Consider the following 56,646-nt stretch of genomic DNA (forward strand, 5'->3'; position numbering starts at 1 on the left):
CCGCGTCGGCGAGGCAGGCAGCCGAGCGGTGTGGGAGGGATCCTTCAGCGACGAACCGCTCGAGGACCGATAGCGCGGACGCTGCGGCGCGGTGCCGATCCGACGATCCGTCGATCGGTCGACCGCCGCGCGACGGGGGAACGCCGTCGGGATCAGCGTCGACGGAACGCGATCGGATCGCCGAGGTACGGCTCCCACGCGACGCGCTCGGCGTCGGTGATCCGCCGCGGCTTCTCGGTCGCGGCATCGACGAGGACGATCGTCGTCGCGGCGCGCGTGTAGAGCGTCCGCGGTTCGGCGCCCACGGGCGAGTACACCTCGTAGCAGACCTCGAGGCTCGCACCGCCCATGCGACCGATCCAGAGCTCGATGTCGAGCGGCAGCCGCTGGTACGGGATCGGAGCGAGGTACTCGACCTCCTGCCTCGCGATCAGCGAGAGCGTGGCCGAGCCGGGCGACGCGTCGATCACCGCCGTCGACGCGCCGACGGCGTGCTCGGCGGTGCCGTCGTCGTTGACCCAGAACGCCTGGATGCGAGCCTCCTCGAGCAGGCTCAGCATCCGGGCGTTGTTCACGTGGCCGTACGCGTCGAGATCGCTCCAGCGGAGCGGCGTCGGCACGTGCAGGCGCATCTCAATCCCTCGTGAGCTTGCGGTACGTGGAGCGGTGGGGCTTCGCGGCCTCCGGGCCGAGGCGCTCGACCTTGTTGGCCTCGTACGCCTCGAAGTTGCCCTCGAACCAGTACCAGTCCGCCGGGCTCTCGTCGGTGCCCTCGTAGGCGAGGATGTGCGTCGCGATGCGGTCGAGGAACCACCGGTCGTGGGTGATGACCACGGCGCAGCCAGGGAACTCGAGCAGCGCGTTCTCGAGGCTCGAGAGCGTCTCGACGTCGAGGTCGTTGGTCGGTTCGTCGAGGAGCAGGAGGTTGCCGCCCTGCTTGAGCGTCAGCGCGAGGTTCAGTCGGTTGCGCTCACCGCCGGAGAGCACGCCCGCGCGCTTCTGCTGGTCGGGTCCCTTGAACCCGAAGGTCGACACGTACGCACGGCTCGGCACCTCGGTCTTGCCGACCTGGATGTAGTCGAGCCCGTCCGAGACGACCTCCCAGAGGGTCTTGTTCGGGTCGATGCCGGTGCGCGACTGGTCGACGTACGAGAGCTTGACGGTCTCGCCGATCTTGAGGTTGCCGCCGTCGAGCGGCTCGTAGCCGACGATGGTCTTGAACAGCGTGGTCTTGCCGACGCCGTTGGGGCCGATGATGCCGACGATGCCGTTGCGCGGGAGCGTGAAGCTCAGCCCGTCGATCAGCATGCGGTCGCCGAAGCCCTTCTCGAGCTTCTTCGCCTCGAGCACGACGTCGCCGAGGCGCGGACCCGCGGGGATCTGGATCTCCTCGAAGTCGAGCTTCCGCGTGCGCTCGGCCTCGGCCGCCATCTCCTCGTAGCGCGCGAGGCGGGCCTTCGACTTCGCCTGGCGCCCCTTCGCGTTCGAGCGGACCCACTCGAGCTCGTCCTTCAGGCGCTTCTGGAGCTTCTGGTCCTTCTTGCCCTGCACCTGGAGGCGCTCGGCCTTCTTCTCGAGGTACGTCGAGTAGTTGCCCTCGTAGGGGTAGAGGCGGCCGCGGTCGACCTCGCAGATCCACTCCGCGACGTGGTCGAGGAAGTACCGGTCGTGGGTCACGGCGAGCACGGCGCCGGGGTACTTGGCGAGGTGCTGCTCGAGCCACAGCACGCTCTCGGCGTCGAGGTGGTTGGTGGGCTCGTCGAGGAGGAGCAGGTCGGGCTTCTGCAGCAGCAGCTTGCAGAGTGCGACGCGTCGCTTCTCACCGCCGGAGAGGACCGAGACCGGCGTGTCGCTCGGCGGGCAGCGGAGGGCGTCCATGGCCTGGTCGAGCTGCGAGTCGAGGTCCCACGCGTCCGCCGCGTCGATCTCCTCCTGCAGCGTGCCCATCTCGGCGAGCAGCGTGTCGAAGTCGGCGTCGGGGTCGGCCATCGCGGCCGAGATCTCGTTGAAGCGGTCGATCTTGGCCTTGATCGGACCGACGCCCTCCTGCACGTTCTCGAGGACCGTCTTGGTCTCGTCGAGCTCGGGCTCCTGCATGAGGATGCCGACCGAGTACCCGGGCGTGAGTCGCGCCTCGCCGTTGGACGGCTGGTCGAGTCCGGCCATGATCTTCAGGATCGTCGACTTTCCGGCGCCGTTCGGGCCGACGACGCCGATCTTCGCTCCGGGGAGGAACGCCATCGTGACGTCGTCGAGGATCACCTTGTCACCGACCGCCTTGCGGGCGCGGACCATCGAGTAAATGTAGTCAGCCACTGAGTTCCTCACGTCGGGAGTGCGCGGTTCAGCCCTCCAGCCTAGCGGCCCGTCCCGGCGCGTCCGGTCCGCGCGGTCCTGCGGTCGCTCTCCGCCGATCGAGACGGTCGCTCCGACGAGGCATCCGTGCCCGCGAACGCCGCGGTGCGAGCGCTCAGGACGCGACCGACACCGCGACGGATGCCGCGAGCGATGAGCCCGCTCCCGTCCACGGGCCGCGTCGACCTCCGAACCGCACGGTCCCCACGGCGGCGGGTCTCCGACCCGGCCACCGCGAGACCGCGGGACCTGCGGATCAGGAGGCCGACGTCGGCCCGAGCACGGCGTCGCCGGTCGCCCCCGGACGGAGGTCGTCGTCGTCCCCGGTCAGCGGGACGGACCAGTCCGCGCCCTCGGCCCAATCGGGAAGGTCGGTGCGACCCTTCTCGCCCTCGACGACCGCGCCGGTCTCCTCCGCCTCGGCGCCCGCACCGGGCTCCTCGGCCTCAACGGCGGGGTCGACGAGGCGGGCGGCGGAGGTCTTCGAGTACACCGCGACACCCCACGAGAGGTCGTGGCCGATCGCGTCGGCGTCGATCTCGATCGCGGTGCCCGATCGCTCACCGGTCTCCCACGCCCGGACGCGCAGGCGCCCGTGGACGACGACACGCTCCCCCTTCCGGAGCGAGCGCGCCGTGTTGAGGGCCAGCTGGCGGAACGACGAGACCGTGTACCAGTTGGTCTCCCCGTCCGTCCACGCGCCGGAGGCGCGATCGAAGAAGCGTCGCGTGGAGGCCAGCCGGAAGCTGGTGATCGGCAGGTCGGTCGCGGTGACCGTGTGCCGCGGGTCGCTGCCGATGACGCCGGTGATGGTCACGAGGTCGGACATGGATGCTCCTCAAGGGCTCGACGCCGCCGCGGATCGGCGGCTCGCGGCATCCGGGGCCCTCGTGCCGGAACGACCCCGGATGCCGCTCACCACAGCGTGGCCGCCGGGGATGCGGCGGCCGTCGGCCGGCACCCGGTCGGTGGACGGCGCCGCCCTCCACCGAGCTGGTGAGGAGGGGTCAGGCGACGATGTAGTCCGCGTACGAGCGGCGGATCTTGTTGACCTTCGGCAGGGCCACTGCGAGGCAGTAGCCCTGGCCCGGGTTCTTCGCGAAGAAGTCCTGGTGGTACTCCTCGGCCGGGAAGAACTCGCCGAGCAGCTCGATCGTCGTCACGACCTCGCCGGGCCACCAGTCGGCCGCGCGCGTGCGTGCCGCCTCGAACAGTTCGCGCTGCGCGTCGCCCGTGAAGAACATCGCGGACCGGTACTGCGTGCCGACATCCGCTCCCTGACGGTTCAGCTGGGTCGGGTCGTGCAGCGTGAAGAAGACGTCGAGCACGACCTCGCGCGGAAGCACGTCGGGGTCGAAGTCGACCCGCACCGCCTCGGCGTGGCCGGTCGCGCCCGTGCAGACGAGCTCGTACGAGGGGTTCGGCGTCGCACCGCCCGTGTACCCCGAGACCACGTCGTGCACGCCGCAGAGCGTGCGGTAGACGGCGTCCAGGCACCAGAAGCAGCCGCCTGCGAGAACGTAGCTTTCCATCACGGCCATAGGCTACCGGGCATGACCTTCGTCGCCGCTCCCGACCGTTACGACCAGATGACCTACAACCGGATCGGGCGGAGCGGCCTCAAGCTCCCGGCGCTCTCGCTCGGGCTGTGGCACAACTTCGGCCACGACCGTCCGCTCGACACCCAACGGGCCATCGTCCGCCGTGCGTTCGACCTCGGCATCACGCACTTCGACCTCGCGAACAACTACGGCCCGCCTCCCGGCAGCGCCGAGGAGAACTTCGGCCGCCTGCTCGCGAGCGACCTGAAGCCGTACCGCGACGAGCTCATCGTCTCGTCCAAGGCGGGCTACCACATGTGGGAGGGGCCCTATGGCGAGTGGGGTTCGCGCAAGAACCTGCTGGCCTCGCTCGACCAGAGCCTCGGTCGACTCGGGCTCGAGTACGTCGACGTGTTCTACTCGCATCGGCCCGACCCCGAGACCCCGATCGAGGAGACGATGGGTGCGCTCGCCCACGCGGTGCGGCAGGGCAAGGCGCTCTACGTCGGCATCTCGAACTACTCGCCCGAGCAGACGATCGCCGCCGCCGAGGCGCTCGCCGCCGAGGGCGTGCCGCTCACGATCCACCAGCCCCGCTACTCGATGTTCGACCGCCATATCGAAGGCGGCCTGTTCCCGGCCCTCGACGAGGTGGGCGCGTCGGCGATCGTCTTCTCGCCGCTCGCGCAGGGCCTCCTCACCGACCGGTACCTCTCGGGCGACGTGCCGGCGGGTTCGCGCGCCGCGACCAGCCACTTCCTGCCCGCCGAGCGCATCAGCGAGGAGTACCTCGAACGGGCCCGCGCCCTGAACGCGATCGCGGCGGACCGCGGGCAGTCGCTCGCCCAGCTCGCGCTGTCGTGGGTGCTCCGCGTGCCGCAGGTCGCGAGCGCCCTGATCGGCGCCTCGAGCGTCGCACAGCTCGAGCAGAACGTCGCGGCGCTCGACGCCACGCCGCTCGCCGACGAGGAGATCGCGGCGATCGAACCGTACGCCGCAGACGGGACCGCCCTCGGCTGAGCGGATGCCGCCACGGGGTCGTCACCCCTGCCTCGCGACGGCTCGGCCGTCGCGAGGCACGCCGGGCCGGCTGCGCCGCACCGCCGCCGCTCGGCGCTAGCCTGCGCACATGCAGTGGTGGAATGACGTCGTCGCCTGGATCCTCTCGGACGAGAACCGTCCCGTGCTGTTCACGGCCGGGGTCGTGTTCGTCTCGGTCCTCGTCTCCGGGTTGCTCTCGGCCTGGATCGCCCGCTCGGCCGTGCGCGGTCTCATCCGGCAGCGCGACCGGGAGCTGCGCCGCGCCGCGATCGCGACGCTCATCGACGCAGCGACCGAGGCATCCGTCTGGAACTCGCTGACCCCGCAGGAGCAGGTCCTCGCCGACCGCGCCGTCGGCCAGGCCGACATCATGGTGCGACTGCTTCCGCTGCGCGGGGCCGACGTCGCCGCCGACTGGGCGGCGCACCAGCTGCACGAGCTGAAGCGCGCCTCCGCGACGTTCGGCTACCAGCTCGACCCCGCGGTCGCCGAGTTCCGCGAGCGCATGCTCGAGTGGCAGCGGCATCCGTCGCGCACCCGGCGCGACTTCCGCAACGACCTCGAGCGGTGGCGGCTGCAGCGCGACGAGCCGGTCCAGGAGCTCGCCGCCGAGCAGGACTCCTGGGTCGCCGAGCAGCACCACGAGCGGTACACGCAGGCGCCGCTCGTCGAGGACACCGCCACGCAGCCCGTCACGACCCCGGCCGAGCCGACCGCCGACGAGGTCGCCGACGCGGACACGGACCGGCGCGCCGTCGCCCAGCGCGATTGAGCGCCGCCGCGCCGTCCGCGGCCCGCGGCCGCGCGCCTCAGGGCGTCAGGCGCGCCACCACGCATCGAACATGGTGACCGGCTCCGCCCGCTTGTGCCGGGTCTGCAGGAACCGGGCCTCGATCTTCTCGGCGACCAGGTCGTCGATCTCGCGACCCTCGAGGAAGTCGTCGATGTCGCGGTAGGTCAGCCCGAGGTTGGCCTCGTCGGCCTGGCCGGGATCGTGGTCGAGGAGGTCGGCCGTCGGGGTCTTGAGGTACAGGAGCTCCGGAGCGCCGAGGTGCTCGAGGACCGCGCGGCCCTGGCGCTTGGTCAGCCCCGACAGCGGCAGCAGGTCGGCACCGCCGTCGCCGAACTTCGTGAAGAACCCGGTGACCGCCTCGGCCGCGTGGTCCGTGCCGACCACGAGCAGCCCGCCCTCGCCGGCCAGGGCGTACTGCGCGACCATCCGCATGCGCGCCTTGACGTTGCCCTTGCCGAAGTCGCTGACCGGCCCCCCGACGGCGGCCTCGAACTCGGCGGCGAGTCCGTCGACGCCGCGCTTGATGTTGAACTCGACCGTCTCCGCCGGGCGGATGAACCCGAGCGCGACCTCGGCGTCGGCCGCGTCGCGCTGCACGCCGTACGGCAGCCGGACCGCGATGAACCGCGCCGTGCGCCCCTCGGCGGCGAGCTCCTCGACGGCCAGCTGGCAGAGGCGCCCAGCGAGCGAGGAGTCCTGGCCGCCGCTGATGCCGAGGACGAGGCCGTTCGCCCCGGACGCGGCGAGGTAGGCCTTGAGGAAGTCCACGCGACGACGGACCTGCTCGGCCGGGTCGATCGCGGGCTCGACGTGCAGTTCTTCGATGATCCGTGCCTGGAGGTCGCGCATGCCACGACGATACGACACGCGTGTGACGAGCGGATGACGCATCCGCCCCTCCTCCGCCGCGACCATGCCGTCGGATAGCATTCCCCCGACGAAGGGGGGCCGCGTGCACGTCGACGTACCCACGCTGGTGCTCATCCCGGCGATCGCGGCGATCGCGCCGCTCGCCACGAGGGCGTTCGGGACCTGGATCGCGATCCCCGTCGTCATCTTCGAACTGGTGCTCGGCATTGCGCTCGGTCCGTCGGTGCTCGGCTGGGTCCAGCCCGACCCGTTCATCGAGCTGCTCTCCGACTTCGGCCTCGCGATGCTGTTCTTCCTCGCCGGCCAGGAGATCGACTTCGAGGCGATCCGGGGGCGGCCGCTCGTCCGTGCGAGCCTCGGCTGGCTGATCTCGGTGCCGCTCGGCCTGGCCGCGGGGTGGTTGGTCGATCCCGACGCCGGCGCCGTGTTCATCGGCATCGCCCTGACCTCGACCGCGCTCGGTGCCCTGCTGCCGATCCTCCGGGACGCGGGCCTGCTCCGGACGCCGTTCGGCGTCTCGGTGTTCGCGATCGGCGCGGCCGGCGAGTTCCTGCCGCTGATCGCGATCTCGCTCTTCCTGTCCGGTCGGTCCCCGCTGCACGCCGCGGTCGTGCTGCTCGCATTCGCCGCGATCACGGGCCTCGCGATCTGGCGCGCCTCGCGCGGCGACGGGCGCCCACTCCACGCCGCGATCGGCGCGACCCTGCACACCAGCGGGCAGTTCGCGATCCGCCTCGTGATCATGGTGCTGCTCGCGCTCGTCGGGCTCTCCATCGTCCTCGACATCGACATGCTGCTCGGCGCCTTCGCCGCGGGCGTGATCGCGCGCCTCCTGCTGAAAGGAGCGCCCGAGCAGGACCGTCGCACCATCGAGGTGAAGCTCGACGGCATCGGCTTCGGCGTCTTCGTGCCGGTCTTCTTCATCTACACCGGCGTCACGTTCGACCTCGAGGCGCTCGTGAAGGACGCGCGCACGTTCATCCTGCTGCCGGTGTTCACCGTCCTGCTGCTCGTCGTCCGCGGCCTGCCGTCGGCCCTGCTCGCGCCGCGCGGCGCGCCCCTGCGCGAGCGGATCGCGACCGGACTGTTCGGGGCCACCGCACTGCCGATCATCGTCGCCGTGACGACGATCGGCGTGGAGGCCGGCGACATGGACTCCGGCACGGCCTCGGCGCTCGTCGGCGCGGGACTGCTCTCGCTCCTGCTCTACCCGCTCATCGCCATCGCGATCACCCGGAGCGGGACTCGGCGCCCTCGGCAGGAATCGAACCTGCGACCAAGAGATTAGAAGGCTCCTGCTCTATCCGCTGAGCTACGAGGGCCGATCGCCACCACGATACCCCAGCGTGCCGGACGCACCCCGGACGCACCCCGGGCGTACGGGCGCGGTCGTGTCGGCCCGCGCGGCTAGACTCGCCGCATGGCATCCTCGAGCGACCGACTGGTCTGGATCGACTGCGAGATGACCGGGCTCGACCTCGAGGTCGACGAACTGGTCGAGATCGCGGTCGTGATCACCGACTACGACCTCCGACCGGTCGACGAGGGCCTCGACATCGTCATCAAGCCCGATGCGAGCGCGCTCGAGTCGATGGGCGACTTCGTCCGCGCCATGCACACGCAGTCCGGGCTCATCGAGGAGATCCCGAACGGCGTCTCCGTGGCCGACGCCGAGTACCAGGTGCTCGAGTACGTCCTGAAGCACGTCCCCGAGGAGCAGCGGGCGCCGCTGGCCGGCAACTCGATCGGCACCGACCGCGCCTTCATCAGCCGTTTCATGCCCCGACTCGATGCGCACCTGCACTACCGCAACGTCGACGTCTCCTCGATCAAGGAGCTCGCGAAGCGCTGGTTCCCGCGGGCGTACTTCAACGCGCCCGCGAAGGACGGCGGGCATCGGGCGCTCGCCGACATCCTCGAGTCGATCCGCGAGCTGCAGTACTACCGGCGCGCGGTGTTCGTCGCCGACCCCGGGCCGACCAGCCAGGAACTGCAGGGCATCGCCGCCGAGGTGGCCGCCGAGCGCGCCGCCGTGTCAACGAGCACTCCGAACGTGGTGTAATCTCGTAGGGTTGCCGCTCGTGCGAACGGGGCGGCGCATGGTGGGTATAGCTCAGTCGGTAGAGCGCCTGGTTGTGGTCCAGGAGGTCGCGGGTTCAAGCCCCGTTACTCACCCCAATTCGCCTCCAGATCGGAGCCTGTCGTGGAACTCGACGCCGAGGGCTTCGAACGGCTCGTGGTCGACGAACTCGACGAGTTGCCCGACGACATGGTCGAGGGCCTCGAGAACGTCGTGTTCGTCGTGGAGGACCGCCCTGACGACGGCTCGCTCGACCTCCTCGGGCTGTACGAGGGAGTCTCGCTGACCGAGCGCGACCGGTACGGCTTCGGCGAGATGCCCGACCGGATCGTGCTCTACCGCGAGCCGCTCCTCGCGATCGCCGAGACCGAGGACGAGCTGCGCGACGAGATCCACGTCACGCTCGTTCACGAGATCGCGCATTTCTACGGCATCGACGACGACCGGCTGCACGAGCTCGGCTGGGCGTGAGCGAAGCCGCGCTAGCCTGATTCGCATGAGTCCCTCCCCCGGACGCGTCGCCGGCATCGCCGTCGGCGCGCTCGCGATCCTCGGCATCGGCGTCTACGGCCCGGCGATGCTGCTCGGTCCGCTCCCCGACGTCCAGGTCCGCGTCGACACGGCGCAGGCGGCCGCGCCGGCGACGACCTCGGTCGCCCTCCCCGCCGAGGACGCCTCGGCCGTCGCCTTCATCGAGGACGACGGCGAGGCCGCGCTCGTCGCGGCCTCCGCCGACGACGAGGCCGCCCCCATCGGCGGTGCCGCGAAGCTCGTCACCGCGCTGGTGGTGCTCGACACCCTCCCCCTCACGGCCGACGACGACGGCCCGGACATCCGGATCGGGCCCGAGGACTACACCGACTACCTCAGGTACTCCGCCGAGGGGTCGCGGACCGTGCAGGTCTCGCCCGGCGACTCCTGGACCGAGCGCGACGTCGTCCGCGCCGTCCTCCTTGCCTCGAGCAACAACCACGCGGACACCCTCGCCCGGTGGGCCTTCGGCAGCATCGACGCCTACGTGACGACGGCCAACGAATGGCTCGACGAGCAGGGATTGACCTCGACGTCGGTCGCGGACGCCACCGGACTCTCGGGCGACAACGTCGGCACCGCGACGGAGCTCACCCGTCTCGCGGGACTCGCACTCGCGGAACCGACGCTCGCCGCGATGCTGGAGGGCGACACGGGTGCGCCGACGCCGAGCGACGACCGGCGGATCCCCGACGCGATCGCCCACCTCGACGACGAGGGCATCCGCGCGATCAGCCGCAGCTTCACCGACCAGGCCGCTATCACGTTCGTGTGGACCGCCGAACTGCGCTCGGGAGACGAGCGGCGGACGATGGTCGGGGCGATGACCGGCGTGGACGACTACGACACGCTCGACTCGGCGGTGCTCGCCGCCGTCGAGGGCATGCAGGCGGCATCCGAGCCGATCGAGGTCATCACCGCCGGCGCGAGCTACGGCGAGGTCGCCTCCGCGTGGGGCGCCCGGGCGCAGCTGGTGGCCACGGCGGGGCGCACGGATGCCGCGTTCGGCGCGGTCGCGGAGGACGCGAGCGTCGACGTGGAGCCCTTCACGACTTCACCGGTGGGACGACAGGTGGGCACGGTGACGGTCGCGATCGGCGAACGGGAGGTGAGTTCGGCGCTCGAACTCGACCGGGCGATCACCGATCCCGGTCCGATCTGGCGACTCACCCACCCGGGCGAACTCATCGGGGCGTTCCTCGACGGGAACGCCTGAGTCAGTCGTTCTCCTCGTCGGACTCGACCGGGTCGGAGTCCGCGGCGTCGAAGCGGAACCGGACGCGCAACTGCCCGCCCACGTCCCGCTGCTCGACGGCGTCGTACCAGAACAGGGACTCGAGCCCATCGACGGCGGCGACCATGCCGACCCGCTTCTCCGGCTCGCCGCGGACGAGGGCCCGCTGCTCGAAGTCGCCCTCGAGCGGACCGTCGATGAACTCCGCCACATACGTCGCATCACCCATGTGCCGAGCGTAGTCCCGGCCGGGTTCGTGGCACAGCATCCGCGCTGATCAAGCTCCGAGTCGCACGCGGATGGCCGGCCGCCGCCCGGCTCCGGACGAGCGGCGGTAGCGCCGCCAGTCGGACTCCCACGCCGCCCAGAACTCGTCGAACGCGCCCGCGTCACGCTCGAGCGCGCGGTCGCGGCGCGTCTCGTACGGGGCGTCGAGCCAGACGCGAACGGCGTCGGTCGCCTCCGCGCCGGCGAGGAACGCCCCGCATCCCTCGAGCACGAGCGGCCGACCGGGCGGGACGCGTTCGACGGCCCCGCGCCGGTCCGCGTGCCAATCCCATCGATCGAGCGCACCGACGAGCCCCGCGTCGTGCGGGCGCACCAGCCGAGGGCGGAGGGCATCGGCGCCGCGACGGAGTCCCGGCCACCCCGGGATCGCCTGGTCGACGCGGACGAGGCGGGCGGGGCGTCCCGGCCACGCCTCGACCAGCGCGGCCGCGAACGTGCTCTTGCCGGCTCCGCTCGGCCCGTCGACGAGGACCAATGGATGGCGGCGCCCCCTCGTCGCCCGGAGGACGGCGTCGAGCGCCGGTCGCAGCGTGAGCGCCCCCTGGACGTTCACGCCCACACCGGGTGGTAGGTCCCCGCCCAGACCGCCCCGGCGATCGCCGCCGCCGCGACCGCGGCCGCGATCACGACGAGCAGGGCGTCGGGCGCGCCGACGCTGGACGGACGCGCCCACGTGCGCGGCGTGTCGGCTCCGAACCCTCGGGCCTCCATCGCGGTCGCGAGCTTCGAGCCGCGCCTGATCGCGAGCACGAGCAGCGCGAACGCCATGGTCGCCGCCCGGCGCACCGCGCCGTGGTCGCCGATGCCGCGGGCGCGTCGGGCGAGGGCCATGGAGCGCCAGTCCTCGACGAAGAGGCCGACGAGCCGCGTCGCCGCGAGCGCTCCGAGCACGAACCGCGCGGGCAGGCGCCACACCTGGGCGAGCCCGTCGGCGAGATCGGTCGGGTCGACGCGGAGGAACAGCAGTGCCGCCGGCAGGCCGATCGCGAGCACGCGGAGGGTGACGGCGATCGCGAGCTGGATCGACCCGTCGGTGACCTTCGCCAGCCAGAACTCCCAGTGGACGGTGCCCGACGGGCGGCCGTAGAGCAGCATGCTGATGCCGGCGAGCGGCGCGGCGATGAGGATCGGCCACGTGCGTCGCACGAGCAGCGCCGGCGTCACGCCTGCGAGGGCGAAGAGCACGAGCTGTATCGCGAGCGCGATCGCGGCGCTCACCCAGTCCACCGTGACGAGCAACGGCGTCGTCAGCACCATCGCGGCGGCGAGTCGCGTGGCCGGGTTCACCCGGTCGACGAATCGGAGCGTCGGACCGGTGGCCGGCTCGGCGACGTCGAGCGCGCTCATGCGGGGCCACCTCGGGTCGCGGCGCGGGCGCCCGCCCCCGCGCTGGTGTCGAGCCGGATGCGGTGGGCACCGAGCGACGCGATGTACGCCGCATCGTGGGTCACCGAGAGCAGCGTCGTGCCCTCCCCGACGAGCTCGTGCAGCAGCCGGACCAGTTCGACCCAGCCGAGCCGGTCCTGGCCGAAGGTCGGCTCGTCGAGGATGACGGCACCCGGGCGGGTCGCGAGCACCGCACCGACGGTGAGTCGGCGCGCCTCACCGCCCGACAGCGTGAAGGGGTTGGCGGCCGCGAGGTGGTCGAGCCGGAGTCGCTGGAGCACCTCGTCCACGCGGACGTCGACGTCGGCCTGTGCGAGCCCGAGCGCCCGCGGGGCGACGGCGACCTCGTCTCGGACGGTCGTCGCGACGAACTGGTGCTCGGGTTCCTGGAACACCGTGCCGATCCGCGTCAGCAGTTCACGCGAACGCCACCGGAGCGGTGCGTCGCCGATCCCCCGGGTCAGGGCGGGCGCCGCGATGACGCGACCGGCGCGCGGCGCGAGCAGGCCGCCGAGCGTCAGCGCGAGGGTCGACTTGCCCGCGCCGTTCGGGCCCGTGAGCACGGTCGACGACGCCTCGGGCACCACGAGTCCGAGCCGTTCGTGCAGCACCGCGCCGCGCGGCCGCCCGATCGCGAGCGACTCGGTCGAGAGCGCCGGCCGTATCAGCGGCGCCGCGGCATCCGTCGCATCGGGCACCTCGAGCGGCACGCCGGGCACCCACACGCCGGCGGCGGCGAGCGCCTCGCGCCGCTCGTCGAGCACGACCGATGGCGGGCCGTCGGCCAGCAGCCGACCGTCGGAGCCGAGCACGACGACCCGGTCGACGAGGTCGAGCCAGACTTCCACCCGATGCTCGACGACGACGAGCGTGGCACCCGTGCGATCGAGCACGCGCGCGACCGCGTCGCGCACCTCGGCGACGCCGGCGGGATCGAGGTTCGCGGTGGGCTCGTCGAGCAGCAGCAGGCCCGGACGCATCGCGAGCGCGCCGGCCAGCGCCATCCGCTGCTTCTGGCCGCCGGAGAGACGCGACGTCGGGTGGGAGAGCGGGAGGTCGAGGCCGACGGCATCGATCGCCTCGCGCACGCGCTCCCAGATCTCCTCGCGCGGGATGCCCAGGTTCTCGCAGCCGAACGCCACGTCGTCGCCGACGCGCGCGAGGACCACCTGGGAGTCCGGATCCTGCAGCACGAGGCCGGCGCGACCGCGCGCCTCGGCGGGCGAACGGCCGTCGACGAGCAGCCGGCCGTGGTGCTCGCCCTCGTCGTCGCCGCCGAGCACGCCCGCGAGCGCGTGCAGCAGTGTCGACTTCCCCGATCCGGACGGGCCGAGCAGCAGCACCCGCTCCCCCGGGTGGATCCGGAGGTCGATGCCCTGGAGCGCCGCACGACGGCGGCCGGCGTGCCGCCAGCCCCACCCCGCGGCATCCACGCGGGCGGGACCGGCGGCTCCCGGTGTGCGGTCCACGGGTCAGACCCGCCCGGCGACGTCCCGTCCGGCGCCGAACCGGCTGAGGGCGCCGGTCGCTGCGAGCGCCCGCACCACGATCCAGCCGAGGAGGCCGGCCAGGACCGCCCCCGAGACCACGACGGTGCCGAAGTACAGGGCGAGGAACTCGGCCGACTTCTGCAGGTTGCCGGAGAGGAACAGCTCGAGGACCCACGCGGCAGCGCCCGCCGCCGCACCCGCGAGCATCGCGGTGACGACGCCGAACCGGCGGTAGCCGGTCGCGAGGAAGACGAGCTCGGCACCGAGCCCCTGGGCGAGTCCGGAGTAGATCGTCTCGATGCCCCACTGGTTGCCGACGAGCGCCGAGACGATCGCCGCGAGCAGTTCGACGTAGAGCGCCGCACCGGGCTTGCGGATGATGAGTCCGCCGAGCACGCCGCCGATCAGCCAGATGCCGACGGCGATGCCGCCGAGCCCGGGCGTGAGCGCGTCGGCCGCGCTGAACCACGCGTAGCCGACGTTGTTCCAGAAGAGGAAGACCAGCCCGGTCGCGACGCCGATCACGCTCGCCACGACGATGTCGACGACCCGCCAGCGGGTGCTGCGCGGAGCGCCGCCTTCGCGCGCGTCGTTCGTGCCGGCCGTGGGGGTCTGGTCGGTGGATGTCTCGTGCACTGTCGTGCCCTTTCGTCTCGTGGAAAGCGGCACGGGAAATGAGATTGGATGCCCTCCCTGCGCTGGCATGACCCAGATCAGGTTCGACGGTCGAAGGTTGGAGAACCTTCCTCTCAGCCCGGCTCACCGGACTCCCGTGTTCGACCACGAGTATACGCGCGCCGCGGAGGCCGGGTTGCGCGCGTGACGCGGGGACCGGCCGGGCCGGCGACGGCGCGGCGCGCGGGCTACTTCTTCAGCGCGCGGATCACCAGGCGCAGCGCCTTGCCGGTCACCACGACGAGCGGGATCGAGACGATGAGCAGGCCCAGGACGTTCGGCTCGAACCGGACGTCGCCGCCGCGGCCCACGTAGGCGCCGAGCGGGACGGACCAGCCGCCGCCACCGCCGCCGGAGCCCTGGTTCTGCTCGTCGTCGGTGCCGGAGCCGCCGCCGAAGCCGTAGGCGCCGAGCGCGACCGGCACGACCTCGGCACCGCCGATCTCGACCTTGTCGGCGTAGGAGGTGCGGACGCCGACGCCGGCGACCTTGTCTGCGAGCTCGAGCACGAAATCAGCCATGCGGCCACGCTACCGGCGCCGCAGTGCCGTCGGAAGGGTGTTGACGGATGCCGCGGCTCGTGCGCCGCACGGACATCAGAGCCGCGAACGCGGATCACCAGAACGAACGCGGCCCGGGCGGCGGCGGCTCCTCCGCACCGTCGCGCACGGTCGGCGCCGCGGATTCGACCGCCGGTCGGACGAGCGCCGCGGGTCGCACGGCTCCGCGCCCGAACCGCCGCACGACCTCGTCGATCGTCCGCTCGGCGTCGCGCCACCCCTCGTCGGGGTCCCAGAGCGGCGCGCCGTCGCCGGCGTGCCGGAGCTGCTCGGCGCGAACGCCGATGAGCCGGATGCGACGACCGTCGCCGACCAGTTCGCCGAGCGGCACGAGGGCCTCCTCGTAGATGCGCCTCGCGACGTCGGTGGGCTCGGCGAGCGTGCGCGACCGCGTCACCGTCGTGAAGTCGCCGTACCTGAGCTTCAGTGTCACGGTGCGGGCGAGCATGCCGGCGCGACGCAGGCGGACGCCCACGTCGGTCGCCAGCCGCAGCAGCTCACGTGCGATCTCGTCGTGCGCGACCAGGTCGTGGTGGAACGTCGTCTCGTGCCCGATGCTCTTCTCGACCCGCCGCGTCTCGACGTCGCGCGGGTCGATGCCGTCGGCAAGCCGGATCAGGCGGGCCGCGAGCGCCGGGCCGACGGCGCGGGCGAGCGCCGCCTCGGGCATCTCGGCCACGTCGCCGACCGTGCGGAGGCCGAGCTTCAGGAGCGACTCCTCGGTCACGCGACCGACGCCCCACAGCGCCGAGACGGGGAGCGGGTGCAGGAACGCGGTCGTCTCGGCGGCGGGCACGACGAGCATGCCGTCGGGCTTGGCCCGCGATGAGGCGACCTTCGCGACGTACTTGCTCGCGGCGACGCCGACCGAGCAGGTGAGGCCGGTCTCGTCGTGCACGCGTCGGCGGATCGTCCAGGCGATCTCGGCAGGGCTGCCGTGCAGTCGACGCGCCCCCGACACGTCGAGGAACGCCTCGTCGATCGACAGCGGCTCGACGAGGGGCGTGAGCTCGCGGAAGATCGTCATCACGCGTTCTGAGTACTCGGAGTAGCGCCGGTGGTCGCCGCGGAGCACGATCGCGTTGGGGCACCGCTGCAGCGCGACCGACATCGGCATCGCCGAGTTCACGCCGAAGCGCCGGGCCTCGTAGCTCGCCGCTGCGACGACCCCGCGGCCGGCCGTGCCGCCCACGAGCACGGGCCTACCGCGCAGCTCGGGCCTGCGCAGCAGCTCGACGGACACGAAGAACGCATCCATGTCGACGTGCAGGACCGGCGTCGCGGAGTCGTCGACCGGCCCGGTCGTCACCTGCCTGGACGAGCCGTCCTGCTTGCTCACGCCGCGACCCTAGCGCTCGCCGCCGACACCGGTCAGAACCCGAAGTCGCCGAAGTCCCCACCGCCGAAGTCTCCGCCGCCACCGCCGAAGTCGCCGAACCCGCCCCAGTCGCCGCCCGCATCGCCGGCACCGGCGGCGTCGACCGACCCCGCATCCGCGCCGGCGTCCGTGCCGCCGTCGACGCCGGCGTCGGCCGCCCCCGCCGCGTCGAAGGCCGACGGGTCGGGCAGGATCGCCTGCGCGATGGCCGAGCCGACCACGACGCCCGCGATCGTGCCGAGCATCGAGCCGCCCACCATCGAGCCGAACGACGGCCCCGCACCGCGGCCGGCAGCGCCCTGCGCAGCGCCGGTCGTCCCGGGGGCGCCCGCGAACGCCCGCTCCATCGAGCCCGGCTGCCGCAATTCCTGCCGCGTCGCGGCGCGCGCGAGCGCACTCGGGTCGTCGGAGGCCAGTCGCTCGCCCTCGGGCCCCTGGTCGGCCAGCGATCGGAAGACCTGCTGCCGCTGCTCGGGCGTGAGCTTCGCGAACGCCTCGGCGTGCACCGCCTCGATCGACTCCGGCGGCGCCGTGCGCAGGAGGTAGCGGTATCGCTCGATCGCGAGCTCGTCCTCGCTGAGGCGGCGCGCCTGGGGCACGGGCGGAGCGGGTCGTGCGGTGCGGTCGTCGGTGCCGAAGAGTCGGTCCAGGAATCCCATGATGTCCTCGCAAGTGGTTCGGGATGGATCAGGCTACTGGCGCCCGCCATGAACGTGCTGGGAGACGACGGATGCCGCGGCGCGATCACGCGCGCCGCGGCATCCCTCGATCGGTCGACCTAGCTGTCGGCGGCCGCCCGCTCGAGCACGAGCTCGCGCACGCGCGCCGCGTCGGCCTTGCCCTGCATGGCCTTCATGACCGCGCCGATGACGGCGCCCGCGGCCTGGACCTTGCCGTCGCGGATCTTCGCGAGCACGTCGGGCTGCGCGGCGAGCGCCTCGTCGATCGCGGAGATGAGCGCGCCGTCGTCGGAGACGACCGCGAGCCCGCGGGCGTCGACGATCTCGCGCGGGGAACCCTCACCGGCGACGACGCCCTCGAGCACCTGGCGGGCGAGGCGGTCGGTGAGGATGCCCTCGTCGACGAGCGCCGCGAGCTCGGCGACGTGCGCCGGCTCGGCGAGGCCCGCGGGGTCCGCACCCTGCGCGTTCGCGATGCGGGTGAGCTCGCCGGTCCACCACTTGCGCGCGGCGGCCGGGCTCGCGCCGGCATCGACGGTCGCGGCGACCTCGTTCAGGAGCCCGCCGTTCGCGACGTCCTGGAACTCGAGGTCGGTGAAGCCCCACTCGGCCTTCAGCCGACGACGGCGAGCCGCCGGAGGCTCGGGCAGCGCGGCGCGCAGCTCCTCGATGACGGCCGGGTCGGGCTCGACCGGCAGCAGGTCGGGCTCGGGGAAGTACCGGTAGTCGTCGGCGTCGGACTTCGGGCGACCCGGGCTCGTGGTCCCGGTGTCCTCGTGCCAGTGGCGCGTCTCCTGCGTGATCGTGCCGCCGTCGGCGAGGATCGCCGCCTGGCGCTGGATCTCGTAGCGGACCGCGCGCTCGACCGAGCGCATCGAGTTGACGTTCTTCGTCTCGGTGCGCGTGCCGAACTTCTCCTGGCCCTTCGGGCGGAGGGAGACGTTCGCGTCGCACCGGAGGTTGCCGCGCTCCATGCGCGCCTCCGAGATGCCGAGCGAGAGCACGATGTCGCGGATCGTCGCGACGTACGCGCGGGCGAGCGCCGGAGCATCCGCCCCCGCCCCCACGATCGGCTTCGTCACGATCTCGACGAGCGGGACGCCCGCGCGGTTGTAGTCGACGAGCGAGTACTCGGCGCCATGGATGCGACCCGTCGAGCCGACGTGGGTGAGCTTGCCGGCGTCCTCCTCCATGTGCGCGCGCTCGATCGCGACCTCGAACGTGCGACCGTTCTCGAGCTCGACCTCGACCGAGCCCTCGAAGGCGATCGGCTCGTCGTACTGGGAGATCTGGTAGTTCTTGCCGAGGTCGGGGTAGAAGTAGTTCTTCCGTGCGAACCGGCTCGACGGCGCGATCCCGCAGCCCAGCGCGAGCCCGAGCGAGATCGAGTACCGCACCGCCGTGGCGTTCACGGCCGGGAGCGAGCCCGGCAGGCCCATGTCGACCGGCGCGACGAGCGTGTTCGGCTCGGCGCCGTGGAACTCGTCGTTGGCCGGGTTCGGCGCCGACGAGAACATCTTCGTCCTGGTGTTGAGTTCGACGTGCACCTCGAGGCCGATCACCGGCTCGAAGCGTTCGAGTGCCTCGTCGAAGTCCATCAGTGCCGCGCGCGCCATCAGACCACGCCCTCCTCGGTCGCCATGAGTTCGTGGGTGGACAGGTCGGGCGCCTGCGAGAGCAGCGGGCCGCCCCAGCGGTCGACGAGGATGGCCTCGAGGGCGCCGCCGACGTTGTAGAGGCGGGCGTCCTCGCGGGCCGGCGCCAGGAACTGGATGCCGACCGGCAGGCCGTCCTCCGGCGCGAGGCCGGTGGGCACCGAGATGCCGGGCACGCCGGCGAGGTTCGCGGGGATCGTGGCGACGTCGTTGAGGTACATCGACAGCGGGTCGTCGAGCTTCTCGCCGAGCTTGAAGGCTGTGGTCGGCGCCGTGGGCGTGGCGAGCACGTCGACCTGCGCGAAGGCGGCGTCGAAGTCCTGCTGCACGAGCGTGCGGACCTTCTGGGCGCTGCCGTAGTAGGCGTCGTAGTAGCCGGCCGACAGGGCGTAGGTGCCGAGGATGATGCGGCGCTTGACCTCGGGGCCGAAGCCCGCCTCGCGAGTGGCCGCCATGACCTCCTCGACCGTGCCGCCGCCCTCGGGGACGACGCGGAGGCCGAAGCGCACCGAGTCGAACTTCGCGAGGTTGGAGGACGCCTCGGCGGGCAGGATCAGGTAGTACGCGGCGATCGCGTACTCGAAGTTCGGCGCGCTCACCTCGACGATCTCCGCGCCGTTGGCGGCGAGCAGCTCGAGCGACTCGTGGAAGCGCTGGCGGACACCGGCCTGGAAGCCGTCGGAGTCGAGCTCCTTCACGACGCCGATGCGCAGGCCCGAGACATCCGCCCGGCGAACCGCATCGGCCATCGACGGCCACGCGTCGGGGATCGAGGTCTGGTCGTGCGGGTCGTGCCCGGCGATGACGTCGTGCAGGAGCGCCGCGTCGAGCACGGTGCGGCTCACCGGGCCGACCTGGTCGAGCGAGGACGCGAGGGCGATCGAGCCGCAGCGGCTGACGCCGCCGTACGTGGGCTTCGTGCCGACGGTGCCCGTCACGTGCGCGGGCTGGCGGATCGAGCCGCCCGTGTCGCTGCCGAGCGCGAGCGGCGCCTCGAAGGCCGCGACCGCCGCGGCCGAGCCGCCGCCGGAACCGCCGGGGATGCGATCGAGGTCCCAGGGGTTGTGGGTGGGGCCGTACGCGGAGTGCTCGGTCGACGAGCCCATGGCGAACTCGTCCATGTTGGTCTTTCCGAGCGGCACCATGCCGGCCTCGCGGACCTTGCGCACCGGCGTCGCGTCGTAGGGCGGGATCCAGCCCTCGAGGATGCGCGAGCCCGACGTCGACGGCATGCCCTTGGTGACCAGCACGTCCTTGACGGCGATCGGCACACCGGCGAGCGGGCCGAGCTCCTCGCCGGCCGCGCGACGGCGGTCGACGTCGGCGGCGGTCTCGAGGGCCTCGGCGTTGACGTGCAGGAACGCGTGCACCGCGCCGTCGACGGCCGCGATGCGGTCGAGATGGGCCTTGGTCGCCTCGACGGACGAGACCTCGCCGGAGGCGAGCTTCGCGGCGAGGTCGGCGGCGTTCAGCCGGATCAGGTCGCTCACTGCTCTTCCCCCAGGATCGCCGAGACCACGAAGCGCGTACCGTCGTGCTCGGGCGCCCCCGAGAGCGCCTGCTCGACGCTCAGCACGTCGGTCGGCACGTCCTCCCGAAGCGGATTGTGCAGGGGGATCGGGTGGCTCGTGGGCACGACGTCGGGCGTGGCCACCTCGCTCACCTTCTCGACCGCCTGCATGATCTGGCCGAGCTCCGTCGTGAGGTGCTCGATCTCTTCCTCGGTGAGCGCGATGCGTGCGAGGTTCGCGAGATGCGCGACCTGCTCGGCGCTGATTTCAGACATGCTGCTCCGTCGTCCGGGAATGGGGATGCAGCGATTCTATCGAGGCGCGCCGAACAGTCCGACGCCGTACTTCTGGAGCAGCCCGTACGCCTCGCCGTACGTCGCCGGTTCGGATTCGCCGTCGCCGTACTTGGCGATGAGGAGGCCGAGCAGGCCCTTCGCGGGCGGGCTGAGCGGTGCGGTGCGGTGCGCATCTCCGGGGTGCAACGGCTGCGCCTCCGGGTTGGGCGGCGTGTACTGCGGCGTGGTCGCCGGCCAGGTGAGCGGATGCCTCGGCGCGTCGAGCGTGACGGCGTTGCGGATCGTCGGTGCGCCGTCGTCCCGGTCGGTGAGCGGGTCGAGGCCGTGGGCCGCGCACAGCGTGGCGACGACCGAGCCGTGGTGCATCGGGTCGTTGATGACGGTGCCCGCGGCGGTGTACGCGGAGATCGCGATCGCCGGCACACGGCATCCGAGCCGGTCGAACGTGAAGCCCATCTCCCCCGCGTCATCGCTCGCGTTCGGGGGCGTCGCCGCCGGAGGCGGAACGTGGTCGTACGTACCGCCGTGCTCGTCGAACGTCACGAGGAGCATCGTGTTCATCGCATTGGAGCCGGAGTCGGACGCGCTCGCCCGGATCGCGGAGTAGATCGCGTGGATGAGCGCCTCGCCCGCACGGACGTCCGAGACGGCGCCGTCCGTGACCTCGTCGCCGTCGACGTCGGATTCGCGGAGGCGACCCACCGGCGGATGGAAGTCGTTGTGATCGAAGATCATCCGCGGTTCGACGAAGCTGTACGGCGCGAGCGTGCCGTCGGCCACGTCGCCCCAGAACTGCGACATCGGCGCGAAGTGGGCGCTGCGCCAGTACTTCTCGAGCGCCGGGGCGTGGATGATGCCCGTCATCGACACCAACTGCAGGTCGTCGAAGTAGATCCGCCAGTCGAGGCCCGCGTCCTCGAGCCGGTTGAAGATCGTCGGGCTCGCGTCGGCGTCGAGCCACTTGCGGTAGCCGCCGTCGCCGCGGTTGGTGACGAACCCGTGCGAGGTCGAGGCGTGGAAGAACGATCGATTGCAGAACGTCTGCGACGGCACCGCGCAGTGCCAAGCGTCGTAGACGGCGAAGCCCTTCGCGAGCATCGAGAGCACCGGCAGCATCTCGGGGGAGAACGAGCCCATGATCTGGCCGATGTCGCGCGCGCCGTCGCCGCGCCGATGCTCCACGTGGTTCGCGTAGTCCAGCAGGAAGCCGTCCATGCTCGGCGCGGCGCCGGCATCCGGCGCGTTGAAGGGGGCGCCCATGTCGTCGATCTCGGCGGTCGCGTTCGAGGCGGGCCGGATCGTGCCGAAGAGCTGCGTGTTGACGTGCGGGTACTCCTCGCCCGGGTCGGGGTCGGGGCGGCGCATGATCGCGTCGGTCTGGCCGTCGTACACGTGCGCGGCGATCCGCTCGCCGTCGGCCGTCGCGTTCGCGTAGTCGCCGAACGCGAGGCCGTCGAAGCGCATGCCGTCGGGGAGGTCGCCGCGATCGTAGAGCCAGCCGAGGAGGTTGTCGAACGAGCGGTTCTCGCCCATCACGACGACGAGGTGGTCGAATCCGGGCTTCGACCGGGTCGGCGGAGGAGGCGGCAGCGGGGCGATCCCGGCCGCACCCTCCTCGACCCCCGCGGAGTGCCCCGCTGCGGCGGCGATCGCGGCCGCTCCCCCGCCGGCGACGATCGCGCTCGCCCCGGCCACCCCGCCGTACCGGAGGAACTCGCGACGCGTGGTGCCCGGGGAGGGCTCGGGGCGCGCGGCCTCGGGCGACTCGTCGTGCTCCTCAGCCTGCATCTCCAGCCCCCTCTCACCCGACGAGCGCGTCGGGCCCCTCGGTCACCAGGATCGCGAACTGCGCCGCGTCGATCACCCGCACGCCCAGTTCCTCGGCCTTCGCGAGCTTCGAGCCGGCACCCGGGCCGGCCGCGACGAAGTCGGTCTTCTTCGACACGCTCGATGCCGCCTTGCCGCCGGCCGCGATGATCGCCTCCTGCGCGCCGTCGCGCGTGAAGCCCTCGAGGCTGCCCGTCGCGACGACGGTGAGGCCGGCGAGCACGCCGCCCGCCTCGGCGGCCCGCCCCGGGCCCGGGTGGCCGGGCGTCGTGAACTGCACCCCGGCCGCGGCCCACCGCTCGACGATGTCGCGGTGCCAGTCCACGCCGAACCACTCGACCAGCGAATCGGCGATGATCCCGCCGACGCCCTCGACCTCGGCGAGCTCCTCGCGGTTCGCGGCGCGGATCGCATCGAGCGAGCCGAAGTGGTCGGCCAGCGCCCGCGCCGCGACCGGCCCGACGTGCCGGATGTTGAGCGAGACGAGGATCCGCCAGAGCGGCTTCGTCTTCGCCTTCTCGAGCTCGGAGAGGAGCTTCGTGGCCGCCTCCGACGGCCGCAGCTCGCGATGGTCCTTCCGGATCCCGGCGGCCCGCCGCTCGGCGGCCGACATCTGCTCGGTGCCCGGAGGATACGTGATGCGAACCTTCTGGAAGGGTGCGCGCCGGACCTCCTCGCCGGTGACCGGGTCGGTCCTCGGCTCGCCGGTCTCGGCATCGCGGACGACGACCTCGATCGGGACGAGCTCGTCGACCGTGAGGTCGAAGAGCCCCGCCTCGGTGACGAGCGGCGGCGTGGACGGGACGAACGGCTGGGTGAGGGCGGCGGCGGTGACCTCGCCGAGCGCCTCGATGTCGAGCGCGCCGCGGGAGCCGATGTGCTCGACCCGGCCGCGGACCTGCGCCGGGCAGCTGCGCGCGTTCGGGCAGCGGAGGTCGATGTCGCCCTCCTTCGCCGGGCGCAGCGGCGTGCCGCACTCGGGACAGAGCTCCGGCATCCGCCATTCGCGCTCGGTGCCGTCGCGCAGCTCCTCGACCGCTCCGAGGATCTCGGGGATCACGTCGCCCGCCTTGCGCAGCACGACGGTGTCGCCGATCAGGACGCCCTTGGCCTTCACGACCTCCTGGTTGTGGAGCGTGGCCTGCTCGACCGTGCTGCCCTGCACCTTCACGGGCGCCATGACCGCGTACGGTGTGGCCCGACCCGTGCGACCGACGCCGACGCGGATGTCGAGCAGCTTCGTGTGCACCTCCTCGGGCGGGTACTTGTAGGCGATGGCCCATCGCGGGGCCCGGCTCGTCGCGCCGAGCTCGTCGTGCAGTGCGAGCTCGTCGATCTTCACGACGATGCCGTCGATCTCGTGCTCGACGTCGTGGCGGTGCTCGCCGCGGTCGGAGATGAAGGCGGAGACCTCGTCGATCGTGTCGAACACGCGCGAGTGCGGCGAGACGGGGAGCCCCCACCCGGACAGCAGGCCGTAGATCTCGGACTGGCTCGACACGGGCGGTCGCTCCCACGCGCCGATGCCGTGCAGGTAGAGGGCGAGGCGTCCGAGCCGGTCGCGCATGAGCTCGAGCTGCAGCGGGCCCTTGTTCTCGCGCCGCTGCCGAAGGCTGCCCGCGGCGGTGTTGCGGGCGTTCGCGAACTCGGGGAAGCGGGTCGGGATCGCCTCCTCCGCCCGCCCCTTGGCGCGCTGCTCGGCGGCGAACTCGGCCTGGAGTGCGTGCTGGCGCTCGTTGAGCGCGTCGAAGTCCTCGGAGCGGAGGAAGACCTCGCCCCGCACCTCGAAGAACGACGGGAATCCCTCGCCCTCGAGCCGACGCGGGATCGCGGGGATGAACTCGACGTTCTCGGTGATGTCCTCGCCGACGCGACCGTCGCCGCGCGTGGTCGCGGTCTCGAGCACGCCGTCGCGATAGGCGAGGCTGATCGCGAGCCCGTCGATCTTGAGCTCGGAGAGCCAGCGGACCGGGCGCCCGGCGGCGGCCTGCGCCTTCGTCGCCCAGTCGGCGAACTCGTCGAGGCTGAACACGTTGTCGAGGCTCAGCATGCGCTCGGCGTGCTCGTGCGACGGGAAGCCGACGGAGACGAGCGCCGCGCCGACCTGCTGCGTCGGGCTGTCCTGCCCGGCCAGTTCGGGGAACGCGCGCTCGAGGGCCTCGAGGCGATGGAAGTCGGCGTCGTACTCCGCGTCGCTGACGAGGCTCACGCCCTCGGAGTAGTACGTCGTCCGGTACCGCTCGATGCGCTCGCGGAGCGCCTCGGACTCGATGCGGGCGTCGTCGAACTCGGTGGGGATGTCGCTCACGCAGTCATCCTAGAAGCCACCGCCGACCTCGCCGGGAGGTCGGCGCGGCGCGCGACGGCCGGTGCCGTGCCCATCGCCCCGGAACGCGGATCGGGGCGCGCGGATCCCCCGCGCGCCCCGAGCGTCGTCGACGCCTCGTCGACTACATGCCGAACCCGGCCGCGTCGACCTTGCGGTGGTAGCGGGTGCCCGCCTTGCCGCCGAGGATCGCGCCGCCGAGGGTGATGACGACGAGGAGCAGCAGGGTGACGATGCCCGCCACCGTCAGCTCGCCCTCGTTGACGGGGATGCGGGGGAAGGTGTTGAGCGTGGCGAACACGTCGTAGCGCGTGCCGGCGAGCGCCGCGATCGCCGCGCCGACGACCGCCATGACGATCGCCCACAACCAGACCGCGATGCCCTGCTTCAGCCCGTTGAAGCGCGCCATCCGCCCGGCCACGTAGCCGCCGGCGAAGTAGGCGACGAACAGGACCACGAGCAGGGCGATGGCCCCGATCACGCCGATCGTCTGCGGGTCCTCCGCGACCGCCTCGTCGACGGCGGCCTCGACGTTGCCGAGTCCGAGCGCGGCTCCGGTGCCCGCGAGGAGTGCGGTGAGCAGTGCGCCCAGCCCGAGCGCGGTGAGCCAGCCGAAGAACGCGGCGCCGAACTTGATGCCGCCGAACCGCTCGCGCTCGCGGTCGATGACCGCGGCCCGCACCGCTGGGTCGGCGACGAGACGGTCGTCGCGCACCGCGTGCCGGTCGGCCGCGTCGGCGCGGTCGGACTCCGCGGCCCGCTCGTCGAGCTTGCGATCGTAGGCCGCGGTGCGGCCGTCGGCCCGATCGTCGCGGACGCCGTCGCCGTCGGCGTCGACGGGCCGGTCGGCGGGCGCCGTTCCCGTGCGCGGATCGCGGTTCGGATCGTGTCCCGGGCGGTCGGTCGAGGTGCTCATGATGTGGTCCCCTCTCGTGGTCGTCGCCGAAGGAGGATGCCCCTTCGGCGCGCCTGCGACCCTACGCGGGACCCGCGGGACGTGCGCAGGCCTTGACAAACGCCCCGATTCCGCACTCGCCGCGTGCAGCGAACGCCCAGCGAGCGTTCAGGCGTCGACCGGGATGCCCCGCGTGACGGCGGATGCCGCCGCGCGTGTCGCCCGGTCGAGGGAGGAGGCACGCCCCCTCAGCCGTCGAGCCCGACGCGGTCGACGCGCCGATGGAACCTCACTCCGACGATCCCGCCCAGCACGGCGCCGCCGAGCGTGATCGCGGCGAGGGAGGTCGCGGCGACGACGCCCGCGACCAGCAGGGCGTCCGGCGGCACGGCGAGGCTCGGGAGCGCCGCCGTGGCACGCGCGAGGAGGTCGTACCGGTCGTCGAGCAGCACGGCGCCGATGGCCGCGGCGATGGCGATCACGATCCCCCACACCCACACGGCGAGGCCCTGCGCGACGCCGCTGAAGCGCGCCATCCGCCCCGCCACGTAGCCGCCGCAGTACGCGGCGGCGAGCACGATGGCGAGCAGGACGCCGACGACGACCCAGCCGACCGTGGTCGACTCGAGCGGGCCGATCCCGCCCGTCGCCCACGGATCGGGGAACGCTCCGACGCCGAGCAGCGCGTCCGCCAGCACCAGCATCGCGACCAGCCCGGAACCCGTCGCGGCGGCCACCAGCATGCCGAAGAAGCCCGCGCCGACCTTCGGCCCGCCGAACACCTCGGCCTGGCGCTCGGCGACCTCCTCGCGGCCGACGGGCGGCGGGTCGACGAGGCCGTCGAACCCGTCGGGGCCGGAGTCGATGACCTCCGTCGCCCGCGTGGCGGGCGGCGGGTCGAGGTTGCGGAACGGGTCTGCGACGTCGTTCGCCGGGACGGCGGGATACGGCGAATAGGTCATGTCGACTCCTCACGGCACGTCGCCGGGGGATGCGACGCCACCGAGCCGACCCTACGCGATCCGCCCCCCGAATGGGGTACAGATTCGATCAGGCGTCGACGGGGACCGCGCTCACCGTGCGATCGATCGTGCACTGCCCGAGCACCCGCGTACCCACGTACACGACCGCCGTCTGCCCCGGAGCGACGCCATCGAGCGGCGTCTCGGGCGTGATCACGAACTCGGCGGAGCCGGCGGCATCCGTCGCCACCCTCGCGACCGCGGGCACCGGGTCGGCGTGCGCCCGGATCTGCACCTCGCAGTCGAAGGCGTCGCCCTCGGCGGCGACCAGGCCGGATGCCACGGGGTCGGCGCCCGCCCACGAGAACCGCGCACCGGCGATCCCGGCGACCGCGAGCGCCTCCTTCGGGCCCACGACCACCGTGCGCTCCTTGGGGCGCACCTCGAGCACGAACCGCGGCTTCCCGTCGGCCGCGGGCGTGCCGAGCCGGAGCCCGCGTCGCTGGCCGACCGTGTACGCGTGCGCGCCCTCGTGCGCGCCGACGACGGCGCCGGTCCGGTCGACGATGTCGCCGGGCGCGGTGCCGACCTTCTCGGCGAGCCAACCCCTGGTGTCGCCATCGGAGATGAAGCAGATGTCGTACGAGTCGGGCTTCTGCGCGACCGACAGGCCGCGGCGCGCGGCCTCCTCGCGCACGAGCTGCTTCGACGGCGTGTCGCCGAGCGGGAAGTACGCGTGCGCCAGCTGCTCGGCCGTGAGCACGCCGAGCACGTAGCTCTGGTCCTTCGCCTCCGCGCTCGCGCGATGGAGCTCGCGCCGGCCCGCGGCATCCGTCGTGATCTTCGCGTAGTGCCCGGTGGCGACGGCGTCGAAGCCGAGTGCGAGCGCCTTCTCGAGCAGTGCGGCGAACTTGATGCGCTCGTTGCAGCGCATGCACGGGTTCGGGGTGCGTCCGGCGGCGTACTCGGCGATGAAGTCGTCGACGACGTCGGCCTTGAAGCGCTCGGAGAAGTCCCACACGTAGTAGGGGATGCCGAGCACGTTCGCGGCGCGCTGGGCGTCCATCGAGTCCTCGATCGTGCAGCAGCCGCGGCTGCCCGTGCGCAGCGTGCCGGGCATGCGGCTGAGCGCGAGGTGCACGCCGACGACATCGTGCCCCGCCTCCACGGCGCGCGCCGCGGCGACGGCGCTGTCGACGCCGCCGCTCATCGCTGCCAGGACTCGCATGCGTCCCAGTCTACGAACCCCCTCCTGAACGGACGCCGCAGGGCGGCCGCGCAGCGGCGCTCAGCGGTCGAAGCTCGTGATCCGGTCGGCCATGCCGGCGCGCGTCGCCCGCTCGACGGCGGCGGGCAGCGCCTCGAGGAACGCGTCGACGTCGGCCTCGGTCGTCGTGCGACCCAGGGTGATGCGCAGCGCCCCTCGCGCCTCCGGCTCCGTGCGGCCCATCGCGAGCAGCACGTGCGAGGGCTCCGGCACGCCGGCCTGGCACGCCGACCCGGTCGAGACCGCGACGCCCGCGGCATCCAGCAGGAACAGCAGCGAGTCGCCCTCGCAGCCCGGGAAGGAGAAGTGCGCGTTCCCGGGCAGCCGCGTCGCCCGGTCGGGATCGCCGGAGAGGCGCGCGTCCGGCACGGCGGCCGCGACCCCGGCCACGAGCCGGTCGCGCAGGCGCGACATCCGCTCGTCCTCGGTCGGGGCGTGCGCCACCGTCGCCGCGGCCGCGGCCGCGAACCCCGCCGCCGCGGCGACGTCCTGCGTGCCCGAGCGGATGCGCCGCTGCTGCCCGCCGCCGTGCAGGAGCGGCTCGATGCGCGTCGACCGGTCGAGCACGAGCGCGCCGATGCCGACCGGCCCGCCGACCTTGTGCGCCGACACGCTGATCGCCACGAGCCCCGCGCCCACGGGCGCCGCGGTCTCGCGACGGATCGCGTGCAGGTCGACGGGCACGTGCCCGTACGCGGCGATCGCGTCGACGTGCAGCGGCACGCCGGCGCGCGCGCAGAGCTCGGCGACCTCGATGACGGGCTCGATCGTGCCGACCTCGTTGTTGGCCCAGAGCATCGTGACGAGGGCGACGGATGCCGCGTCCCGATCGAGCTCCGCGGCGAGCGCGTCGACCCGCAGCCGCCCCAGCGCGTCGAGGGGCAGTTCGACGGCCTCGGCGCCGTCCATGCCGGCGAGCCACTCGACCGTGTCGATCGTGGCGTGGTGCTCGCCGCCCGGCATGAGGATGCGATGAGCGGATGCCTCGGCGCGCCGCCGCCAGAAGAGTCCCTTGATCGCGAGGTTGACGGCCTCCGTGCCGCTGCCGGTGAAGACGACCTCGATCGGATCGGCACCGAGCGTCGCGGCGACCTGCTCGCGCGACTCCTCGAGCAGGCGCTTGGCATGCTGCCCGGCGCTGTGGATGGAGGCCGGGTTGCCGACGAGGCGCAGTGCGTGCGTGATCGCGTCGATCGCCTCGGGGCGGAGCGGGGTCGTGGCGGCGTGGTCGAGGTAGACGGGGTCGCGGCGGGGCATCGAGCACCTCCTGACCGGGAACCGGTTCCCCACGAACTACTGTAGTTCGCATGTCTCCGGCCGATCCGCTCCACGACCTGGGCGTGCGCACCGGACCCGGCGGCGGCACGATCCGCGTCTGGTCCGAGCACGCGACCTCCGTGGACCTCGAGGTGTTCTCCGCCGAGGACCTGGACTGGGCCGTCGAACGACTGCCGCTCATGCGCGGCGCGGACGGCGTGTGGGAGGGGACGTCGGCCGCGCTCGTGCCGGGTGCCCGGTACGGCCTGCGGGTCGACGGACCCGCCGGGCTCGAGCACGCGTTCAACCCCGCGCACACGCTGCTCGACCCGTGGGCCAAGGGCCTGCACGCGGCGGCGGACGGATCCTGGCGGGGGGTCGTGCTGGACTCGCTCGCGTCGGAGGGCTTCGACTGGGGCGGCGTCGGCAAGCCCTTGGTGCCCCTCGACCACACCGTCGTCTACGAGGCGCACCCGAAGGGGTTCAGCCGGCTCAACGAGCGCATCCCGGAGCCGTGGCGCGGCACGTACGCCGGCCTCGCGCACGATGCGTCGCTCGAGTACCTCACGGGCCTCGGGGTCACGACCGTCGAACTGCTGCCGGTGCAGGCGTTCGTCGCCGAGGAGCGGCTCGTCCGCCAGGGGCAGGTCAACTACTGGGGCTACAACACGCTCGGCTTCTTCGCGCCGCACGCGCCGTACGCGAGCGCCGAGGCGCAGGCCGCCGGGCCCGAGGCCGTGCGGCGCGAGTTCGCGGGAATGGTCAAGCGCCTGCACGAGGCCGGCCTCGAGGTCGTGCTCGACGTCGTCTACAACCACACCGCGGAGGAGGGTCGGCAGGGGCCGACGTACAGCTTCCGCGGCATCGACAACTCCTCGTACTACCGGCACGACGCGCACGGCCGCTACGTGGACACGACCGGCTGCGGCAACACCCTCGACTTCGGCCACGACGCGCCGATGCGCCTCGTGCTCGACTCGCTGCGGTACTGGGCCGACGAGCTGCAGGTCGACGGTTTCCGGCTCGACCTCGCCGCCACGCTCGGCCGTGACGCGCTCGGCGCCTACTCCCCCCACCATCCGCTCCTCGCGGCGATGCTCGCCGACCCCGTGATCGGGGCCGGCAAGCTCATCGCCGAGCCGTGGGACGTCGGGCCGTTCGGCTGGCAGACCGGCAACTTCGCGCCCGGCTTCAGCGAGTGGAACGACCGCTACCGCGACCGGGTGCGCGACTTCTGGCTCGGCGACCTGCGACGCGAGCGCCATGGCGAGCACGGCAGCGGCATCGGCCGCTTCGCCACGCGCCTCGCGGGTTCGTCCAACACGTTCGCCGCAGAGCGCGGCCCGCTCGCGAGCCTGAACTTCATCACCGCGCACGACGGCTTCACGCTCGCCGACCTCACGGCCTACGACGTCAAGCACAACCTCGGCAACGGCGAGCACAACCGCGACGGCGCCGATCACAACAACTCGTACAACCACGGCGTGGAGGGGCCCACGGACGACCCGGGCGTCGTGTCGGCGCGGCGCCGGAGCATCCGGAACCTGCTCGGCACGCTGCTGCTCTCGGCCGGCGTGCCGATGCTCACGGCCGGAGACGAGTACGGCCGCAGCCAGCGCGGCAACAACAACGCGTACTGCCACGACTCCGAGCTGACCTGGCTCGCGTGGTCGGCCGACGAGCGCGACGCCGCGATCGAGGCGACGACCCGGCACCTGCTGCGACTGCGCCGCGAGCACCCCGCGCTGCGTCCCGTGCGCTACGGCCGGTTCGGCGAGCGCGTGCCGAGCGCCTCGCAGATGGACTGGTACAACGCCGACGGCGAGACCATGACGATCGAGCACTGGCACGACCCGTCGCAGCGGACCCTGCAGTTCCTCGCAGCCTCCACGCCCGAGTTCGAGGGCTTCAACCGCATCCTCCTCGTCGTGCACGCCTCCGAGCGCGAGGTCGAGGTGCTGCTGCCTTCGCACCCCGGGGTCGACGACTACGAGCTGCTGTGGGATTCGGCCGTCGACGAGCCCGGCGACGAACTCGGCGCGCGCCACGAGCCCGGTACGCGCCTCGTGATGGCCCCGCAGTCGATGCGGCTCTTCCGCGCGTCGGGCGAACCGGCTCCGGTGCTGGTCGACGCCGCGGCGGGTTCGCTCGGCGCGGGCGCCGACGAGGCCGACGACGCCGGAGACGGACGACGCGCCGGCGAGGCACCGGAGCCCGCGGCCTGATGGCGAGGCGAGCGGATGGCACGCCCGGCACGCCCGCGACCGTCGCGCTGACGCGCGCGGGGATCCGCTTCACGGCGCACCCGTACGACCACGATCCGCGCGCCGCCGCCTACGGCCTCGAAGCGGCCGAGAAGCTCGGCATCGAGCCGGAGCGCGTGTTCAAGACCCTGCTCGCGAACGTCGACGGGGCGCTCGCGGTGGGAATCGTCCCGGTCTCCGACCAGCTCGACCTCAAGGCGCTGGCGGCCGCGCTCGGGGGCAAGCGCGCCGAGATGGCCGATCCGTCGCTCGCCGAACGGAGGACCGGCTACGTCGTCGGCGGGATCAGCCCGATCGGCCAGAAGGTCGCGCTGCCGACCGTGCTCGACGAGACCGCGATCCTGTTCGAGACGATCCTCGTCTCGGGCGGTCGCCGCGGCCTCGACCTGGAGCTCGCGCCCGACGACCTCATCGCGGTGACCTCCGGTCGCTACGCCGCGATCGCCCGCGCCCGCTGATGGCGTTCATCATGGCGTTCCTCGAGTGGAGTGCGGCCGTCGGGATCGTGCTCTGCATCCCGTTGCTGATCCGCGCCTGGCGGGCCGAGCTGCTTCGCGGCGACGACCCGCAGTTCCGGGCGACGGGCGTGTTCCCGCGGCTCGTCCGCGCGCTGCGTCGCGACCGCTGAGGTGCGCCGGCACGTCGTCGGACGATGCGCGCGGACGCGCCGTCGGCACACCGGCGCGCCGCCCGATCGGTCCGACGAACGCTCAGTCGGCGGCGGCGACGAGCCCCAGCTCGGCCGGCGAGACGAGCAGCGGATGCCGCGGCACGACGCGCACGGTGTACCCGAACGCCCCGGCCCGGTCGAGCGTGACCGTGCCGACGTAGACGCAGGTCGCGGCATCCGTCGTCGACGTCCCGTCGGGCACGAGTTCCGCGACACGAGCGTCGTCGATGCGGTCGTCGCCGTGCGAGTGGCCGTAGACGACCTCGACGGACACCTCGGACTCGGTCAGGGCGCCCAGCGCGACGTGCGCGCGGAGGTGGAGTTCGTCGCCGACGTGCGGCGTCGACTCGAGGCCGCCCGACTCGACGTGGGCAACGTGCACGCCCGGCCAGGCGGCGCGCACGCGCGCACCCCAGGCCGCGAGCTCGCGCGCCGGCTTCGCGCCATCCGCTCCGACCACGGCGGCGTGCTCGGCGGCCGGGCGGTACAGCCGCTCGACGTACTCGCGCACCATGCGGTCCGCCCCGAGCTCGGGCGAGAGCAGTGCGAGCGTGCGACGAACGCGCGCCATCCACTCGGTCGGCACGCCGTCGCGGTCGCGGTCGTAGAACAGCCGCGTGATCCGGTGCTCGAGCAGGTCGTAGAGGGCGGATGCCTCGAGCCGGTCGCGCTCGGCCTGGTCGCCCGCGGCATCCGCCGTCGGGATCACCCAGCCGTGGTCGTCGGCGGCGTACTCGGCCCACCAGCCGTCGAGGATCGACAGGTTGAGGGCGCCGTTCATCGCCGCCTTCATGCCCGACGTGCCGCATGCCTCGAGCGGCCGGAGCGGGTTGTTCATCCAGACGTCGCAGCCCGGGTACAGCCGCTCGGCCATGCCCATGTCGTAGTCGGGCAGGAACACGATGCGCTCGCGGAGCTCGGGTCGTTGCGCGAACTGCACGAGGCGCTGGATGAGCCGCTTGCCCTCCTCGTCGGCGGGGTGCGCCTTGCCGGCGATCACGAACTGGACGGGCCGGTCGGGGTTGGTGAGGATCGCCGCGAACCGCTCCGGATCCTGCAGCATCAGCGTGAGCCGCTTGTACGTCGGCACGCGGCGCGCGAAGCCGATCGTGAGCACGTCCGGGTCGAGCACGCGACGCACCCAGTCGGGCGCGACGGCGCCGCCGTGCTGGTCGGCCCACGCGTCGGCGAGGCGGCGTCGAGCGTCCTCCACGAGCTGCAGGCGCATGCCGCGCTTCACCCCCCAGAGCTCGGCGTCGCTGACCGCGGCGCTCAGCCAGTCGGCGTGCTCGGTGTCGCCCGTCCCGAGTCGTTCCTCGGCGAGCGCGAGCAGCGCCGGGTCGGTCCACGTGGGCGCGTGCACGCCGTTCGTGACCGACGTGATCGGCACCTCGTCGGCGTCGAACCCCGGCCACAGGTCGCCGAACATGCGCCGGCTCACCTCGCCGTGCAACTTCGACACGCCGTTCGCGCGCTGTGCGAGCCGCAGGCCCATCATCGCCATGTTGAACGCGCTGTCCTCGGCGGGCACGCCCGGTTCGAGTCCCAGCGGCAGCGCGTCGGCGGGGTCGATCCCGGGGAGCAGCCCCGACTCGAGGTAGCTCGCCACGAGCGCCCGGTCGAACCGGTCGATGCCCGCGGGCACGGGTGTGTGGGTCGTGAAGACGGTGCCGGCCCGCACGAGCTGGAGCGCCTCGGCGAAGGCGAGCCCGTCGCCGATGCACGCCGAGATGCGCTCGAGCCCGAGGAACCCGGCATGCCCCTCGTTCATGTGGAACACGTCGGGGAAATGCCGGCCGGTGAGCCCGCTCCACGCGCGGAGCGCGCGGACCCCGCCGATGCCGAGCAGCAGCTCCTGCTGGAGGCGGTGCTCTCCCCCGCCGCCGTAGAGCCGGTCGGTCACCTGGCGGAGGTCGTCGTCGTTCGCGGGGATGTCGGTGTCGAGGAGGAGCAGCGGCACGCGGCCGACCGAGGCCTGCCACACGCGGGCGTGCAGGCTGCGACCGCCGGGCACGGCGAGGGTGACCTGCACCGGCGTCCCGTCGGCGCGCCGCAGCACGGACAGCGGGAGCCCGTCGGGATCGAGGGCCGGGTAGCGCTCCTGCTGCCAGCCGTCCGGGGCGATCGCCTGCGAGAAGTACCCGGCCTTGTAGAACAGGCCGACCGCGACGAGCGGCACTCCGAGGTCGGACGCGGCCTTGAGGTGGTCGCCGGCGAGGATGCCGAGGCCGCCCGAGTACTGCGGGAGCGCCTCGGTGATGCCGAACTCGGGCGAGAAGTAGGCGACGGTCCGCGGCGTCTCCGCGTCGAGCGACTGGTACCAGCGCGGTTCGGACACATAGGCGCGGAGCGCGTCGCGCTCGTGCTCGGCCCAGCCGATGAAGCCGTCGTCCGCCGCCAGCTCGTCGAGTCGTCGCGGGTCCACGTCTCCGAGGAACGCGATCGGGTCGCGCCCCGACCGGCGCCAGCCCACGGGGTCGATGTGCTCGAACAGGCGTCGCGTCGGCTCGTGCCACGACCAGCGGAGGTTCGCGGCGAGCTCCTCGAGCGCCCCCAGCTGCGACGGGACGACGGCGCGGACGGTGAACTTGCGGATCGGCTTCACGGGGTCCACCCTACGCAGCACCGTGTGTCGGGAAGATGAACGGATGCCCGCGCCGCCCGCGGAGCACGCAGCGCCGCGCAATCCGGTGTCGGTCGCACCGCATCCGCGCTACGGTCGGAACGTGACGAGCCGCCCAGTTCGAGCCGGCCGGATCCCCGTGACCCGGCTCACACCCGCCCTGCCCGATCCGCGATGGAACCCCAAGGCGTTCTCCGGGGAGGTGGTCCCGTTCCGCGCCACGGTGTTCCGCGAGGGCCACGACCTGGTCGGCGCCATGCTCGTGCTCACGAGCCCGTCGGGTGCGAGGCAGCGGCACCGCATGACGGCGGGCGCTGCGGGCACCGACCGCTGGGAGGCGAAGGCCCGACTCGACGAGGTCGGCACCTGGCGCTGGCGCGTGACGGGCTTCGGCGACGAGATCGGCACCTGGGTGCACGACGCCGAGCTGAAGATCGACGCGGGCGTCGACGTCGAGCTCATGTACGAGATCGGCGCGCGCCTCGCCGAGCGCGCGGCCAAGGAGGCCGGCCGGCCGGCGGCCGTGCGCAAGCGCCTGAAGGCGTACGCGGCGGCGCTCCGCGACGCGGATGCCGAGGCATCCGCTCGCCGTGCGCTGCTCGAGGACCCCGTGCTCGAGGAGTTCCGCTCCCGGCCGCTCGCACGCCTGACGACCGACTCCGAGGAGCACGAGATCCTCGTCGAGCGTCGGCGCGCGGGCGTCGGCTCCTGGTACGAGTTCTTCCCCCGCTCGGAGGGCGCCCGGCAGCTGAAGAAGGACGGCTCGTGGAAGTCGGGCACGTTCCGCACCGCGCAGCGCCGGCTCGACGGCGTCGCGGCGATGGGCTTCGACGTGGTCTACCTGCCACCGATCCACCCGATCGGCTTCGCGTTCCGCAAGGGCCCGAACAACACGCTGACGCCGGGGCCGTTCGACCCCGGCTCGCCCTGGGCGATCGGCGCCGCCACGGGCGGCCACGACGCGGTGCACCCCGACCTCGGCTCGCTCGCGGACTTCCGCGCGTTCGTACGCCGTGCCGCGGCGCTGGGCATCGAGATCGCGCTCGACCTCGCCCTCCAGGCCTCGCCCGACCACCCGTGGGTGAGCGAGCATCCCGAATGGTTCACCACGCTGCCCGACGGCACGATCGCGTACGCCGAGAACCCGCCGAAGAAGTACCAGGACATCTACCCGATCAATTTCGACGACGACTTCGACGGCCTCGTCGACGAGGTGACGAGGATCGTGCGGCTCTGGATGAAGCAGGGCGTGCGGATCTTCCGCGTCGACAACCCGCACACCAAGCCCCTGATGTTCTGGGAGCGGCTCATCGGCGACATCAACGCGACCGACCCCGACGTGGTGTTCCTCGCCGAGGCGTTCACCCGACCGGCGATGATGCAGGCGCTCGCCATGGTCGGCTTCCAGCAGTCGTACTCGTACTTCACGTGGCGCAACACGAAGGAGGAGCTCCAGGAGTTCCTCACGAGCGTCTCGCAGGAGACGGCCGACTTCATGCGGCCGAACCTGTTCGTCAACACCCCCGACATCCTCACCGAGTACCTCCAGTTCGGCGGGCCGGCGGCGTTCACGGTCCGCGCGACGATCGCCGCGACGGCCGGCGCCACCTGGGGCGTGTACGCGGGCTTCGAGCTGTTCGAGTCCGTCGCACGCCCGGGGGCCGAGGAGGCGATCGACAACGAGAAGTACGAGTACAAGCCGCGCGACTTCGCCGCCGCGGAGGCCGGCGGCAAGTCGCTCGCGCTCTACCTCGGGATCCTGAACCGCATCCGCGCCGACCACCCGGCGCTCGGGCAGCTGCGCAACATCCGCTTCCACTACAGCGACGACGACTCGGTGCTCGTCTACTCGAAGCACCTCGAGGGGCGCTTCATCGAGGGCCACGGCCCCGACGACCACGACACGATCCTCGTCGTCGCGAACGTCGATCCGCACTCGGTGCGCGAGACGACCGTGCACCTCGACCTCGCGTCGATCGACCTCCCCGAGGGCGGGACCTTCGAGGTCGAGGACCTCGTGACCGGCGAACGCTGGGAGTGGGGCGAGCACAACTACGTGCGACTGGACGCGTTCACGCAGCCGGTGCACATCCTCCGAGTGATTCGAGGCGCGGAATGACCGACACGACCCCCGTCCAGGCCCCCTCCGTTCCCGACGAGCTCCTCCGGGCCGTCGCCGAGGGCCGTCACCACGACCCGCACCAGGTGCTCGGCCAGCACGGCTTCGAGGCCCCCGGCGAGGGCGGCGCCCGCACCGTGATCCGCGTCAGGCGGCCCCTCGCGGCCTCCGTCACCGCCGTGCTCGACGACGGCGCCGAGCTCCCGCTCGCGCACGTCGGCCACGGCGTGTGGGCAGGCGCCGGCGAGTTCGGGCCGACGGGCTACCGGGTGCGCGCCCGCTACGACGACGGCACCGAGTGGACCGCCGACGACCCCTACCGGTACGCGCCGACGATCGGCGAGCTCGACCTGCACCTCATCGAGGAGGGGCGGCACGAGGAGCTCTGGACGGTCCTCGGAGCCCATCACCGCGAGTACCCGTCGGTCACGGGCCCGCTCCGGGGCGTCTCGTTCACCGTCTGGGCGCCGCGCGCCCGCGCGGTGCGCGTCGTCGGCGACTTCAACCGGTGGGACGGCCTCGGCCACGCGATGCGCAACATGGGCTCGAGCGGCGTCTGGGAGCTGTTCGTGCCGGACGTCGAGCCGGGAGCGGCGTACAAGTTCGAGATCCTCGCCCAGTCGGGCGAGTGGCTGAAGAAGGCCGACCCGATGGCCCGCCGTGCCGAGGTCGCGCCCGCGACCGCGTCGGTCGTCGCGGCGAGCGACCACGACTGGGCCGACGGCGAGTGGATGGCGGCGCGCCCCCACCGCAACCCGCACGAGCTCCCCATGAGCGTCTACGAGCTGCACCTCGGGTCCTGGCGGCCCGGCAAGGGGTACCGCGACATCGCGGACGAGCTGATCGAGTACGTCCAGTGGCTCGGCTACACGCACGTCGAGTTCCTGCCCCTGGCGGAGCATCCGTTCGGTGGATCGTGGGGATACCAGGTCACGGGGTACTACGCCATCACGAGCCGGTTCGGCTCCCCCGACGACCTGAAGTACCTCATCGACCGCCTCCACCAGGCCGGCATCGGCGTGATCATGGACTGGGTTCCGGGGCACTTCCCCAAGGACGAGTGGGCGCTCGCCCGGTTCGACGGCGAGGCCCTGTACGAGCACCCCGACCCCCGCCGCGGCGAGCAGAGGGACTGGGGCACGCTCGTCTTCGACTACGGCAACCCGCGCGTGCGGAACTTCCTCGTCGCGAACGCGCTGTTCTGGCTCGAGGAGATGCACATCGACGGCCTCCGCGTCGACGCCGTCGCCTCCATGCTCTACCTCGACTACTCGCGCGAGGACGGCGAGTGGCTGCCCAACTGGTACGGCGGCCGCGAGCACCTCGAGGCGATCGGCTTCCTCCAGGAGGCCACCGCGACGGCGTACAAGCGCAACCCGGGCATCGTGATGATCGCCGAGGAGTCCACGAGCTGGCCGGGCGTGACCGCGCCGACGAGCTCGGGCGGACTCGGATTCGGCTACAAGTGGAACATGGGGTGGATGCACGACACCCTGCAGTACATCCAGCGCGACCCGATGTACCGCTCGCACCACCACGGCGAGCTCACGTTCTCGTTCCTGTACACGTTCAGCGAGCACTTCATCCTGCCGATCAGCCACGACGAGGTCGTGCACGGCAAGGGGTCACTCGTGCGCAAGATGCCGGGCGACCACTGGCAGCAGCTGGCGAACACGCGCGCCTACCTCGCGTACATGTGGGCGCACCCCGGCAAGCAGCTGCTCTTCATGGGCCAGGAGTTCGGGCAGCTGTCGGAATGGAGCGAGGAACGCGGCCTCGACTGGTGGATCCTCGACCAGCCGAGCCACCGGCAGCTCGCCGAGCTCGTCGGCCGACTGAACCGCACCTACGCCGAGACCCCCGCGCTCTGGCAGCTCGACGACGACTCGGCGGGCTTCGACTGGGTCGAGGGCGGTGCGGCCGACATGAACGTGATCGCGTTCCTCCGCTACGACCGCGACCGCAGGCCGCTGCTCTGCATCGTCAACTTCGCCGGGAACCCGCATCACGACGTGCGGCTGGGCCTTCCGTTCTCGGGACGCTGGCGCGAGGTGCTGAACACGGATGCCGCGGAGTTCGGCGGCTCGGGCGTCGGCAACCTCGGCGGCGTCGACGCGACGGACCAGCCGTGGGGCGGGAAGCCCGCGTCGGCGGTGTTCACGCTGCCGCCGCTCGGCGCGCTCTGGTTCACGCCGGCGTAGGGCCGGAGGCTAGTAGAGGAGCGTCGCCAGCCGGCGACGCGCCGCGGCGACCCGCGGGTCCTCGACGCCGACCACCAGGAACAGCTCGAGCAGCCGCTCACGGACCCGGTTCCTGCCCTCCGCGTCGAGCGTCGGGAACAGGTCGAGGAGCCGTGCGAACGCGTCCTCGACGTGACCGCCCGAGAGGTCGAGGTCGGCGACGTCGAGCTGCGCGTCGAGGTCGGCCGGCGCGGTCGCCGCGCGGTTCCTGATCTCGTCGAGCGTCCTGCCCTGCAGCCGGGCCAGCAGGTTCGCCTGCGCGAGGCCCGCAACTGCGAGGTCGTCGCGCGGATCCTGGGCGATCGCGGTGCGGTAGGCGGATGCCGCGGCAGCGTAGTCGCCGGTGCTGATGGCGTCGAACGCCTCCTGGTGCAGCGGCGGCAGCGGCTCCTCCGCAGGCTCCTCGGCGGCGTCGTCGCCCGCGCCCTCGGCGTCGGCGGCGGGCACGCGCCCGGTCACGCCGTTGCGCTCGGCGACCTCGAGCAGCTGGTCGAACACCTGGTCGACGACCTCGTCGGGCTGAACGCCCTGGAAGAGCGGCACCGGCTGCCCGGCGACGAGCGCGACCACCGTGGGGATCGCCTGCGCCTGCAGGGCCTGCACGAGCTGGGGGCTGCGGTCGGCGTCGGCGGGCGCCAGAACGAGGCGCCCCTCGCGGGCGTTCACGAGTCGTTCGAGGGCCGCCACGAGCTGGGTCGACTGCTCACTCCACGACGCCCACAGGGCGAGGACGACGGGGACCGAGCGCGAGAGCTCGAGCACTTGGGCGAAGCTCTGGTCGTCGACGGCCGCGACGTAGCCGCCGGGGCTTCCGGCGGCGGGCGTCGCGCCCGGGGCATCCGCGGCCCGTCGCTCATCTCGGTGGACAAGCGAGGACAGGTCGACCGCTCCGCGCAGGCTGGCGGGCTCGTGGGGTGGGAACGCGTTCGTCACTTGACCTCCGATGCGCCGATCAGGGATTCGGACCAGCCCAGCAGTCGGATCTGCTCCTCGGATCCGACCGCGGGCACGTAGAACATGAGCTGGATGCCGATCTCGCGCTCGACGCCCTTCGCGCTCTTCTCGTCGAAGCCGGAGAGCGCCGCGCCGGGCTGGCCCTCCTTGAAGCCGATGGTGCCGCCGTCGTTGGGCGTGACCTTCTCGGTCTGCGTGATCGAGACGGTCACCAGGGCGCCGGAGTCGTTCGTGGCCAGCGCGACCGTCGGACTCTCGCCGGGCGCGTTCGAGAACGCCACGTCGGCCGTGTCCGGAAGGTCGTCGGCGATGGCCTTCTGGCCCTCGACGCCGAGCTGCTGCCGGATGACGTCGCCCTCCGGGTCGAAGAACTCCGCGTACTCCGACTCGTCGCCCTTCAGCAGCACGTCGGCGTAGGCCGGGGCGACCTGCCCGGTCGGCATGATGAGGCCCTTGAACTCGGGGTTGATCGGCGGGGCGCCGATCGACGCGGGCGCGACCTCGGGAACGTCGGCGTCGGGAACGAGCGCCGTCGCGTACAGCACCTTGTAGTTCTCGCGGGGCGACTCCTGGCGCAGGACCAGGGCGGTCGGCGCGATCGTCTCGTCGTCGTTGTTCTTCGCGATCGTGAGGACGGTCCGCGGCCAGCCGGTCACCTGCTGCGGCAGGGTCAGCGTCAGTGGTGACGCCGGGATCGCCGGGAGCGACGCCTGGTCGGGCAGGGACTTGCGGATCGCGTAGTTCGCCTTCCGGGCCTCGAGTGCGGGGCCCGTGAAGCGCTCGGCGAGCCGCTTCGAATCGGCGTCGGCGTCGACCTCGGTCGTGAACACCGCGACGCGACGCATGATGCGCTCCATCTGGGGCACCGTGACGGCCGGGACGACCTCCGGTGCCGCGGGCTCGACCGGCTCGGCCTCGTCGCCCTCGGCCGCGGTCTCGACCGGGGTGGCCGGGGCCGTCGTCTCGGGCGCCGACGACAGGTCGGGCCAGTAGTCCGACGAGCACGCCGACAGCGCGATGGCGGGGACCAGGAGCACGGGCAGGAGGGCGATGCGTCGCGCACGGCCGGTCGACCTGCGGGATCCGCCCGAGCCGAGTGCGGCGCGCTGCGAGCGCGGCGGCCGAGGCGCGCGGGTGAGCTTGCCCTTCGGGCCCTTCGGGAGGTTGCGGCGCGGCCCCCGCGAGCGGCGGTGGGCCACCACGCCCGAGATCACGAGGACGATCCCGACGAGGAAGAGCAGGGCCCCGCCCGCGATGAGCGGCCCGGCCCACGGGGTGGCGTTGTCGAGCGGCCAGGACACGACGATGCGCCCCGGTGCCGGCGCGGTCCCGTCCGACGAGATGAGCACGGTGATCCCCTCCGGGACGTCGACCGTGGTGGTGAGCGTGCGGTCGCCCGTGAACTCGTCGAGCCACAGGTCGCTGCCGGCCGGCGACGCCTCGGGGTCGGGCTCCGACTCGGCGTCCTCGGAGTCCGCGGGCTCCTCGGTCGTCGGGGTCGAGTCGTCGACCGGCTGCGCCACGACGACCTCGCTCGTGAGCTCGCCGACCTCGCCGTCGTAGCCGACCGCGACGTAGGGATCGTCGCCGATCCAGCTGAGGACGTCGTCGGTGCGCCCGTATGCCACGTAGACCGGCCCACCGCCGGACACCGTGATGGTCTGCTTGCCCGGGTTGGCGGCGAGGGCCTGGGGCGTGAGCACCGTGTAGCTGGCCTGGTTCTCGACCACCGTTCCGAGCGAGACCTTGTCAGGCTCGAGGAAGACGGTCCGTTGGGCGATGCCGAAGCCGACCAGCACGGCGGCAGCAGCGAACGCCAGAATGGCGAGGACGAAGCGCACTCGGGTTACCTCCAGGCCGCGGGGGCGGCATCCGACAAAGACACCCCACACTAGCGACGGTGTCTGGGAGTCTCCTAACCGATGTCTGGATGACATCGACCCCCAGCCGCGGGCCTTCGCGCCGTATGATCGGAGGCGACCCGCGCGCCCCCCACAACCCCCCACAACGCGGGACACGGACCCCGGAGGAAGAATTGGCCGTCGAAGAGACCGAGTTCACGCAGGTGTTCCGCGGATACGACAAGGACGAGGTCGACCGCAGCATCAACCAGCTCCGCCGCGAGATCATCTCGGCGAACAACGCGTCCGGCGATGCGCAGAAGGAGAACAAGCGACTCCTCGCCCGCATCGAGGAACTGACCGCGGAGCTCGAGGAGGTCGGCAGCCCGACGTTCTCCGGCCTCGGCACGAAGCTCGAGAACACGCTGCGCGTCGCCGAGGAGCAGTCGACGCGGCTGATCGCACAGGCCGACATCGACGCCGAGAAGCTGCGCCGTGCCGCGGAGGACGAGGCGCACCTCATGCGCTCCGACGCGCACGAGCTCGCCGAGCGCACCCTGAGCGAGGCGCGCGCCCAGGCCAACCGCCTGCTCGAGAACGCGCGCGCCGAGGCCGACGACATGGTCGCCCGCGCGCACGAGTCGAGCGAGCAGGTCCGCGACGACGCCAACCGCGACGCCGCCTCGATCCGCGGTACCGCGTCGACCGAGGCCGCCGAGGCCCGCGCCACCGCGAAGCGCGAGTCGTCGGCCGTCGTGGCCGAGGCCGAGCGCAAGGCCGCCGAGATGCTCGTCGCCGCCAACAACGAGGCCAACGAGGCGCGCGCTGCCGCCGCCGGGCTCAAGGAGGAGACCGAGCAGACCCGCGCCGAGGTCGCGGTCGAACTCGACCAGAAGCGCGCGGAGCTCGCCAAGGAGACCGAGCAGGCGCGCATCGACCTGGCCAAGGAGACCGAGCAGGCGCGGCTCGACCTCGAGCGCGAGACGGCCGAGGCGCGTGCCGCGCTCGAGGCCGAGGTCGAGGAGCGTCGCGCCGTGCTCGAGCACGAGCTGGAGCAGGCCCGCACCGATCTGGACCGCGAGCTCGAGGCGGAGCGGGTCAAGCTCGCGCAGGAGCGCGAGCAGGTCGGCGTCGACCTCGAGCGGGAGACCGAGACCGCTCGCCTCAAGCTGCAGCACGAGCTCGAGCGCATTCGCGCGAAGCACGCCGCGGAGCTCGAGCAGATGCGCGCCGACCTCGCCCTCGAGCAGGAGCAGGCTCGCGCCGACTTCGAGGCCGAGGCGGAGCAGGCCCGCATCGACCTCGACAACCAGCTGACCTCGATGAAGAAGAAGACCACCCACGAGGTCGACCGGATGCGCCGCGAGATCGAGCGTGCCCGCATGGACCTCGAGGCGGAGCTCGCGACCAAGCGCGACGAGGCCGAGCAGGAGCTCCTGACGGCGCAGCAGGAGGCCGCGGAGCAGACCAGGAAGTTCCTCGAGGACTCCAACGCCGAGCTCGCAGAGGCGGTCGCCCGCACCGCCGAGGCGCGCGCCGAGGCCGACCGCCTCGAGACCGAGGCGCGGACCGACATCGCGGACGCCCGCGACAAGGCCGACGAGGAGGCGCGCGAGCGCGTCGCCGCCGCGCACGCCCAGGCTCGCAAGCTCATCGCCGACGCCGAGGAGCGCACGCGCGCCCTCGTGGCGGACGCCGAGGACCGCCTCGCCCAGATTAGGATCGAGCGAGACGCGGTCGCCGGCTACTTCGAGAGCCTTCGCGGCGTGCTGACCCAGGCGGAGCAGGTGGCCAACAAGTAACGCGAGACGAGGGAGCGCGGGGATTGAAGATCCAGAACGCGTTCCGCATCGCGCTCGTCGGCACGCTCGGCGTGGGCACCGGACTCGTCATCCTGTCCGCCGTGTCGAGCCTGTCGACGATCCTCACCTACATCGGAGCAGCACTGTTCCTGGCCCTCGGCCTCGAGCCCGCCGTGAGCGGGCTCGAGCGCCGGGGGCTTCCGCGTTGGGGCGCCATCCTGCTCGTCATCGCCGGCGTCGCCGCGGTCGTCGCGGCGCTGCTCATCGCGGTGATCCCGATCATCGTCGACCAGGTCGCCGAGCTGATCGCGCAGATCCCCCGGATCATCGACCAGGTCAACCGCGTCGACTGGATCGCCTGGCTGCAGGAGCAGTTCCCGCTCCTGCTGATCGAGGAGATCAGCGAACAGGCGGGAGCGGCACTCACCGACTTCTTCACCAACCCCAACCGGCTGAGCGAACTGCTCGGCGGCGTCTGGGCCGTCGCGATCGCGATCGGCGGCGGGGTGTTCGCGGTCATCGTGGTCGCGGTCCTCACGATCTACTTCACGGCGTCGCTCGACGCGATGAAGCGGGCGACCTACCAGCTCATCGCCGCGTCGCGTCGCGCCCGGTTCGCCGACCTGACCGAGCAGATCACGCAGTCCGTCGGCCGGTACGTGATCGGGCAGGTCTCGCTCGCGGCCGTCAACGGCTTCCTGAGCTTCACGTTCCTCTCCATCATCCGCGCACCGTTCCCCGCGGTGCTCGCGTTCATCGCGTTCCTGTTCTCGCTGGTGCCGCTCGTCGGCACGCTCACGGGATCCGTGATCATCGTGCTGCTCTGCCTGATCCCGGGACTGGGATCGCCGCTCACGGCGCTCGTCGCCGCGATCTACTACCTGATCTACATGCAGGTCGAGGCGTACGTGCTCTCCCCGCGCATCATGAGCCGCGCGGTGAAGGTACCCGGCGCGCTCGTGGTCGTCGCGGCCCTCGCCGGCGGCGCGCTGCTCGGGATCCTCGGTGCGCTCGTGGCGATCCCGATCGCGGCGGCGATCCTGCTCATCATCAAGCAGGTCGTCATCCCACGCCAGAACGAGCGCTGATCGGGCACGGGCCGCGGTCGCCGCATCGCGAACCGTGACGCGCCGGGGTCACGCCTCGGCGGTCGAGACGGATGCCGCGGGCCATTCCGTCGCCAGCGGCAGCGCCGCCGGGTTCACCGCGCGCACGATCTCGTCCAGCACGCGGCGGGTCTGCGACTCCCCCACCCAGAGGTGCTTGCCGCCCTCGACGTCGATCCGCGTGAGGTTCGGCAGGCCCGCGAACCGCTGGGCGGCCTCGGCCGGCTTGAGGTAGTCGTCGTGCTCGGGGATCAGCGCCACGACGGGAACGGGCGCCGAACGCCAGCGCGCGAGCTCCTCATCGCTCGTCCGGTGCAATGGCGGCGAGAGGAGGATCGCGCCGGCGATGCCGTGCTCGAGGCCGTACTTCAGCGCGAGCTCGGTCCCGAACGACCAGCCGACGAGCCAGGGGTTCGGCAGGCCGCGCTCGGCCACCAGGCGCATCGCGGCCGCGACATCCGCTCGCTCGCTGACGCCGTGGCCGAATTCGCCCTCGCTCGTGCCGCGCACGGAGCTCGTGCCGCGCGTGTTGAAGCGGAGCACCGCGAGACCGGCGAGCGCGGGAAGCCGGGCGGCGGCCTTGCGCAGGATGTGCGAGTCCATGAATCCGCCCGCCGTGGGCAGCGGATGCAGCGTCACGAGGGTCGCAACGGGCGCGCGGTCGAGGGGGGTCGCGAGCTCCCCGACGAGGCGGAGCCCGTCGTCGGTGCGCAGCTCGATCTCCTCGCGGTGCGCGGGCAGCATGACGCCGGCGCGGATCTCGGTCATGGTGTCGTCGGTCACGTGGGTCCGATCCTCCAGCAGTGGGTGTGCCAATGTCGTCGAGAGGCCAGGTCGGCCGCGTCGCCCAGGACGCCGTCGGCGCGCCAGGCCACCAGGTGCGCGACACCCGGGTCGATCTCGAGCCCGCAGCCCGGACAGAGGTAGGCCTTCACGGCCTGCGCCTCCGACACGGGCTGCACGTTCCATTCGCGCCCGGCGCGTACCTCGGTGCGGCGCCAGCCGGCCGTCATCCGCGCGACATCGAGCTCCGGGTGCGGCTCACGCGCCTTCGCGGCGCGACCACGGGAGCGGTGCGAGCGGGCCATCGGTCCAGTCTACGGTTCGGGGCGGATGCCGCGCGGCGGGCGGATCAGTACCAGCCGACGCTCTGCGAGTGCGCCCACGCGCCGCACGGCGTGCCGTAGCGGGCCTGGATGTACCCGAGGCCCCACTCGATCTGCGTGGCCGCGTTCGTCTCCCAGTCGGCACCGGCGGTCGCCATCTTCGACCCGGGAAGCGCCTGCGGGATGCCGTACGCGCCGCTCGAGGCGTTGTAGGCGTTGACGCGCCATCCGGATTCCTTGTTCCAGAGCGCGACGAGGCAGTCGAACTCGGTCGTCGGCCAACCGCGAGCGGCGACCGCCTGCGCGCCGTACGCCTGCGCGCTGCCCGGATCGGGAACCACCGCGGGCGGCGCCCAGCCCGCGGCGGCCGCGGCCTCGGGCTCGGGCTCCTCGGGCTTCGCCTCGACGACGTACCCCTCGGAAGCCACCGCGAGCGAGGAGTACCCGTCTGCGAGCTCGACCTCCTGCGTGGCCTCGCCGCCGAAGCGGTCGACCGGGACGTAGGTCGAGGTGGCCGTCGCGCCCGAGTAGGGATCGACGACGTTGACGAGGAGGAAGCTGACGGATGCCGCGAAGGCGAACACCACCGTCGCCGCCTGCTTGACCGGGCCGGTCACGCTCCCCCGCTGCGTCGATCGCCTCGGCCCGGGGGCCTCGACGCGCTGCGTCGGCCGGGTCGGGCGCGCCGCAGCCTGCGGGCGGAGCGATCGGGTCGCGGCGGCCGCGTCGGCGCGCGCCCAGCGCTCGCGGACGGCATCCATCGGCATGTCGTCGTACTCACCCGAATGCCTGCCCACGATTGGACGAGTGTAACGGAGGGAGTCCCCCCGGTCGAACCCCGAGCCGCTCACCGGACTGCGAGCATCACGTCGACGACGGCGTCCAGCACGAGATCGACCTGCGCCTCGCGATAACCGCCGCGCTGGGCGGAGAACACGACCGCGCGCACGTCGTCGATCGCGATCGGCCACCCGTCGCGGAAGTACCGGGTGAGCCGATCGGCGAACGCGTCGACCTCGTGCACGTCGTAGCCGACGGCGAGCCAGCTCACGCGGTCGAAGCGGGCGCCCTCGGGACGAGCGAGCCTGTTCGCCACCACCTGCGCGGTCGTACGCGCCTCGGCGAGCCACGCCTCGTCGCCGTGCAGCCGCGAGGCGATCTGCCGTTCGCGGAACGCGAAGGCGTCCTCGAGCCGCTCCATGGCGGCGTCGACGTGGGAGGTCGAGTAGCCGCCCTTCTGCATCGAGAACGCGGTCAGGCGGATGCGCTCGGCATCGAGACCCTGATCGTCGGGGTCGGGGCGCCCGTCGTAGGCGCGACGGGCGCGCTGGAGGAAATCCTCGACCTCTGCGGTCTTGTAGCCCAGTTGATTCCTGCGGGCCCGGGGGAACGTGGCATCCACCGCACCAGTATCGCGCACGCGCACCGGTTCCTCGCGCACGCTCATCCGAAGATCTGGAACGCGGCGAACGCGACGGCCGCCGACGGAAGGATCGAGTCGAGCCGGTCGAGGAAGCCGCCGTGGCCCGGCAGCCACGAACTCATGTCCTTGATGCCCAGGTCTCGCTTGATGAGCGACTCGGCGAGGTCTCCGAGGGTCGCCGACAGGAAGATGGCGGCACCGAAGACCAGGCCGAACCACCACGGCTGCCCGAGCATGAACAGCGCGAGCAGGACGCCGGCGATCAGGCTCGCGGACGCGCCGCCGGCGAAGCCCTCCCAGGTCTTCTTCGGGCTGATCACCGGCGCCATCGGGTGCTTCCCGAACGCGAGGCCGGAGGCGTACGCGCCCGTGTCGGCGGCGACCGCGGTGATGATGAACGCCAGCGTCCACCACTGGCCGCCGTCGGCCGCGGTGAGCACCACCGCGAACGTGGCCAGGAACGTGACGTACCCCTGGACGAAGACACCCGCCCCGAGGTCGCGGCCGAGGCCCGTGGTCTCGGCCCGGACGCTCGCCGAAGCCTGCTGGGCGAGGCGCCACAGCACGACGAGCGCCATGCCGGCGAGGACCGCGACGAGCTGCCCCGCCGGGCCGCCGTAGTAGGCCACGGGCACGGCGACGACGGCTGCGACCACGGTCGGGATGCGCGGCACCCGGTAGCCGCCGTGCTTCAGCGCGGCGGCGAGCTCGGAGCTGGAGAACCCGGCCACGACGACCGCGAACACCATGAACAGTTCCTTGAAGACCAGGAGGCTGAGCAGCAGGGTGCCGCCGAACGCGAGGCCGATCAGGATGGCGAGCAGCAGGTTGCGCCCGGTCCGCGCGTTGATGCGCTCCTGCGCCTCGTCGAACTGCGCGCGGGATGCCTCGAACTGGCGCTCGAGGTCCACCCGCCGCGCATGCATCTGCGCGCGGATGTCGTCGCGCGTCGAATGCCGCTGGTCGTCGGCGTCCGACCGTTCCCCATCAGGGACGCCCGTCATGGTGTGGCCCCTCAGACCTCGAGGAGTTCGGCTTCCTTGCGCTTGAGCGCCTCGTCGATCTGGTCGACGTGGGACTTCGTGACGTGCTCGAGCTCCTTCTCGCCGCGCACCACCTCGTCGTCGCCGACCTCGCCCTTCAGTGCCTCGAGGTCGTCCTTCGCCTTGCGACGGATGTTGCGGACGGACACCCGCGCATCCTCCGCCTTCGAGCGCACGATCTTCACGAACTCCTTGCGGCGCTCCTCGGTGAGCTCGGGCAGGGTGACGCGGATGATGTTGCCGTCGTTCGACGGGTTGGCACCGAGGTTGGGCGTGTCGCGGATCGCCTGCTCGATGTCCTTCATCGCGGACTTGTCGTAGGGGGTGACGACGAGCGTGCGCGCCTCGGGGTTCGCGAGCGAGGCGAGCTGGGCGAGCGGCGTCGGCGTGCCGTAGTAGCTCACCATGATCTTCTGGAAGAGCTGGGGGTTGGCGCGGCCGGTGCGGACGGAGGCGAAGTCGTCCTTGGCGACCTCCACGGCCTTCTGCATGCGTGCACTTGCTTCGGACAGTACATCCGCGATCACGGGGACTCCTTCTCTCGGGCTCGGGACAGTCTATCGATCGGTGTTCGGCTCGCCGTTGCTGACGACGGTGCCGAGCTCGGCGCCCAGGATCGCCTTCGTCACGTTGCCCGCGGGCTCCATTCCGAAGACCTGCATCGGCATGCCGTTGTCCATGCAGAGGCTGAACGCCGTCGAGTCGACGACCTTGAGGCCGCGCTGCAGCGCCTCCTGGTAGCTGATCCGGTCGATCTTGTGGGCGTCGGGGTTCGTGCGCGGGTCGTCGGAGTACACGCCGTCGACGCCGTTCTTGGCGACGAGGACGACATCTGCGCCGATCTCGAGCGCGCGCTGCGCGGCGACGGTGTCGGTCGAGAAGTACGGCAGCCCGGCGCCGGCGCCGAAAATGACCACGCGGCCCTTCTCGAGGTGCCGCTCGGCACGTCGCGGGATGTAGGGCTCCGCGACCTGCGTCATGGAGATCGCGGACTGGACGCGCGTCTCCGCGCCCGCCTGCTCGAGGAAGTCCTGGAGGGCGAGCGAGTTCATGACGGTGCCGAGCATGCCCATGTAGTCGGCGCGCCCGCGGTCCATGCCGCGCTGGCTGAGTTCGGCGCCGCGGAAGAAGTTGCCGCCGCCGACGACGATCGCGACCTCGACGGTCCGCGCCGCGTCGGCGATCTCGCGTGCCAGCGAGCTGACCACGTCGGGGTTGACTCCGAGTGCGCCACCGCCGAACGCCTCGCCCGACAACTTGAGCAGCACCCTGCGCGTGTGTTCCGTCATCCCCGATCGATCCTTCCCCTCTGGGAGTCAAAACTAGTGGTTCCGGGCCCGCGCCGCAGTGCAGGCGGGACCGCTCTGCCCCCGATCCGCGTCACCGCGGCATCCGGACACAGCAAAGGAGCCCGGACCGCGCGATGCGGTCCGGACTCCCCTGGCACGTGTTACGCGCCGACCTTGAAGCGAGCGAAGTCGCTCACGGTCAGACCGGCGTCCTGCACGACCTTGCCGACGGACAGCTTGTTGTCCTTCGCGTAGTCCTGCTCGAGCAGCGCGACCTGCTTGAAGAACGCGCCGAGGCGACCCTCGACGATCTTCGGGAGGGCGGCCTCGGGCTTGCCCTCCTCGCGGGTGATCTGCTCGACGAGCGCGCGCTCCTTCTCGACCGCCTCGGCCGGGACGTCCTCACGGGTGAGGTACTCCGGCGCGGCGAACGAGATGTGCTGCGCGATCGATCGCGCGGTCTCCGCGTCGTCTCCCGCGTAGCCGAGGACCACGCCGACCTGCGGGGGCAGGTCCTTCGAGGTCTTGTGCAGGTAGATCGAGAAGTGCTCGCCCTTCACGAGGCGGACGCGACGGAGCTCGACCTTCTCGCCGAGGATCGCGGCCTCGCCGTCGATGAGCTCGGCGACGGTCCCGGCCTCGGCCGGCGCGGCCAGGGCGGCCTCGACGGTCTCGGCGCGAGCCGCGGCGACGGCCGCGAGCACGCGGTCGGCGAGGCCGACGAACTTGTCGCCCTTGGCGACGAAGTCGGTCTCGCACGCGAGCTCGATGAGGGTCGCGGTGCCGTCGCCGTTCTCGGCGGCGGCGACGAGGCCCTCGGAGGTCGAGCGGTCGGCGCGCTTGGCGTTGCCCTTGGCGCCCTTGAGGCGGAGGATCTCAGTCGCCTTCTCGATGTCGCCGTCGGCCTCGACGAGCGCGTTCTTGGTGTCGGTCATGCCGGTTCCGAGCTGCTCGCGGAGCGCCTTGATGTCGGCGATGCTGACGTTGGCCATGTGGAATGGACTCCCTGTCGTTTCGGAGTGGGTTGGGGGTGCCGACTACTCGGCGGCAGCTGCGCCCGCGGCGTCGGCCTCGGACTCGGTCGCGGCGACCTCGGTGGCCGCCTCGTCGACGACCTCGGCGGCCTCGGCCTTCGCCTCAGTCTCGGTCTCCGCGACCTTCTCGGTCTCGGCGGAGGCCTGCTCCGGCGTCGTCTCCGAGCCGGCCTTGAGGAGCTCCTGCTCCCACTCGGCGAGCGGCTCCGCCTCCTCGCCCTCCTCGGGCTTCTGGTGGCGCTGGATGAGGCCCTCGGCCGCGGCGTCGGCGACGATGCGGGTGAGCAGGCTCACCGAGCGGATCGCGTCGTCGTTGCCCGGGATCGGGTACTGGACCTCATCGGGGTCGCAGTTGGTGTCGAGGATGCCGATGACGGGGATGCCGAGCTTCTTGGCCTCGTCGATCGCGAGGTGCTCCTTCTTGGTGTCCACGACCCAGAGCGCCGACGGCGTCTTCGAGAGGTTGCGGATGCCGCCGAGCGACTTGTGGAGCTTGTCGAGCTCGCGCTTCTTGAGGAGGAGCTCCTTCTTGGTGAAGCCCGAGGTGGTGCCCTCGTAGTCCAGCTCCTCGAGCTCCTTCATGCGCGCGAGGCGCTTGGAGACCGTGGCGAAGTTCGTGAGGAGGCCGCCGAGCCAACGCTGGTTGACGTACGGCTGGCCGACGCGCGTGGCCTGCTCGGCGATCGACTCCTGCGCCTGCTTCTTGGTGCCGACGAAGAGGATGGTGCCGCCGTGGGCGACCGTCTCCTTGACGAAGTCGTAGGCCTTGTCGATGTAGGCGAGCGACTGCTGGAGGTCGATGATGTAGATGCCGGAACGCTCGGTGAAGATGAAGCGCTTCATCTTCGGGTTCCAACGGCGGGTCTGGTGCCCGAAGTGCACGCCGCTGTCGAGCAGCTGGCGAATGGTGACGACGGCCATGGCCGTACTCCTTCTGTTCTCAGTTGATGCTCCAACCGGCGGTCGGAAGCCCTGGTGCCCGGCACGGCTCCGCCGGCTCGCGCTCGGAGAGCTGCGAACTGGACTGAGTGGAGTCGGTGGCCGAATGGGCACGCGTAGTCGCCCCGACAGGCGGGGCGCTCCGGTCATGCTATCACGGCGCGGCTCGGCGACCCCTCCTCACCAGTGGCGCCGGTGCGCGGCCCGAGCACCAGGTGATGCGCCGGCCGACGATCGGATGGCGCGCGCAGCACGCTCGACGCATGCGCCTCTCCCCCGTCCCCGATTCCGTCGTCGCGGCGAGCGTCGCAGGCGTCCTCGCTGCGCTCCTCGTCGTCCTGGGTGCACCGGGGTCCGCCTCCGCGACGGCGGAGCCCGGATCGATCGCGGCGTCACCCGGTAGCGTCCCCCTCGGACCGATCGCCGATCGGTGGACCTGGCCGGTCGGACCACCGGTGCTGGTCGTCGCGTCGTTCCGGGCCCCGCCGACGCCCTACGCCGCAGGACACCGCGGAATCGACCTGGCGGCCGCACCCGGCAGCACGGTCGTGGCCCCGGCGTCCGGCGTCGTCTCATTCGCCGGGCCGGTCGCCGACCGTGGCGTGCTCTCGATCGACCACGGCGACGGCGTCGTCAGCTCGATCGAGCCGGTGGCCGCCGCCGTGACGGCGGGCGTGCCGGTGCGGGCCGGCGAGCCGGTCGCGATCGTCGCGACGGGCGGTCACTGCGACGACGAGTGCGTGCACCTCGGCGTGCGCGTGCACGGCGAGTACGTCTCCCCGCTGCTGTGGTTCGGCGGCGTGCCGCGCGCGGTGCTCCTCCCGATGGGCGGGTGAGCGTCCGCCTCGTCAGGCGCGCGGGTGCGCCGTGCGGTAGGTCTGCTTGAGCCGCTCGGCTGAGACGTGGGTGTAGATCTGCGTCGTGCCGAGGTTCGCGTGCCCGAGGAACTCCTGCACGGCGCGGAGGTCGGCGCCGCCGTCGAGCAGGTGCGTCGCAGCGCTGTGCCGGAAGGCGTGGGGGCCGGCCGGGCCGGACCCGGGAAGTTCCGCGAGGAGTCCGGCGACGAGGCGGTGCACGCTCCGGACGCCGAGACGCGCTCCCCGGACGCCGACGAAGACCGCTCGGCCCGCTTCCGCAGCGGATCCGCCCGCCGTCGCCGCGGCGGCGAGGAGCGCCGGTCGAGCGGAGGCGAGGTAGCGGTCGAGCGCGGCGGCGGCGGGGGCGCCGTACGGCACGACGCGCTCCTTCGCCCCCTTGCCCGTGACGCGGACCGTCCGATTCCCCCGGTCGACGTCGTCGACGTCGAGCCCGACGAGTTCGGAGACGCGGAGCCCGCACGCGTAGAGCAGTTCGACGACGGCGAGGTTCCTGACGGCCACCGGCTCGCCCTCCGCGGCTTGCGCCTGCAGGCCGTCGAGCAGCGTGGCGACGGCGGGCGCCGCCACGACGCGGGGCAGGGTGCGCTTCGCGCGCGGGGCGCGAAGGCGGGCGGCCGGGTCGACCGGGAGGATGCCCGTGCGTTCGAGCCAGGCGCAGAACCCCCGAGCGGAGGCGGCGCGCCGCGCCACGGTGGCGCGTGCGAGGCCCCGCTCGGTCGCCTCCCAGAGCCAGTCGCGCAGCAGGTCCAGGTCGACGGCGTCGACGCCGGTCGCCGAACGGTGCTCGGCGAACCGCCCCAGGTCGGCGAGGTCGGATGCGTAGGCCGCCACGGTGTGCTCCGAGTGGCCGCGCTCGAGGCGGACGTGCTCGAGGTAGGCGTCGACGGCGTCGTCCATGCCCGTCGGGCGGACGGCGGTGCGCGCCAGAATCCGCGACGAGCCATCCTCCGCCGGATCAGCCATCCGTCACCCATTCCCGCTTCCGCGAGAAGCGGTCGAGCCGGCCCTCCTCGTCGAGGGCTTCGACCTCGGCGAGGAACTGCTCGCCGAAGCTGGTGATCTCGCCGAACGTCCCGACCGGGACCACGGACGTGACGACGGCGTCGTCGAAGCAGTGCACGAGCGAGAACGACCTGCCGCCGTCGATGCCGACGAGGTGGCGCGCGGGCGCGGAGAGGTCCATCGTGTAGGCGAGCGAACCGGCCACGGAGACGGGGATCCCGGCGAACGTGCCCTGGGTCGGGTAGTGCAGGTGCCCTCCGAGGATGGCGCGGACGTCGCGATCCCTCAGGACTTCGGCGAACTCGTCCTGCCGCCTGAGCTCGAGGACGTCCATCAGGGCCAGGGGCGTCGCGATGGGGGCGTGGTGCAGCGCGACGATCGTCCCGTTCGGCGCGGGCTCGGCCAGCACGGCGTCCAGCCAGTCCAGCGTCTCGGCTTCGAGGATGCCGTGGTGGTACCCGGGCACGCTCGAATCCACCGCGACGATGCGCAGGCCATCGAGGTCGATCACCTGGTTGACGGGGCTCTCGTCGCCGCTGTCGTCGTCGAGGAGCACGCGCCGGAAGGGCGCCCGCTCGTCGTGGTTTCCCATCACCCAGATCACCCGAGCGCCGGTCGCCGCGGCGACGGGGTCGAGCGCGGCACGGACGCGATGGTAGGCGTCCTCCTCGCCGAGATCGGCGATGTCTCCGCTGACGAGGATCGCGTCGAGTCCGCCCGCCATTCGGGCGATCTGCTCAGATGCGTGTTCGAGTTGGGTGACGGTGTCGGCGCGACCGCCGAGTCGGGCACCGCCCTCGAGGAGGTGCGTGTCGCTGAGGTGCGCGATCACGTGACGTGCCGCGGGGTACCTGCCGAGCCGAGGATGATCCATGTCTGCCTCCGCCGCCAGCCTAGAACCACCGTCCACGTGAAGCCGAGCCTCAATCGGGGGGTCGCCGAACCCAGCCCTCGTCGGATCGGGCCGCGAGGCCCGTGGCGTCCAGGGCCCCGAGCGCGCCCATGACGGCGCCGGACCCCATCCCGGTGGATCGCACGAGCTCGTCGATGGTGCGCCGGCGGCGCACCCCGAGCGCATCCAGCACGCGTCGTTCCTCCGAGGTGAGCCCGTCGAGGACGTGCTGACGTGCCGGCGCGCCGACCCGACGCGTTCCGTCCCCGTCGCGCCCGCCGCCGTCGACCGTGACGAGTTCCGCCATCTGCGCGGCATCCGTGACGCAGACCGCGTCGAACTCGCGGAGCAGGCGGTGACATCCGGCCGACGCCGGGCTCGTGACCGCCCCCGGCACCGCCCCCAGCGGACGCCCGAGCGTCGCCGCGTGACCGGCGGTGTTGAGCGACCCGGATCGCATGCCCGCCTCGAGCACGACCGTCGCGCCGGCCGCGGCGGCGATCAACCTGTTGCGTTGGAGGAAGCGCCAGCGCGTCGGTGCCGCGCCGCACGGCAGCTCGGAGACCACCGCGCCCGTGTCGGCGATGCGGCCGAGCAGCGTCTCGTGACCGGCCGGGTAGTAGCGGTCGACGCCCCCGGCCAGGAATGCCACAGTGGTGCCGCCCGCGGCGAGCGCCGCCCGATGCGCCGTGCCGTCGATGCCGTACGCGCCGCCGGAGACGACGGCGAACCCGCGGTCGACGAGCCCGGCGGAGGACTCGATGGCGACATGCTCGCCGTATCCGGTCGCGGCGCGTGCGCCGACGAGGGCGATGGACGGCGACTCGGAGAGCGCGGCCGGACGTCCGCGGACCCACAGTGCGAGCGGCGCGTGCGCGCCGAGGTCGTCGACCCGGTCCGGCCACGCGTCGTCGTCGGGGAGCAGCAGGTGCGCGCGCACGCGCGCGGCCTGCGCGATCGATCGGGCGAACGCGGCCGCGTCGAGCCTGGGGAGCCACCGCGCGAGTCCGGCGGAGAGTTCACGGGGACTCGGGACATCGACCCCGCCGGGCGCGCGAGCCGCGACCTCCTCGGCCAGCTCGGGCCCTGGCCGAACGGCGAGGAGCCCGGTCGCGGCCCGGCGGGCGCCGAGCACGCCGACGACCCGGCCGAGCACGCCGTCGCCGGGCTCGGAGAGGTAGCCGAGCAGCGCGGCCGCGACCGCCGCCTCGGGGTCGCTCGACGCGGTCGAGCCCGACCACGCCCTGACCGCGGTCAGCGCGTCGGCGGCGCCGCGCGCGAGGGCGCCGAGCGGATCGCCGCTCATGCCGCGGTCCCCAAGCGCATGGCGAGGGCGCGTCCGACGTGCTCGGCGTCCGGGCGGTCGGCGCCATCGAGATCGGCGATCGTCCAGGCGACCTTGAGCACCCGGTCGTAGCCCCGCATCGTGACGCCGCCGCGCTCGAGCGAGCGATCGAGCGCGCGGGTCGCCGCCGGGCCGGGATGCAGTCCGCCGTCGCCTCGGAGCCATGGCCCGGGCATCTCGGCGTTGGTGCGCCAGGGCGTGCCGGCCAGCCGCCGCGCCGCGGCGTCCCTCGCCTGCACGACGAGCCGGCGCGCCTCCTGCGAGGTCATGGTCGGGGTCGTCCCTGGCTCGCCGACCCGATCCCGCTCCACCTTGAGCCTCGACGGCGTGATCCGGTGCACGGGCAGTCGCAAGTCGACGCGATCGAGCAGGGGCCCGGAGATGCGCGCGAAGTACCGCCGCCTGGTCGCGGGCGGGCACGCGCAGCCCTCCTCCGGCGAGTCCCCGCCGCCGCAGGGGCACGGGTTCGCCGCGAGCACGAGCTGGAATCGGGCGGGGAAGGTGGCGACGGAGTTCGCGCGGTGGATGGTGATCCGGCCCGACTCGAGCGGTTGGCGGAGCGCATCGAGCACGCCGGCGGGGAACTCCGGCGCCTCGTCGAGGAAGAGCACGCCGTGGGATGCGCGCGCGGCGGCGCCCGGGCGGATTCCCCGGCTCCCTCCGCCGACCATGGCCGCAGCGCTCGCGGTGTGATGCGGCGCCTCGAACGGCGGGCGCACCGACAGCGTCTCGCCGATCGGGTGGCCGGCGAGCGAGCGCAGCGAGGCGACCTCGAGCGCCGCCTCCGGCGAGAGGTCGGGAAGGATGCCGGGCAGACGCGACGCGAGCATCGTCTTTCCCGCGCCCGGCGGTCCGGCCAGGAGCAGGTGATGACCGCCGGCCGCCGCGACGAGCAGCGCCTGGCGCGGCTCGTCGCCGCCGACGACGTCGGCGAGGTCTCCATCGGGCGCCATGGCACCCGACGGCGGCTCCGACGCGTCGCCCTCGACGGCCGACCCGCCGACGCTGCCGGTCTCCGCCCCGGGCTCGCCGCCGTGCCGTTCCACCGCCTCGCGGAGGCTCGCCACGGCGACCACCTCGACGCCGGGCACGAGGCGGGCTTCGGCGGCATTCGCGGTCGGCACCATCACCCGCTCGCACCCCGCGCGCGCCGCGGCCAGCACCGCGGGCAGGATCCC

At 72.4% G+C, this 56,646-nt stretch carries 53 protein-coding genes, 2 tRNA genes and 1 riboswitch (2 of these 56 only partly in view); of the genes, 16 read left to right on the plus strand and 39 right to left on the minus strand.

Going from position 1 to position 56,646, the window contains the following annotated elements:
- Positions 1–73: the 3' portion of a hypothetical protein gene (locus tag ABME02_RS05585; protein WP_353814273.1), read on the plus strand. The gene continues 488 nt to the left of window position 1, outside the view; 73 of the gene's 561 nt are visible here — the last part of the coding sequence; its start codon lies beyond the left edge, outside the window; its stop codon occupies positions 71–73.
- A gap of 79 nt (positions 74–152) precedes the next feature.
- On the opposite strand, the gene ABME02_RS05590 is transcribed toward ABME02_RS05585, so the two are convergent.
- From ABME02_RS05590 to msrA, 4 genes are all read right to left on the minus strand, one after another.
- Positions 153–632, minus strand: a complete 480-nt coding sequence (locus ABME02_RS05590; protein ID WP_353814274.1) for an acyl-CoA thioesterase — start codon at positions 630–632, stop codon at positions 153–155.
- A gap of 1 nt (position 633) precedes the next feature.
- On the minus strand, positions 634–2,316 hold the full coding sequence (gene ettA / locus ABME02_RS05595) for an energy-dependent translational throttle protein EttA (RefSeq protein ID WP_353814275.1): 1,683 nt from the start codon (positions 2,314–2,316) through the stop codon (positions 634–636).
- Positions 2,317–2,611: 295 nt separating this feature from the next.
- Positions 2,612–3,184, minus strand: a complete 573-nt coding sequence (locus tag ABME02_RS05600; protein ID WP_353814276.1) for a single-stranded DNA-binding protein — start codon at positions 3,182–3,184, stop codon at positions 2,612–2,614.
- Positions 3,185–3,362: 178 nt separating this feature from the next.
- Complete coding sequence (gene msrA, locus ABME02_RS05605; RefSeq protein WP_353814277.1) at positions 3,363–3,887, minus strand: peptide-methionine (S)-S-oxide reductase MsrA; 525 nt, start codon at positions 3,885–3,887, stop codon at positions 3,363–3,365.
- Between the two features lie 21 nt (positions 3,888–3,908).
- On the opposite strand from msrA, the gene ABME02_RS05610 reads away from it, so the two are divergent.
- A complete protein-coding gene (locus tag ABME02_RS05610; RefSeq protein ID WP_353814278.1) occupies positions 3,909–4,916 on the plus strand; it encodes an aldo/keto reductase in 1,008 nt (335 codons plus the stop codon).
- Positions 4,917–5,025: 109 nt separating this feature from the next.
- Positions 5,026–5,709 (plus strand): cation:proton antiporter, encoded by a 684-nt coding sequence (locus ABME02_RS05615; RefSeq protein WP_353814279.1) that lies wholly within the window; start codon positions 5,026–5,028, stop codon positions 5,707–5,709.
- Between the two features lie 45 nt (positions 5,710–5,754).
- Here ABME02_RS05615 and nadE read toward each other — a convergent pair whose 3' ends face one another.
- On the minus strand, positions 5,755–6,579 hold the full coding sequence (gene nadE, locus ABME02_RS05620; RefSeq protein ID WP_353814280.1) for an NAD(+) synthase: 825 nt from the start codon (positions 6,577–6,579) through the stop codon (positions 5,755–5,757).
- Between the two features lie 64 nt (positions 6,580–6,643).
- Here nadE and ABME02_RS05625 point away from each other — a divergent pair, with 64 nt between their 5' ends.
- Positions 6,644–7,888 carry a cation:proton antiporter gene (locus ABME02_RS05625; RefSeq protein WP_353814408.1) on the plus strand — a complete coding sequence of 415 codons (1,245 nt, stop codon included), beginning with the start codon at positions 6,644–6,646 and terminating at the stop codon, positions 7,886–7,888.
- Here the strand turns inward: ABME02_RS05625 and ABME02_RS05630 are convergent.
- Positions 7,850–7,922: transfer RNA gene (locus tag ABME02_RS05630), tRNA-Arg, on the minus strand. The genes ABME02_RS05625 and ABME02_RS05630 overlap by 39 nt on opposite strands.
- Positions 7,923–8,020: 98 nt before the next feature.
- Here ABME02_RS05630 and orn point away from each other — a divergent pair.
- From orn to ABME02_RS05650, 4 genes are all read left to right on the plus strand, one after another.
- Positions 8,021–8,662: an oligoribonuclease gene (gene orn / locus ABME02_RS05635; RefSeq protein ID WP_353814281.1), complete on the plus strand. Its 642-nt coding sequence runs from the start codon at positions 8,021–8,023 to the stop codon at positions 8,660–8,662.
- Positions 8,663–8,702: 40 nt separating this feature from the next.
- A tRNA-His gene (locus ABME02_RS05640) sits at positions 8,703–8,778 on the plus strand.
- A 25-nt stretch (positions 8,779–8,803) separates the two neighbouring features.
- Positions 8,804–9,151 (plus strand): metallopeptidase family protein, encoded by a 348-nt coding sequence (locus tag ABME02_RS05645; RefSeq protein ID WP_353814282.1) that lies wholly within the window; start codon positions 8,804–8,806, stop codon positions 9,149–9,151.
- 25 nt (positions 9,152–9,176) lie between these two features.
- On the plus strand, positions 9,177–10,427 hold the full coding sequence (locus ABME02_RS05650; protein ID WP_353814283.1) for a D-alanyl-D-alanine carboxypeptidase family protein: 1,251 nt from the start codon (positions 9,177–9,179) through the stop codon (positions 10,425–10,427).
- 1 nt (position 10,428) lies between these two features.
- On the opposite strand, the gene ABME02_RS05655 is transcribed toward ABME02_RS05650, so the two are convergent.
- From ABME02_RS05655 to ABME02_RS05735, 17 genes are all read right to left on the minus strand, one after another.
- Positions 10,429–10,674, minus strand: coding sequence for a hypothetical protein (locus ABME02_RS05655; protein WP_353814284.1), 246 nt, complete (start codon positions 10,672–10,674; stop codon positions 10,429–10,431).
- A gap of 48 nt (positions 10,675–10,722) precedes the next feature.
- The gene (locus ABME02_RS05660; protein WP_353814285.1) at positions 10,723–11,286 is read right to left on the minus strand and encodes an AAA family ATPase; all 564 of its coding nucleotides are present in this window, start codon (positions 11,284–11,286) and stop codon (positions 10,723–10,725) included.
- Positions 11,283–12,080 carry an energy-coupling factor transporter transmembrane component T family protein gene (locus tag ABME02_RS05665; RefSeq protein WP_353814286.1) on the minus strand — a complete coding sequence of 266 codons (798 nt, stop codon included), beginning with the start codon at positions 12,078–12,080 and terminating at the stop codon, positions 11,283–11,285. The genes ABME02_RS05660 and ABME02_RS05665 overlap by 4 nt, the downstream gene beginning before the upstream one ends.
- Positions 12,077–13,588, minus strand: coding sequence for an ABC transporter ATP-binding protein (locus ABME02_RS05670; RefSeq protein WP_353814287.1), 1,512 nt, complete (start codon positions 13,586–13,588; stop codon positions 12,077–12,079). Before ABME02_RS05670 ends, ABME02_RS05665 begins: the two co-directional genes overlap by 4 nt.
- 3 nt (positions 13,589–13,591) lie before the next feature.
- On the minus strand, positions 13,592–14,245 hold the full coding sequence (locus ABME02_RS05675) for an ECF transporter S component (protein ID WP_353814288.1): 654 nt from the start codon (positions 14,243–14,245) through the stop codon (positions 13,592–13,594).
- 37 nt (positions 14,246–14,282) lie between these two features.
- A riboswitch (TPP riboswitch) is annotated at positions 14,283–14,393 on the minus strand.
- A 79-nt stretch (positions 14,394–14,472) separates the two neighbouring features.
- On the minus strand, positions 14,473–14,805 hold the full coding sequence (locus ABME02_RS05680; protein ID WP_353814289.1) for a hypothetical protein: 333 nt from the start codon (positions 14,803–14,805) through the stop codon (positions 14,473–14,475).
- Positions 14,806–14,899: 94 nt separating this feature from the next.
- On the minus strand, positions 14,900–16,183 hold the full coding sequence (locus ABME02_RS05685; RefSeq protein ID WP_353814290.1) for a DNA polymerase IV: 1,284 nt from the start codon (positions 16,181–16,183) through the stop codon (positions 14,900–14,902).
- 32 nt (positions 16,184–16,215) lie between these two features.
- Positions 16,216–16,881, minus strand: a complete 666-nt coding sequence (locus ABME02_RS05690) for a hypothetical protein (protein ID WP_353814291.1) — start codon at positions 16,879–16,881, stop codon at positions 16,216–16,218.
- A gap of 119 nt (positions 16,882–17,000) precedes the next feature.
- A complete protein-coding gene (gene gatB, locus ABME02_RS05695; protein ID WP_154347604.1) occupies positions 17,001–18,518 on the minus strand; it encodes an Asp-tRNA(Asn)/Glu-tRNA(Gln) amidotransferase subunit GatB in 1,518 nt (505 codons plus the stop codon).
- Positions 18,518–20,047, minus strand: a complete 1,530-nt coding sequence (gene gatA / locus ABME02_RS05700; protein ID WP_353814292.1) for an Asp-tRNA(Asn)/Glu-tRNA(Gln) amidotransferase subunit GatA — start codon at positions 20,045–20,047, stop codon at positions 18,518–18,520. The genes gatB and gatA overlap by 1 nt, the downstream gene beginning before the upstream one ends.
- Positions 20,044–20,343, minus strand: coding sequence for an Asp-tRNA(Asn)/Glu-tRNA(Gln) amidotransferase subunit GatC (gatC, locus tag ABME02_RS05705; RefSeq protein WP_154347605.1), 300 nt, complete (start codon positions 20,341–20,343; stop codon positions 20,044–20,046). Before gatC ends, gatA begins: the two co-directional genes overlap by 4 nt.
- Positions 20,344–20,379: 36 nt before the next feature.
- Positions 20,380–22,152, minus strand: coding sequence for an alkaline phosphatase family protein (locus tag ABME02_RS05710; RefSeq protein ID WP_353814293.1), 1,773 nt, complete (start codon positions 22,150–22,152; stop codon positions 20,380–20,382).
- A gap of 13 nt (positions 22,153–22,165) precedes the next feature.
- Entirely contained in the window at positions 22,166–24,499 is a 2,334-nt protein-coding gene (gene ligA, locus ABME02_RS05715; RefSeq protein WP_324613574.1) for an NAD-dependent DNA ligase LigA, read from the minus strand.
- 142 nt (positions 24,500–24,641) lie between these two features.
- On the minus strand, positions 24,642–25,433 hold the full coding sequence (locus ABME02_RS05720; RefSeq protein ID WP_353814294.1) for a hypothetical protein: 792 nt from the start codon (positions 25,431–25,433) through the stop codon (positions 24,642–24,644).
- Positions 25,434–25,660: 227 nt separating this feature from the next.
- Positions 25,661–26,374 (minus strand): hypothetical protein, encoded by a 714-nt coding sequence (locus tag ABME02_RS05725; RefSeq protein WP_353814295.1) that lies wholly within the window; start codon positions 26,372–26,374, stop codon positions 25,661–25,663.
- Positions 26,375–26,462: 88 nt separating this feature from the next.
- Positions 26,463–27,602 carry a tRNA 2-thiouridine(34) synthase MnmA gene (mnmA, locus tag ABME02_RS05730; RefSeq protein WP_154347609.1) on the minus strand — a complete coding sequence of 380 codons (1,140 nt, stop codon included), beginning with the start codon at positions 27,600–27,602 and terminating at the stop codon, positions 26,463–26,465.
- 60 nt (positions 27,603–27,662) lie between these two features.
- Positions 27,663–28,898, minus strand: coding sequence for a cysteine desulfurase family protein (locus ABME02_RS05735; RefSeq protein WP_353814296.1), 1,236 nt, complete (start codon positions 28,896–28,898; stop codon positions 27,663–27,665).
- 50 nt (positions 28,899–28,948) lie between these two features.
- On the opposite strand from ABME02_RS05735, the gene glgX reads away from it, so the two are divergent.
- Genes glgX through ABME02_RS05750 form a run of 3 tightly spaced genes read left to right on the plus strand, consistent with a single transcriptional unit; the run spans position 28,949 to position 31,790 of the window.
- Complete coding sequence (gene glgX, locus ABME02_RS05740; protein WP_353814297.1) at positions 28,949–31,123, plus strand: glycogen debranching protein GlgX; 2,175 nt, start codon at positions 28,949–28,951, stop codon at positions 31,121–31,123.
- Positions 31,123–31,620 (plus strand): Cys-tRNA(Pro) deacylase, encoded by a 498-nt coding sequence (gene ybaK, locus ABME02_RS05745; protein WP_154347612.1) that lies wholly within the window; start codon positions 31,123–31,125, stop codon positions 31,618–31,620. Before glgX ends, ybaK begins: the two co-directional genes overlap by 1 nt.
- An 11-nt stretch (positions 31,621–31,631) precedes the next feature.
- The gene (locus ABME02_RS05750) at positions 31,632–31,790 is read left to right on the plus strand and encodes a hypothetical protein (protein ID WP_154347613.1); all 159 of its coding nucleotides are present in this window, start codon (positions 31,632–31,634) and stop codon (positions 31,788–31,790) included.
- An 82-nt stretch (positions 31,791–31,872) separates the two neighbouring features.
- On the opposite strand, the gene glgP is transcribed toward ABME02_RS05750, so the two are convergent.
- Positions 31,873–34,437 carry an alpha-glucan family phosphorylase gene (gene glgP / locus ABME02_RS05755; protein ID WP_353814298.1) on the minus strand — a complete coding sequence of 855 codons (2,565 nt, stop codon included), beginning with the start codon at positions 34,435–34,437 and terminating at the stop codon, positions 31,873–31,875.
- A 178-nt stretch (positions 34,438–34,615) separates the two neighbouring features.
- Here glgP and ABME02_RS05760 point away from each other — a divergent pair, with 178 nt between their 5' ends.
- Together ABME02_RS05760 and glgB are read left to right on the plus strand one after the other, a co-directional pair.
- Positions 34,616–36,574 carry a maltotransferase domain-containing protein gene (locus tag ABME02_RS05760; protein ID WP_436408241.1) on the plus strand — a complete coding sequence of 653 codons (1,959 nt, stop codon included), beginning with the start codon at positions 34,616–34,618 and terminating at the stop codon, positions 36,572–36,574.
- Entirely contained in the window at positions 36,571–38,775 is a 2,205-nt protein-coding gene (gene glgB, locus ABME02_RS05765; protein WP_353814300.1) for a 1,4-alpha-glucan branching protein GlgB, read from the plus strand. Before ABME02_RS05760 ends, glgB begins: the two co-directional genes overlap by 4 nt.
- A 9-nt stretch (positions 38,776–38,784) precedes the next feature.
- On the opposite strand, the gene ABME02_RS05770 is transcribed toward glgB, so the two are convergent.
- Together ABME02_RS05770 and ABME02_RS05775 are read right to left on the minus strand one after the other, a co-directional pair.
- Entirely contained in the window at positions 38,785–39,747 is a 963-nt protein-coding gene (locus ABME02_RS05770; RefSeq protein WP_353814301.1) for a tetratricopeptide repeat protein, read from the minus strand.
- The gene (locus ABME02_RS05775) at positions 39,744–41,609 is read right to left on the minus strand and encodes a DUF8094 domain-containing protein (RefSeq protein WP_353814302.1); all 1,866 of its coding nucleotides are present in this window, start codon (positions 41,607–41,609) and stop codon (positions 39,744–39,746) included. Before ABME02_RS05775 ends, ABME02_RS05770 begins: the two co-directional genes overlap by 4 nt.
- A gap of 194 nt (positions 41,610–41,803) precedes the next feature.
- Between ABME02_RS05775 and ABME02_RS05780 the strand changes: the two genes are divergently transcribed.
- Together ABME02_RS05780 and ABME02_RS05785 are read left to right on the plus strand one after the other, a co-directional pair.
- A complete protein-coding gene (locus tag ABME02_RS05780; protein WP_353814303.1) occupies positions 41,804–43,411 on the plus strand; it encodes a DivIVA domain-containing protein in 1,608 nt (535 codons plus the stop codon).
- Positions 43,412–43,434: 23 nt separating this feature from the next.
- Positions 43,435–44,499, plus strand: a complete 1,065-nt coding sequence (locus tag ABME02_RS05785; RefSeq protein ID WP_353814304.1) for an AI-2E family transporter — start codon at positions 43,435–43,437, stop codon at positions 44,497–44,499.
- Positions 44,500–44,547: 48 nt separating this feature from the next.
- On the opposite strand, the gene ABME02_RS05790 is transcribed toward ABME02_RS05785, so the two are convergent.
- From ABME02_RS05790 to rpsB, 9 genes are all read right to left on the minus strand, one after another.
- Positions 44,548–45,285, minus strand: a complete 738-nt coding sequence (locus ABME02_RS05790) for an alpha/beta hydrolase (RefSeq protein WP_353814409.1) — start codon at positions 45,283–45,285, stop codon at positions 44,548–44,550.
- Positions 45,286–45,296: 11 nt separating this feature from the next.
- Positions 45,297–45,605, minus strand: coding sequence for an Rv1322 family protein (locus tag ABME02_RS05795; protein WP_195760732.1), 309 nt, complete (start codon positions 45,603–45,605; stop codon positions 45,297–45,299).
- Positions 45,606–45,649: 44 nt separating this feature from the next.
- Positions 45,650–46,420, minus strand: a complete 771-nt coding sequence (locus tag ABME02_RS05800) for an aggregation-promoting factor C-terminal-like domain-containing protein (protein WP_353814305.1) — start codon at positions 46,418–46,420, stop codon at positions 45,650–45,652.
- A 50-nt stretch (positions 46,421–46,470) separates the two neighbouring features.
- Entirely contained in the window at positions 46,471–47,025 is a 555-nt protein-coding gene (locus tag ABME02_RS05805; RefSeq protein WP_353814306.1) for a DivIVA domain-containing protein, read from the minus strand.
- A gap of 41 nt (positions 47,026–47,066) precedes the next feature.
- Positions 47,067–48,050: a phosphatidate cytidylyltransferase gene (locus tag ABME02_RS05810; RefSeq protein ID WP_353814307.1), complete on the minus strand. Its 984-nt coding sequence runs from the start codon at positions 48,048–48,050 to the stop codon at positions 47,067–47,069.
- 11 nt (positions 48,051–48,061) lie between these two features.
- A complete protein-coding gene (gene frr, locus ABME02_RS05815; RefSeq protein WP_353814308.1) occupies positions 48,062–48,616 on the minus strand; it encodes a ribosome recycling factor in 555 nt (184 codons plus the stop codon).
- A gap of 30 nt (positions 48,617–48,646) precedes the next feature.
- Positions 48,647–49,378: a UMP kinase gene (gene pyrH, locus ABME02_RS05820; protein WP_155843377.1), complete on the minus strand. Its 732-nt coding sequence runs from the start codon at positions 49,376–49,378 to the stop codon at positions 48,647–48,649.
- 161 nt (positions 49,379–49,539) lie between these two features.
- Entirely contained in the window at positions 49,540–50,370 is an 831-nt protein-coding gene (gene tsf, locus ABME02_RS05825; protein ID WP_353814309.1) for a translation elongation factor Ts, read from the minus strand.
- Positions 50,371–50,415: 45 nt separating this feature from the next.
- Complete coding sequence (gene rpsB, locus ABME02_RS05830) at positions 50,416–51,333, minus strand: 30S ribosomal protein S2 (RefSeq protein ID WP_353814310.1); 918 nt, start codon at positions 51,331–51,333, stop codon at positions 50,416–50,418.
- Positions 51,334–51,614: 281 nt separating this feature from the next.
- On the opposite strand from rpsB, the gene ABME02_RS05835 reads away from it, so the two are divergent.
- Positions 51,615–52,187 carry a murein hydrolase activator EnvC family protein gene (locus ABME02_RS05835; protein WP_353814311.1) on the plus strand — a complete coding sequence of 191 codons (573 nt, stop codon included), beginning with the start codon at positions 51,615–51,617 and terminating at the stop codon, positions 52,185–52,187.
- A gap of 12 nt (positions 52,188–52,199) precedes the next feature.
- On the opposite strand, the gene ABME02_RS05840 is transcribed toward ABME02_RS05835, so the two are convergent.
- The 4 genes in view from ABME02_RS05840 to ABME02_RS05855 are tightly spaced (at most 58 nt apart) and all read right to left on the minus strand, a layout consistent with a single transcriptional unit that may run on beyond the window.
- A complete protein-coding gene (locus ABME02_RS05840; protein ID WP_353814410.1) occupies positions 52,200–53,126 on the minus strand; it encodes a tyrosine recombinase XerC in 927 nt (308 codons plus the stop codon).
- A 58-nt stretch (positions 53,127–53,184) separates the two neighbouring features.
- Positions 53,185–54,105 carry a phosphodiesterase gene (locus ABME02_RS05845; RefSeq protein WP_353814312.1) on the minus strand — a complete coding sequence of 307 codons (921 nt, stop codon included), beginning with the start codon at positions 54,103–54,105 and terminating at the stop codon, positions 53,185–53,187.
- Positions 54,106–54,154: 49 nt separating this feature from the next.
- Complete coding sequence (dprA, locus tag ABME02_RS05850; protein ID WP_353814313.1) at positions 54,155–55,429, minus strand: DNA-processing protein DprA; 1,275 nt, start codon at positions 55,427–55,429, stop codon at positions 54,155–54,157.
- A protein-coding gene (locus tag ABME02_RS05855; RefSeq protein ID WP_353814314.1) for a YifB family Mg chelatase-like AAA ATPase crosses the window boundary here: on the minus strand, positions 55,426–56,646 show its 3' portion. Its footprint extends 360 nt past the window's final position; 1,221 of the gene's 1,581 nt are visible here — the last part of the coding sequence; its start codon lies off the right edge, out of view — the gene reads right to left on this strand; the stop codon is at positions 55,426–55,428. The genes dprA and ABME02_RS05855 overlap by 4 nt, the downstream gene beginning before the upstream one ends.

This window comes from Agromyces zhanjiangensis (assembly GCF_040496055.1).
Classification (GTDB): domain Bacteria; phylum Actinomycetota; class Actinomycetes; order Actinomycetales; family Microbacteriaceae; genus Agromyces; species Agromyces zhanjiangensis.

Coding starts and splice junctions, on each gene's coding strand:
- ABME02_RS05590 (WP_353814274.1), bottom strand. CDS start 632: ATGCGCCTGCACGTGCCGACGCCGCTCCGCTGGAGCGATCTCGACGCG.
- ABME02_RS05600 (WP_353814276.1), bottom strand. CDS start 3,184: ATGTCCGACCTCGTGACCATCACCGGCGTCATCGGCAGCGACCCGCGG.
- msrA (WP_353814277.1), bottom strand. CDS start 3,887: ATGGAAAGCTACGTTCTCGCAGGCGGCTGCTTCTGGTGCCTGGACGCC.
- ABME02_RS05610 (WP_353814278.1), top strand. CDS start 3,909: ATGACCTTCGTCGCCGCTCCCGACCGTTACGACCAGATGACCTACAAC.
- ABME02_RS05615 (WP_353814279.1), top strand. CDS start 5,026: ATGCAGTGGTGGAATGACGTCGTCGCCTGGATCCTCTCGGACGAGAAC.
- nadE (WP_353814280.1), bottom strand. CDS start 6,579: ATGCGCGACCTCCAGGCACGGATCATCGAAGAACTGCACGTCGAGCCC.
- ABME02_RS05625 (WP_353814408.1), top strand. CDS start 6,644: ATGCCGTCGGATAGCATTCCCCCGACGAAGGGGGGCCGCGTGCACGTC.
- orn (WP_353814281.1), top strand. CDS start 8,021: ATGGCATCCTCGAGCGACCGACTGGTCTGGATCGACTGCGAGATGACC.
- ABME02_RS05650 (WP_353814283.1), top strand. CDS start 9,177: ATGAGTCCCTCCCCCGGACGCGTCGCCGGCATCGCCGTCGGCGCGCTC.
- ABME02_RS05655 (WP_353814284.1), bottom strand. CDS start 10,674: ATGGGTGATGCGACGTATGTGGCGGAGTTCATCGACGGTCCGCTCGAG.
- ABME02_RS05665 (WP_353814286.1), bottom strand. CDS start 12,080: ATGAGCGCGCTCGACGTCGCCGAGCCGGCCACCGGTCCGACGCTCCGA.
- ABME02_RS05680 (WP_353814289.1), bottom strand. CDS start 14,805: ATGGCTGATTTCGTGCTCGAGCTCGCAGACAAGGTCGCCGGCGTCGGC.
- ABME02_RS05690 (WP_353814291.1), bottom strand. CDS start 16,881: ATGGGATTCCTGGACCGACTCTTCGGCACCGACGACCGCACCGCACGA.
- gatB (WP_154347604.1), bottom strand. CDS start 18,518: ATGGCGCGCGCGGCACTGATGGACTTCGACGAGGCACTCGAACGCTTC.
- gatC (WP_154347605.1), bottom strand. CDS start 20,343: ATGTCTGAAATCAGCGCCGAGCAGGTCGCGCATCTCGCGAACCTCGCA.
- ABME02_RS05710 (WP_353814293.1), bottom strand. CDS start 22,152: ATGCAGGCTGAGGAGCACGACGAGTCGCCCGAGGCCGCGCGCCCCGAG.
- ABME02_RS05720 (WP_353814294.1), bottom strand. CDS start 25,433: ATGAGCACCTCGACCGACCGCCCGGGACACGATCCGAACCGCGATCCG.
- ABME02_RS05725 (WP_353814295.1), bottom strand. CDS start 26,374: ATGACCTATTCGCCGTATCCCGCCGTCCCGGCGAACGACGTCGCAGAC.
- mnmA (WP_154347609.1), bottom strand. CDS start 27,602: ATGCGAGTCCTGGCAGCGATGAGCGGCGGCGTCGACAGCGCCGTCGCC.
- ABME02_RS05735 (WP_353814296.1), bottom strand. CDS start 28,898: ATGCCCCGCCGCGACCCCGTCTACCTCGACCACGCCGCCACGACCCCG.
- glgX (WP_353814297.1), top strand. CDS start 28,949: ATGTCTCCGGCCGATCCGCTCCACGACCTGGGCGTGCGCACCGGACCC.
- ybaK (WP_154347612.1), top strand. CDS start 31,123: ATGGCGAGGCGAGCGGATGGCACGCCCGGCACGCCCGCGACCGTCGCG.
- ABME02_RS05750 (WP_154347613.1), top strand. CDS start 31,632: ATGGCGTTCCTCGAGTGGAGTGCGGCCGTCGGGATCGTGCTCTGCATC.
- glgB (WP_353814300.1), top strand. CDS start 36,571: ATGACCGACACGACCCCCGTCCAGGCCCCCTCCGTTCCCGACGAGCTC.
- ABME02_RS05790 (WP_353814409.1), bottom strand. CDS start 45,285: ATGACCGAGATCCGCGCCGGCGTCATGCTGCCCGCGCACCGCGAGGAG.
- ABME02_RS05795 (WP_195760732.1), bottom strand. CDS start 45,605: ATGGCCCGCTCGCACCGCTCCCGTGGTCGCGCCGCGAAGGCGCGTGAG.
- ABME02_RS05810 (WP_353814307.1), bottom strand. CDS start 48,050: ATGACGGGCGTCCCTGATGGGGAACGGTCGGACGCCGACGACCAGCGG.
- pyrH (WP_155843377.1), bottom strand. CDS start 49,378: ATGACGGAACACACGCGCAGGGTGCTGCTCAAGTTGTCGGGCGAGGCG.
- tsf (WP_353814309.1), bottom strand. CDS start 50,370: ATGGCCAACGTCAGCATCGCCGACATCAAGGCGCTCCGCGAGCAGCTC.
- rpsB (WP_353814310.1), bottom strand. CDS start 51,333: ATGGCCGTCGTCACCATTCGCCAGCTGCTCGACAGCGGCGTGCACTTC.
- ABME02_RS05835 (WP_353814311.1), top strand. CDS start 51,615: ATGCGCCTCTCCCCCGTCCCCGATTCCGTCGTCGCGGCGAGCGTCGCA.
- ABME02_RS05840 (WP_353814410.1), bottom strand. CDS start 53,126: ATGGACGACGCCGTCGACGCCTACCTCGAGCACGTCCGCCTCGAGCGC.
- ABME02_RS05845 (WP_353814312.1), bottom strand. CDS start 54,105: ATGGATCATCCTCGGCTCGGCAGGTACCCCGCGGCACGTCACGTGATC.
- dprA (WP_353814313.1), bottom strand. CDS start 55,429: ATGAGCGGCGATCCGCTCGGCGCCCTCGCGCGCGGCGCCGCCGACGCG.